The sequence below is a fragment of the Actinophytocola algeriensis genome, assembly GCF_014203735.1.
GTDB lineage: Bacteria > Actinomycetota > Actinomycetes > Mycobacteriales > Pseudonocardiaceae > Actinophytocola > Actinophytocola algeriensis.
Genome location: NZ_JACHJQ010000007.1, coordinates 110,630 through 167,423, shown reverse-complemented (window position 1 = coordinate 167,423; position 56,794 = coordinate 110,630). Strand labels below are relative to the sequence as shown.

Sequence of the window (56,794 nt, the reverse complement as noted above, 5' to 3'; positions counted from 1 at the left end):
GACGGCGGCGACCTGTGGACCGTGCTGGCGCGCCTGGAGGCCGACGGCTGCGCCCGCTACGTGGTCACCGACGTGGGCCGGGACGGCATGCTGCAGGGCCCGAACACGGAGCTGCTCGCCGAGGTCTGCGACCGGGCGAAGGCGCCGGTGGTGGCGTCTGGCGGTGTGTCCAGCATCGCGGACCTGCGGGCGCTGGCTTCGTTGCCCGTCGAGGGCGCGATCATCGGAAAAGCGCTCTACACGGGTGCTTTCACCCTGGAAGAGGCGCTGGCGGCCGTCAGTCGAGTGTGATCGCGAGGCACACGGTCCCGTCGCGGCCGCGGAACACCTTGCTGGCCCCGATGACCATGCGCCCCGAGATGCCGTACTTCTTCCGCAGCACCCGCCGCCCGCGCTCGGTCCCGTCGGCGTCGAGGATCCGCGCGGTGCCCTTGACCGTCTCGCCACGTGGCTTGCCCCGCAGGTCACAGGCGGTGAGCTCCACGGTCGGGTTGTTCCGCACCCGCTTCACCTTGCCCGCGGTGATCTGCGTCCAGACGATCAGCTCGTCGCCGTCGCGGCCGACCCACACCGGCGTGGGCACCGGCGTCCCGTCCTTCCGGAACGTGGTGACCAGCAGGTAGGAACCGCGACCGAGCCGCTCGACATCAGACATACCGGAAACTCTACTTCCGGGTAACTGTGACGGCTCTCAGCGCAGAGTCTCCAGGTCAAGCACCAGTTCGACGGGGTCGTTGATGACGAGCTTGCCCTTGTCCAAGCCGACCAGGGCGTACGTCCGAGTCATCGGATCCAGCTGGTAGCGGAACACGTTGATCACCTGGTCGTCGTGCTCGACCCGCCAGAAGTGCTCGATCCCGGACGCGGCGTACTCAGTTGGTTTGTCCATGCGGTCTGCGGTCGTTGACCCCGGCGACATCACTTCGACAACGAGGAGGCAATGATCCGGTCGAAGGACTTCGTCACCCGGCAGCGAAGCGTCGAAGACGACGACATCCGGCCGCCGCAGGAGCAACGGCACATCTCGTAGCCGGAGATCGACATCGAAGTCCACCGCCAAGCCATTGGGATCAGCTGCTTCGAACGCGTTTTCAAGTGCGTTGGCAAGGCGCCGCGTGATCCTCTGATGCGCGCGGCTGGGGCTGGGGCTCACTTTCACGGTCCCGTCGAGGATCTCGATCTGGCGGCTGACTTCCTCTGGCAAGGCCTCGTAGTCGGCCACCGTTAAGCCTTCGCCTGAGCGGACCATCCAGTCGGGGAGCGCTGTCATGGCTCAAGAGTACTGGGTCATGGGGTCCGGCGGCGAAGCGTCGCGGCACCCAGGATCAGCGCCAGAACGCCGCTACCTGCGACGATCACCAGATCACGGGCGAACGTCCCGCCAAGTTCATTCGAACGAGTGACCGATTCAAGTGCCTCGACGGCATAGGATAGGGGCATCACGTTCGACAGCCATTCGAGCACCGGTGTCATCGTTTCGCGCGGTGCGAACAACCCGCAGAGGAGGATCTGGGGCATCACGATCAGCGGCATGAACTGCACTGCCTGGAACTCGGTGCGGGCGAACGCGCTCACGAACAACCCGAGTGCGGTGCCGAGCAACGCGTCGAGCATCGCGATCAGCAGGAGCAGCAACACCGAACCATCGATCTCCAGGCCCAGCCAGGTCAAGGAGATCGCGGTCGCCACGGCCACCTGGAGCACCGCGACCAACCCGAACGCGATGGCGTAGCCGAGCAGCAGGTCGAACTTGCCGATCGGCATCGTCATCAGGCGTTCCAGTGTCGCGCTCGTGCGCTCCCGGAGCGTGGTGATCGACGTGACGATGAACATGATCGCGAAGGGGAAGACGGCGAGCAGGGCCGGTGCGGCGGCGCTGAACGCCATCTCCGTGTTGAAGACGAACCGGAGGAGGATCAACAGGAGCGAGGGAACCAGGACCAGCATCGCGACCGTGCGGCGGTCGTGGCGCAGTTGCGTGAGGATGCGGCGCGCGGTGGCCAGCGCGAAGGTGACGTTCATGCGAGCGTCTCCTGCCTGCGGACGAGGCTGAGGAAGGCCTGCTCGAGGTCGTCGGCCCCGGTGCTCGTGCGGAGTGCCGCCGGGGTGTCGTCGGCGAGGATCCGGCCTTCGCGCATGAGCAGGAGCCTTCCGCAGCGTGCGGCTTCGTCCATCACATGGCTGGACACGAGCAGCGTCACGCCATCGGCGGCGAGCCGGTGGAACAGCAGCCACAGGTCCTCGCGCAGCACCGGGTCGAGACCCACCGTGGGTTCGTCGAGCACGAGTAGCTCCGGCTTGCCCAGCAGTGCGACGGCGAGGTTCGCGCGGGTGAGCTGCCCGCCGGACAGCTCACCCACGATGTGATCGGCGTGCGTGCCGAGGTTGACCTCGTCGATCACGCGGGTCACGTCGCCCGCGGGAGCCCGCAGGATCGACGCGAAGTAGCGCAGCGCCTCGCTGACCGTCAGGTCGGCGTAGACGGACGGGTTCTGCGTCGCGTAGCCGATCTTGTCGCGTAGCGGCGTGCTGCCTGCCGGGTGGCCGAGCACGGTGACCGTGCCGGACTCGACGATCTGCACGCCGACGATCGAGCGCATCAGGGTCGTCTTGCCGCAGCCGCTCGGGCCGAGCAGCCCGGTCACGGAACCGCGGGGTACTTCGAAACCGAGGTCGTGCAGGACCGTGTGCGTTCCCCGGCGTACGCGCAGGTCCTCGACGACCACGGCGCTGGAATTAGTCACGTGTTTAATTCTGCGCGCGTTGAGCGACGCCGTCAAGACGGGAGGAGCCGGTATCGGTCAAGGGGTGAAGTAGTGCTGCAACACGGGCGCGACGAGCTCGACGACCTCGTCGTCGGTGGCCGACGCGAGCGGCTCGACCTTGATCACGTAGCGCGCCATGGCCAGGCCGATGCCCTGCGCGGCGGCCCCGGTGATCCGCAGCGGCGGCAGGTCGAGTGCGGCCGACACCGGCCCGACGACGGTGTGCTCGAGGAACTGGCGCATGAGTGAGGCGATGTGCTCATTGCTCGAGACGGACCTGACCAGCGCGAGGAACGTCTGCCCGGACTCGGGTGCGGACCAGAGCCCGAGGAACAGGCGGATGACCCGCTCGCCGATCTGTTCGCGGGGACCCCGCAGGATGGCGTCGGCGATGGTGGACGGGGTCATCGGCAGGTTCAGCGCCGCCACGAACACCTGCTCCTTGGAGCGGAAGAAGTGGTGGACGAGCGCGGGGTTGACCCCTGCCTCGGTGGCGATGCCCCGGATCGTGGCACCGTTGTAGCCGTGCTGGCCGAACTGGTTGCGGGCGGCGGCGAGGATGTCGTCACGCGTCTGCGTCTGTCCGGGGCGGCGGCCTGCCACGTTGGCTCCTTCGCTGTCGGTGCTGGTCAGTATCCTCGTGGCATGGCAGTTGCGGTTCGGGTGATCCCGTGTCTCGATGTCGACGCCGGGCGCGTCGTCAAGGGCGTCAACTTCACGAACCTGGTCGACGCGGGCGACCCGGTGGAGCTGGCGCGCGCCTATGACGCGGAGGGCGCCGACGAGCTGACCTTCCTGGACGTCACGGCGTCCTCATCGGACCGCGAGACGACGTTCGACGTCGTGCGGCGCACCGCGGAGCAGGTGTTCATCCCGCTCACCGTCGGCGGCGGCGTCCGCGAGGTGTCCGATGTGGACCGCCTGCTGCGCGCGGGCGCCGACAAGGTGTCCATCAACACCGCCGCGATCCTCCGGCCGGAGCTGCTTTCCGAAGCGTCCCAACGCTTCGGCGCGCAGTGCGTGGTCCTGTCGGTGGACGCGCGCCGAGCGGAGGGCACGCCGTCCGGCTTCGAAGTGACGACCCACGGCGGCCGCAAGGGCACCGGCGTGGACGCGGTGGAATGGGCGGCCAGGGGGCAGGCTCTCGGCGTGGGGGAGATCCTGCTGAACTCCATGGACGCCGACGGCACCAAGGCGGGCTTCGACCTGGAACTGATCAAGAAGGTCCGCTCCGAGGTGGATGTTCCACTGATCGCCTCCGGCGGCGCCGGCGACGTGTCCCACTTCGCCCCCGCGGTCCACGCAGGCGCGGACGCGGTACTGGCCGCCAGTGTCTTCCACTTCGGACAACTGCACATAGGCGAGGTGAAAACTGCCCTGCGCGAAGCGGAAGTGGTAGTCCGATGACCACATTGGACCCCAAGATCGCGTCCCGCCTGAAGCGCAACCAGGACGGCCTGGTCTGCGCGGTGGCACAACGCCGGAGCACCGGCGAGGTGCTGATGGTGGCGTGGATGGACGACGAGGCGCTGGCCCTGACGCTGGAAACGAGGCAGGCGACGTACTTCTCCCGCAGCAGGAACAAGCTGTGGGTGAAGGGCGAGACCTCAGGCCACACCCAGCAGGTGCACGAGGTCCGCCTGGACTGCGACGGCGACACAGTGCTGCTCGTGGTGGACCAGGAAGGCGCGGCCTGCCACACCGGCGCGGCAACCTGCTTCGACGAGGACCGCCTGCTCTAGGCGGGTCGCGGAGGCGGCTAGTGCTGTGTCCACCAGCGTTTGCCGGGTCCTGCGGCGGGGTCCGGCCAAGCTGACGGTAATCGCCGTGCCGGGGTGGGCTGGATGCTGTGAAAGGCGCGTTCAGGACATCGCCGGTGCCGTGAAAGGCGCGTTCAGGACGTTGGGTGCCCTGAACGCGCCTTTCACAGCGTGGCCAACGCCGTGAAAGCGCCTTTCACGGCACAACGGGATGTCGTGAGGGTGCGGGAGACGCCGGGGGCGCCGGGGGGCGCGAGCCCCACACCACACCCCAGGCAGACCGACCCATGCCAAGCCACCGAAGATGCCAACCCAGGAAGGCCATCCCAGAGACCTGCCCCTCCGGCGAGGAGCCGCCGGAGGCAAACCCCGTCCGGCGAGAACAAACCACGAACCCGGCCAACGTAAGCGGACACGCCATCTAGGTGATGGAACCGGTGATGTAGCGCTGAAGAGTGGGCGCGATGGCCGCGGCGAGCGTGTCGATGTCGGCGGAAGCGAGCGGCTCGAACCGGGCGACGTACCGCACCAAGCCCAACCCCACGATCTGCGTGGCGAGGAGAGTCGCACGAAGATCCTGGTGATCGGGCGAGAACTTCCCGATGACCTGCTTGAAGACGAACTTGAAGAAGAAGTCCCGCAGCATCGCCGCGGCCTCGTCGTGGCTGGCGACACTGCGAATCAGCGCGGTGAACACCCCGCCCCCGCTGGCATCCCACCGGCTGAGGAACGTACGCACGATCGTGTCCCCGAGCAGGTCGGGCGGCGAGGCCACGAGAATCTCGACAACGTCCTGAGGGTTGAAGGGCAGCTTGAGAACGGCCTCGCCGAATAGCCCTTCCTTGCCCCCGAACCAGTGGTTGACCATGGCCGCGTCCACCCCGGCCCGTCCGGCGATGGCTCGTACGGTGGCCCCGTCGTACCCCTGCTCGATGAACACTTCGCGAGCAGCGTTCAGCAAGGCCTCCCGCGTGTCGGTCCCCCCGGGACGCCGCCCCCGCCGCCGAACGCCGGTCGTCTTGTCAGTCACACCCCCATGATGCGGCACACGGCAAATTTGTTCAACGATCGGTGAATTAACGACCGTGGCCGCCGGCCCCCGGAATCCAGCGTAACGAGCACCACCGACGGTCACGGCATTGAGCGAGAGGGCCTGTGGACAACTTCGGTGAGCAACCGAACGGGCCGGGCGGTCCACCTCCGTGGAGCCGGGCAGAATGGCCTGCATGGTCAGTGTGATCGAAGCCGCCGCTCCCGCCGCCGGCCTCGGGGTGGTCAGCCCCACCCGGGAGGAGTTCCACCTGCTCGCCGCCGACCGCCGGGTCATTCCCGTCGTCAGGCGGGTGCTGGCCGACGCCGAGACGCCGGTCGGGGTGTACCGGAAGCTGGCGGCCGGAAGGGCGGGCACCTTCCTCTTCGAATCGGCGGAGAACGGGCGGTCCTGGTCGCGCTGGTCTTTCGTGGGGGTGCGGAGCGCGGCAGCGCTGACCGAGCGTGACGGGGAGGCCGTGTGGACCGGCACGCCTCCGGTCGGGTTGCCCGACGGGGGTGACCCCATGGCGGCGCTGCGGGAGACCATCCAGCGGTTGCACACCGACCCGCTGCCCGGGCTGCCGCCACTGACCGGCGGCATGGTCGGGTTCATCGGCTACGACGCGGTCCGCAGACTGGAACGGCTGCCCGAACACACCGTCGACGACCTGCGGCTGCCTGAGCTGGTCATGCTGCTCGCCACCGACCTGGCCGCTCTGGACCACCACGAGGGCACCATCACCCTCATCTCCAACGCTGTGAACTGGGACGACAGCCCCGAGCGGGTGGACGCCGCCTACGACGCGGCGGTCGAAAGTCTCGATGAGATGACGCGCGGGCTGCAGACGCCCGCCCCGCCCACCGCCGCGGTGTACGAACGGCCGAAGCCCCAGTACGTCCGGCGGCGGTCGCAGGAGGAGCACACCGCCGCCGTGAACGTCGCGAAAGAGGCAATCCGGGCCGGGGAGGCCTTCCAGGTCGTCCTCTCGCAGCGGTTCGAGATGACCACCGACGCCGATCCGCTCGACGTCTACCGGGTGCTGCGGGCCACCAACCCGAGCCCCTACATGTACCTCCTTCGGCTGGACGGGTTCGACATCGTCGGGTCCAGCCCCGAGTCGTTGGTGACGGTGCGCGACGGGCAGGCGACCACGCACCCGATCGCGGGTACCCGGTGGCGTGGCGTGGACCCGGACGAGGACGCGCTGCTCGAGAAGGACCTGCTCGCCGACGAGAAGGAGCGGGCCGAGCACGTGATGCTGGTCGACCTCGGGCGCAACGACCTGGGACGGGTCTGCAAACCCGGCTCGGTGCACGTCGTGGACTTCTTCCGGGTCGAGCGGTACAGCCACGTCATGCACATCGTCTCCACCGTGACCGGACAGCTCGCGGACGGGAAGACGGCCTACGACGCCGTCGCGGCCTGCTTCCCCGCCGGCACGCTCTCCGGGGCGCCCAAACCGCGGGCGATGGAGCTGATCGAGGAACTGGAGCCGACCCGGCGCGGCCTGTACGGCGGTGTCGTTGGCTACCTCGACTTCGCCGGGGACGCCGACACCGCCATCGCCATCCGCACCGCGCTGATGCGGGACGGCACGGCCTACGTGCAGGCGGGCGGCGGGATCGTGGCCGACTCGAACCCGGTCGCCGAGGACGACGAGTGCGTCAACAAGGCGGGCGCGGTGCTGGCGGCCATCGCCACCGCGGGGACCATGCGTCCGGCAGCCGATGGCTAAGCGTCCACTGTGGATGATCCTGGTGCTGCTGCTCGGTGCCGCGGCCGCGTTGTGGGGCGCCGACGAACTCAGCTGGGTCCCCGAGAACCCCGATCCGCGGGAGGACCCGCGCGGTGGCGCCCTCCTGAACCCAGGCGTGCAGTTGGCGCCGGACGGGCCCAGCTTCACCGCCGTCGCGTTGCTCGCGCTCGCCTCGCTCGCCGGGGTGTTCGCGGTCAGCGGATGGATGCGCCGCCTGCTGGGCGCGATCATCGTGGTCGCCGGCGGCTGGGTGTGCTGGCAGACGATCAGCACCGGAGGCCCGTTCGACCTGCTCACCGGCCGTGGCCTCGCACTCCTCGGCGGGCTCCTGTTCCTCGCGGCGGGCGCGCTGATCGTCGTCAACGCCGCGGCACTGCCCACGATGGGCGCTCGTTACGAGCGCGCTAACGCCGAGCGACGTTCCGGCGATCCCGACAAGGACATGTGGGATGGCCTGTCGGAAGGTGAGGATCCGACGGCCGACGGGCCACGAACGTGAACCCGTGGAAGGTGCCGCGACGGCACAGGGTTAGCATCCCTTGAGCGGGAAGGGGCATGGCTGGTGACGGATAGCACGAGCGGTACATCGACCTCGGCCGCACCACAGCCGGGATCGACGAGCGTCGGCGAGTGTGGCCAGTGAGCGTCCTCGAATCGATCATCGAAGGCGTGCGGGCGGACCTCGCGGTCCGCGAGGCCGCGTTGCCCTTCGACGTCGTCAAGGAGCGCGCGGCCAAGGCAGCGCCGCCCAGGGACGCCGTGTCGGCGCTGCGCGCCTCGGACATCGGGGTCATCGCCGAGATCAAGCGCCGGAGCCCCTCCAAGGGCGACCTGGCGAACATTCCCGACCCGGCGACACTCGCCAAGGACTACGCCAACGCGGGTGCCCGCGTCATCAGCGTGCTCACCGAGCAGCGCCGCTTCGGCGGTTCGCTGGCCGACTTCGACGCGGTCCGCGCTGTCGTCGACGTCCCCTTGCTGCGCAAGGACTTCGTCGTCACGCCCTACCAGGTGCACGAGGCGCGCATGCACGGCGCCGACATCGTGCTGCTGATCGTCGCGGCGCTGGAGCAGAACGCGCTGGTGTCGCTGCTCGACCGGGTCGAGTCGCTCGGCATGACCGCGCTGGTCGAGGTGCACAACTCCGAGGAGTGCGACCGCGCGCTCGAGGCGGGCGCGTCGGTGGTCGGCATCAACGCCCGTGACCTGCACACCCTCGAGGTCGACCGCGAGGTGTTCGGCAGGCTCGCACCGGGCCTGCCCTTCGAGACCGTGAAGATCGCCGAGTCCGGCATCCGCGGCCCCGGCGACCTGATGACCCACGCCGGCGCAGGCGCCGACGCGGTGCTCGTCGGCGAGAGCCTGGTCGCGGCACCCGACCCCAAGGCGGCGCTGGTCCAGCTGGTGACGGCCGGGTCGCACCCCGCGTGCCCGAGGCCGAGCAGGTGACCGAGCAGGTGACCTCGGCGGACGAGCAGGAGCACGACCGGCACGACCCGGACGGGCGCGGCCACTTCGGCCCGTACGGCGGCCGGTTCCTGCCCGAGGCGCTCATCGCGGCGATGGACGAGCTGACCACCGTCTACGAGAAGGCGCGGCTCGACCCCGACTTCGTCGACGAGTTCAACCGGCTGCTCCGCGACTACGCGGGCCGTCCGTCGCTGCTCACCGAGGCGCCGCGGTTCGCGGAGCACGCCGGTGGCGCGCGGATCTTCCTCAAGCGCGAGGACCTCAACCACACCGGCTCACACAAGATCAACAATGTGCTGGGCCAGGCGTTGCTGACCAAGCGGATGGGCAAGAAGCGGGTCATCGCCGAGACCGGCGCGGGCCAGCACGGCGTGGCCACCGCCACCGCGTGCGCGCTCATGGGCCTCGAGTGCGTGGTCTACATGGGCGAGGTCGACACGCAGCGCCAGGCGCTGAACGTCGCGCGCATGCGGCTGCTCGGCGCCGAGGTGATCCCGGTGACCACCGGCTCCCGCACGCTCAAGGACGCCATCAACGAGGCGCTGCGGGACTGGGTCGCGAACGTCGACACCACGCACTACCTGCTCGGCACGGCCGCGGGCGGGCACCCGTTCCCGATGATGGTGCGCAACTTCCACAAGGTCATCGGCCAGGAGGCCCGCGCGCAGATCCTGGAGAAGGCGGGCAGGCTGCCGGACGCGGTCGCCGCGTGCGTCGGCGGCGGGTCCAACGCCATCGGCATCTTCCACGGCTTCATCGACGACGCGGACGTGCGCCTCGTCGGGTTCGAGCCGGGCGGTCACGGCATCGACTCCGGTGAGCACGGCGCCACGCTGTCCGAGGGCACGCCCGGCATGCTGCACGGCGCCAAGTCCTACCTGCTGCAGGACGAGGACGGCCAGACCATCGAGGCCTACTCGATCTCGGCGGGCCTGGACTACCCGGGCGTCGGCCCCGAGCACGCGTGGCTCAAGGACACCGGCCGCGCCGAGTACCGCTCGGTCACCGACGACGAGGCCATGGCCGCGTTCCAGCTGCTGTCGCGCACCGAGGGCATCATCCCGGCGATCGAGTCCGCGCACGCGCTCGCAGGCGCGCTGAAGCTGGGCCAGGAACTGGGACCGGACGGGCTCATCGTGGTGTGCCTGTCCGGGCGAGGGGACAAGGACATGGACACCGCCGCGTCGTACTTCGGCTTCACGTCATGACCAGCACCGTCACCGCCACGATCGAGGCCGCGAAGGCCGAGGGCCGGGCCGCGCTGCTCGGCTACCTGCCCGCCGGCTACCCGACCGTCCCCGGCTCGATCGACCTGCTCAAGGGCATGGTCGACGCGGGCTGCGACCTGCTCGAGATCGGCGTGCCGTACTCCGACCCGGTGATGGACGGCCCCACGATCCAGAAGGCCGCGAACGCGGCGCTGTCCGCCGGGTTCCGGCTCCGCGACGTGTTCACGGTCGTCGAGCAGGTGTCCGCCGCGGGCGGCAAGGCCGTGGTCATGACGTACTGGAACCCGGTGTTCCACTACGGCGTCGACCGGTTCTCCCGTGACCTCGCGGCCGCCGGTGGCCTCGGCATGATCACCCCGGACCTGGTGCCGGACCAGGCCGAGGACTGGCTCGCCGCCTCGGAGGCCCACGGCCTGGACCGGATCTTCCTCGTCGCGCCGTCCACCACCGAGGAGCGGATGGCGCTCACCACCGCCGCGAGCAGCGGGTTCCTGTACGCGGCCGCGGTCATGGGCGTCACCGGCGCCCGCGACGCCGTGGGTGCCGACGCGGCCGGGGTGGTCGCGCGGGCGCGGGCACACACGTCGCTGCCGATCGGTGTCGGCCTCGGCGTGCGGTCGGGGGAGCAGGCCGCGGAGGTGGCCGGCTTCGCGGACGCGGTCATCGTCGGCTCGGCGTTCGTGTCCAGTGCCGCGGCCGGTGTCGCCGCCGTGCGGGAACTGGCGGCGGAGCTGGCCGAGGGCGTGCGCCGCCCGCTCGTCACGAGCTAGTGTCCCGCGCCGGAAAATCAGGCAACTAATCCGGCGGCCCACCGACTTGATCACCGCATTTCCGGCGCGGACGCTAGGGCCGCGCACGAGTTCTCACCGCGGTTGCTCGGAAACCCGCTGCTCAGCGAGAGCGTGGACCGTGGCTCCGCGCCGTCAAGACGACCACGTCCTCCCGTGTGGTGACGGTCGTCAGGCGGGCCGCGGCCCGAATGCCGGACCTGATGCGCCGACCACACACGTCGCCCGTTACGGTGACGCGCGTGACTGTGGCGTCCAGTGTCTTCCTGGCCAACATCCCGAGCCCGGACCGGGGCGTGTGGGAGATCGGGCCCGTCCCGATCCGCGCATACGCCCTGTGCATCATCGCCGGCATCATCCTGGCGATCTGGTGGGGTGAGCGGCGGTGGATCGCCCGCGGTGGCACCGCGGGGACGGTCATCGACATCGCGGTGTTCGCGGTGCCGTTCGGCCTCGTCGGCGGCCGCCTGTACCACGTGGCCACCGACTGGCACCGGTACTTCGGTGAGGGCAACAACCCGCTCAACGCACTGCGGATCTGGGACGGCGGTCTCGGCATCTGGGGCGCCATCGCGCTCGGCGCCGTCGGCGCGTGGATCGGCTGCCGCGTCAAGGGCGTGCCGCTGCCCGCGTACGCCGACGCCATCGCGCCGGGCATCGTCGTCGCACAGGCCGTCGGCCGTGTCGGCAACTACTTCAACCAGGAGCTGTACGGCGGGCCGACCGACCTGCCGTGGGGCCTCGAGCTGTACCGGCGGGTCAACGAGTTCGGCGAGGCGGACAACCTCAACGGTGTCGCGGTCAACCACATCGCCACCGACGGCTCGCCCGTCCACCCGACGTTCCTGTACGAGCTGCTCTGGAACCTGCTCGTCGCGGCACTCGTCGTGTGGGTCGACCGCAAGTACCGCCTCGGCCACGGGCGCGCGTTCGCCGTGTACGTCATGGGCTACACGCTGGGCCGCACGTGGATCGAGCTGATGCGGACCGACGACGCCACGCACGTGTTCGGGGTGCGGATCAACGTCTGGGTGTCGATCCTGGTGTTCCTCGGGGCGGCGGTGTACTTCGTCCTGGCGCGGTCGCGCGGGGAGCGGGAGGACCCGTCCTTGTTGCGCGGCAAGGACGCGCCGCCGCAGGACGAACCGGGTGACGAGGCCAAGCCGGACTCCGACTCCGAGTCCGACGCTGTTGACGATGACGCCGACGACGCCGATGACGCCGAACCGGAGCCCTCGAAGGCCGCCGACGAGTCCGAGCCCGCCGAGAAGGCCGCCGCGGACGCCGAGTCGGCACCGGCCGAGAAGACCGGCGACGACACCGGGACCGAGAAGAAGGCAGACGCCTCCTCGAAGTCCGACAGCTAGCCGGGGCGTGGTCTGGTCGCTCAGCGAGTGACCAGGCCACGACCGGTGATCAGCGGCAGGTCCAACGCCGTCAACAGGCCCGGTTCCGCGGCCACGACCGCTGGGACCGCGTTCACCAGGCGCATGGCCGTGGCCTTCAGCCCGCCCGTGTTGTGGTCGCCGTCCGAGGCCTCGATGTGCAGGTCCAGCGTGTAGTTCGGCTCGCCCTTGATCTCCACCCGGTAGCCGCCCTGGCCCGGCATCGTCGGCCAGTCCGGGCCAAGGTCCTGGTGCAGTCGTGTCACGTGTTCCAGTACGCAGACCGCGCGGTCGCCCACCATGCCGCGGACCTCGAAGCGCAGCGCGGCCGCGGTGCCTTCTTCGATCACACCGGCCGGGACCTCGATCCGGTGCGGTGCGGGCAGGCGGGTCGCGGACTCCTCCACGCGGTCCAGCGGCACACCGAGACCCGCCGCGAGCTGGCGGACCACGCTGCCCCATGCCAGGGACAGCACGCCCGGCTGGAGCAGTACCGGCACGTCGTCCATCGGGCGGCCGAAGCCCATGATGTCGAACAGGATCTTCGCGTTGTCGTAGGTCGCGTAGTCGAGGATCTCCAGGCAGCGCACCTGGTCTATCCGCTCGCACATCGACGTCAGCACCAGCGGCAGCCAGTCGTTCGCGAAGCCGGGGTCGATGCCGTTCACCCACAGCGACGCGCCGCCCTCGGCCGCGGCGGCGTGGATCGGTGCCACCAGGTCGTGCGGCACCACGCCGTGCGGGAACTGCAGGAACACGGGCCCGCTCGCGACGACGTTCACGCCGGCCCGCAGGAACCGTGCCAGGTCGGCCAGTGCTTCGGTGAGGCGGTCGTCGGCCATCGCCGTGTACACGATGCAGTCCGGGCGGGACGCGAGGAGTGCCGCCTCGTCCGTGGTCGCCTGGACGCCCAGCGTGCGGCCCAGTCCCGCCAGCTCACCAGCGTCGCGGCCCGCCTTGTCCGGTGTGGACACCCACACGCCGGCCAGTTCCAGGTCCGGGTGTGCCGCTATGCCGGCCAGCGCGTGCCTGCCGACGTTGCCCGTACTCCACTGCACGACTTTCACGGCCGCTCCTCGCAGGCTCCGAGCGGCCTCTCCGCCTTGATCGCTCCGCGAGCCCCGCTCATAGGTCAGGCAATCCCAGGTCGAGGTTCGGTTGCTGCAGGCCGCCGTCGACCTCCAGCACCTTGCCGGTCACATAGCCACCTGCGGCGGACACGAGGAACAGCACCGTCGCCGCCACCTCCTCCGCCGAGCCGATGCGGCGCAACGGTGTCGCGCGCGACATCTTCTCGCGCAGTTCGTCGTTCGTCAGCACGATGTCCAGTGCCGACGTCGCGACCGAGCCGACCGCGATCGCGTTGACCCGCACCCTCGGCGCCAGGTCGTACGCGGTCAGCTCCGTGTAGTGGGACAGCGCCGCCTTCGCGGTGCCGTACGCGAGGTAGCCACGTCCGGCGACCCGGCCCATGATCGACGAGATGTTCACGACCGCGCCCGTCGTCATGAGCGGCACCGCCGCCCTGGTCAGCGCGTGTGCCGTGGACACGTTGAAGTGGAAGGCCCGCTCGAGGAAGTCCGTGTCCGTGTCGAGGAACGGACGCGGGTAGGTGCCGCCGACGTTGTTGATGACGATGTCGAGGCGCCCGAACGTGTCGTGCGCGACCCGGGCCAGCCCGGCCGCCGCGTCCACATCGGACAGGTCGGCCGGCACGACTCGTGCGCGCCGCCCCGCTGCCTCCACCCGCTCGGCGACCTCGTCGAGGTCGCCCGCCGTCCGCGCCGAGACCACCACGTCGGCGCCCGCCTCGGCGAGTGCCACCGCCGTCGCGGCCCCGATCCCGCGTCCCGCCCCGGTCACGACGGCCACCTGGTCGGCAACCCGGAACCGGTCGAGGATCACGAGCAGAACTGTAACACGTTCTAGTCGAGTTGGATCACGGAACGCGCGGTGTGGCGCGGTCCTGTGCCCTGGTCGGGGCGACGACCAGCTGACCGTCCCCGGTCGTCAGGACTTCCACTCGCGCGTCGTAGTGGCGGGCGATCGTGTCCCGGGTCAGCACCTCGGCCGGACTGCCCGTCGCGACCACGTTTCCCTTGTCCAGCAACAACAGCTGGGTCGCGTACTGGGCCGAGAGGGTCAGGTCGTGCAGTGTGCTGACCACCGTCGCGCCCTCCTCGTGGCGCAGGCGGTCGATCAGGTCGAGCAGTGCCTGCGCGTGCCCGATGTCCAGGCCGGTCGTCGGTTCGTCGAGCAGCAGCAGGCCCGCCTCCTGTGCCAGCACTCGTGCCAGCACCGCACGCTGCCGCTCGCCGCCCGAGAGCGTGTGCAGTGCCCGCGTCGCCAGCGTTCCCAGGTCCAGGCGCTCCAGCACCTGCGACACCACCGCCAGGTCCGACCTGCGCTCCCGCGCCAGCGGCGACAGGTGCGGGGTGCGGCCCAGCAGCACGTAGTCCGTCACCGTCAGCCGGTCCGGCAGCTGCGGGGTCTGCGGGGCGTACGCGATGGCCCGCGCGCGCTCGCGGTTCGACAGCGACGACGTCGGCACGTCGTCGACCAGTATCTCGCCGTCGTGGTGCACGATCCCGACGATCGCCTTCAGCAGCGACGACTTCCCGGCCCCGTTCGGGCCGATGATGGCGAGCCAGCCGCCCTTCTCCAGCGTCACGTCGACGTCCGCGGCCACCACCCGGGAGCCGTGGCGGGCGTTCACCGCGCGCAGGGACAGTGCCTGCTGTGCGCTCTTCGGAGCCGTCATCGCAGCTTGCTCCGGTACATCCGCAGCACCAGCAGGAAGAACGGCGCGCCGGTGAACGCCGTGATCACCCCGATCGGCAGCTCGGCGGGCGCGAACGCGGTCCGCGCGATGTGGTCGGCGATGATCAGGAACATCGCGCCGCCCGCCAGCGACAGCGGCACCACCACCCGGTAGCTCGCCCCGGCCAGCAGCCGCACCACGTGCGGCACCACGATCCCGACGAACCCGATCAGACCGCTCACGGACACCGCGGCCGCGGTCGCGAGCGACGCGGACAGCAGGACCACCACCCGCACCCGCCCCGGGTTGATGCCGAGCGACGCGGCCTCGTCGTCGCCGACCGCCAGCACGTCCAGCAGCCGCCCGCACAGGCACAGCACGGCCGCCGCCACCGCGATGTACGGGACCGTCACCAGGACCTCGGTCCAGCCCGACGTGTTCAGGCCGCCCAGCATCCAGCTGTAGACCTGCTTGATGGTGTCGGTGTTCAGCTGCTGCGCGAACGTTTGCACCGCGGTCAGGAACGACGCGACCGCCACGCCGGCCAGCAGCAGCACCGCCGTGCCGCCACCCGCCGACCGGCCGAGCACCCACGTCAGCGACACCCCGCCGATCGCGCCCGCGAACGCGGCGAGCGGCAGCGGGCCGACGATCCACCCGGCCGTCTGCGGCGCGGCGACCACCACGATCGTCGCCGCCATGCCCGCACCCGCGGCCGCACCGAGCAGGTACGGGTCCGCGAGCGGGTTGCGGAACACGCCCTGGAACGCCGCCCCCGACACCGCGAGCGCCGCGCCGACCAGCCCGGCCAGCACGACGCGGGGCAGCCGCACCTCCCACACGATCGCCGCCTCGGTGGCCGACAGCGGGGACGTGCCGCCCGTCAGCTGTGCCCACACCTCAGCCACCACCCGGGTCCAGCCCAGGTTGGCCGCGCCGAGCAGGGTGGACACCGCCACCACGGCGACCAGCCCGGCCACCGCCGTGGCGAGCACGCCAGGGCGGAGCCGGGTGGGGGTCGCGGTCAGTTCTGCTCGCCGGCCTTGGTCACGGCGGCGGCCACGGACTTCGCCAGGTCGACGACGCGCGGGCCCCACCGGGAGGCCAGGTCGTCGTCCAGCTCGACGACGTTGCCGTTCCGCACGGCCGTCAGCGTGCCCCAGCCCGGCCGGGCCGCGACGGTCCCGGCGTTCTGGCCGCAGCACTGCACGTCCGCGAGGAAGATCAGGTCCGGGTCGGCCTGCAGGATGGCCTCGTTCGACAGCTGCGGGTAGCCGCCCGCGTCCACGTCGGCCGGGTCGGCGATGTTGGTCAGCCCGAACAGGCCGTAGACCTGCCCGATGAAGGTCTTCGAGGTCGCGCTGTACAGGGTGGTGTCCAGCTCGTGGTAGTACGTGAGCGCGGTGGCCGGCTTCGGCGTGTCGGCGATGACCTTGTCCAGCCCGTCCTTGGTGCGTTCCACCAGGTCGGCGGCCTCGTCGGCGTGCCCGGTGGCCTTGCCGATCGCGGTCATGCCCGCGTACACGTCGTCCAGCGTCTTGGCGGCGGGCACCGCGAGCACGGGCACGTTGATCGCCTTCAGCGACTCGACGAGGTTGTCGGCGTCGTCGGAGATCACCACGAGGTCCGGGTTGTGGTTGGAGATGGCCTCGACGTTCGGGGTGAGCCCGGACAGGTCGGTCTCGGGTGCGTCGGCCGGGTGGTCGGACTGGTCGTCGACGGCCACGACCTGCTCACCCGCGCCGACCGCGTACAGCGTCTCGGTGTTGCTGGCCGACAGCGACACGATGCGCGCGGGCCGCTTCTCGATGGTGACCGGCTCACCGCCGGGCTGGTCGACCGTGACGGGGAACGCCGCACTCGTGGCGTCGAACGAGTCACCGGGTTGCTGGTCGGACGGCTGGTCGCGGTTCGCGCACCCGGCGACGAGCAGCGCACCGGCGACGGTCAGCGCAGCGAAGCGCCTGGCGGTGGAGGACAACGGAGCACCTCGGGTCTTCTGCCCAGCGCACGGGCGCGACCCGGGAAACCCCGGCACGCCGCGTCCCTGCACCGGGGGCGGTTGGCGTCGACGCGGCGGGGAGGCGACCTGGCTTTGACAGTTGCGGGACAGCGCCGGAATCACACCGGACTTCGCTAACTCGTCGCGTCACCGGTCAGTGTGCCTGACCAGCACCGGGACGCTATCACCCCGGGGCGGCGGCAGCCGCGGTGCCGTTCGTCACCTGGCGCCAGGCTATCAATTCGCCAATCCGTGAATTTAACGGGGGTAAATAACGGGTCAGGCGGACAGTTGGTTACCGTCTGCCCGCATGATCAACTACAGGGCCCGATTGCCTGTTCTGGCCGCTGCTGTGGCGCTTGTCCTGGTGGCCTCCGGGTGCGGTGACGTGGTCTCGTCGTCCGGGGGACTCGTCGTCGGGTGATGGCGGCGAGACGACCAGCGCCATGCCCGAGATCGCCGACCCCGCGGTCGAAGCGGCGGCCCTGCGGGCTGTTGACGCGTGTGCGTTGCTGGACGCCAAGAACCTCACCGATGTCGGCACTGTCGTGCCCGACAGCGTTTCCGAAACGGGCTGGGGCGAGTGCTCCGTCGACGTCGACGCCGGCGGCAAGACCCTGGAGCTGGTGCTGACCATCGGCGATCAGCTGATCCTGCTCGACGACGTGAGCGGGGAACTCGAAGGACTGCCGTTGATCGTCGACGACGAGGACCCGGCGTCGTGCTGGATTTCCGTCGTGACGTCCTACGAGCTGGAACTGGGGATCACGGTGCACGCCGAGCTCCCTGGCGGTGACGGCTGCGAGCTCGGCCGCACCGCGCTGGGGCAGCTCGTGCGGACGCTGCACGCCGAACCGCCGCAGCACGAGCAACTGCCCGGTTCGGTGCTGACCGCGGACCCGTGCGCGCTGGCGGCCGAGGACGCCGTGCGGGGCGCGCTGGGCGACGAGATCTTCGTGGAGGTCGCGAGCCTGCACGACTGCAACTTCTGGACGGGCGACGGCACGACCTACCCGCTGGTGAGTGTGCGCGTGTACGAGGCGACGCAGCCCGACGCCTCGGAAGGTGAGCCCGTCGACCTCGGCGGCGGTGTGACGGCGATCCAGCTCGTCACCGATGAGACAAGCACCGTCAGCTGCAACGTGACCTGGCGCGTGCTCGCGACGCCGACCGACTACGAGACCGACGACCACGGCGAGCTCATCTCCGTGAGCCTCGACGGTGAGCCGGAGGACGGCCTGGACGTCGCCACCGCGTGCGAGAAGGCGGTCCCGGTCGCCAAGGCCGTGGCCGCGGCGGTCGGCAAGGCATAGGTAGCCGCCGGAGGTTCGAGTGCGGTGCGGGCCGGGGGCTCGCACCGCACTCGTCGTGTCAGGCCGACTCGCGTTCCACCAGCACGGTCGGCAGCACCACCGGGTCCGCGACCGGGTCGCCGCCTATCTGGGTCAGCAGCAGTTCGGTCATCGTGCGGGCCTGGTCGACGATGGGCTGGTGGATGGTGGTCAGCGGGGGTTCGGTGTGGCGCGCCATGTCGATGTCGTCGTAGCCGACCACCGCCACGTCGTCCGGGACGCGGCGGCCCGCGTCGCGGAGGGAGCGCAGTGCGCCGATGGCCATCAGGTCGTTCGCCACGAAGACCGCGTCCAGGTCCGGGTGGCGGGCCAGCAACGCGGTCATCGCCTGCTGGCCCGACTCGCGGGTGAAGTCGCCGTAGGCCACCCGGTCCGCCTTCCGGCCCGTGTTCGACAGGGCGAGGCGGTAGCCCGACAGGCGGTCGATGCCCGCCGTCATGTCCTGCGGGCCCGCGATCGTCGCGATGCGGCGGCGGTCAGACGCCAGCAGGCGTTCGGCGGCCAGCTGGGCGCCGCCGACGTTGTCGACGTCCACATAGGACAGTCCGGGCATCGGGCGGGACGGGCGGCCGCCCACCACGGTCGGGATCCCCGCCTCCAGCAGCAGGCGGGGGAGCGGGTCGTCGTCGTGCATCGACGCCAGCAGCACGCCGTCCACGTGTCCACTGCGGACGTAGTCGGCGAGCTGGGCGTGTTCCGCCGTGTTCTGGGCGTTCACCAGCACGAGCTGGACACCGGTGCCGATGAGGGTCTGGCTCGTCGCGATGATGATGTTGCCGAGGTACGGGTCGTTCAACACGGTGGCGTCCGGCTCGCGCATCACCAGCGCGATCGAGTCGGTCCTGCGCATCGCGAGGCTGCGGGCCGCCCGGTTGGGGACGTAGCCCAGCGCGGCGATGGCGGTCTCGACGGCCACCTTCACCTCGGGGCTCACCCTCGGCGACCCGTTGATCACCCTGGACACGGTCGCCCGCGACACCCCCGCCTCCGCGGCGACGGTGTCGAGTGTGGGCTTGGAGATCATTCCGTGTCCGGGTCGCTGTCTATGCCGTTCGTCTGAATCACCTGCCGGTACCAGTGTGCGCTGTCCTTCCAGACGCGTGCCTGTGTCGGGTAGTCCACGTGGACGATGCCGAACCGCTTCGCGTACCCGTATGCCCACTCGAAGTTGTCCAGCAGCGACCACACGAAGTATCCCCGAAGGTCCACCCCGTGCGTGATCGCCTCGTGCACGACCTTCAGGTGGTCGCGCAGATAGGCGATCCGCTCGTCGTCACGGACCCCGTCGACACCCAGCTCGTCGTCGAACGCGGCGCCGTTCTCCGTGATCATCAACGGTATCGGGCGGTACTGGTCGTGCACGCGGTGCACCACGTTCCGCAGGCCCTGGGCGTCGATCGCCCAGCCCATCGCGGTCTGCGGGCCCGGTGGCTGGACGAACCGGACATCCCGGCAGGCCGGCCACGGCGACGGGCCGTCGGCAGGCGGGTCCGCCGGGTCGACGACATCGACCAGCGTCGGCGTGTAGTAGTTGATGCCCAGGGAGTCGATGGGTGCCGCGATCACCGCCAGGTCCGCGGGCAGCACGAAGCTCCAGTCGGTGAGCCGTGCCGTGTCGCGCAGGACGTCCACCGGGTAGTGGCCGCGGAACAGCGGGTCGAGGAACAGCCGGTTCGCCAGGCCGTCGATCCGCCGCACCGCGTTCGTCGCGGCCGTCGACGTGACCGCGGGCAGCACCGAGGACAGGTTCAGCGTGATCGACACCTGCGCGGACTCCGGCAGCACCGCGCGCAGCGCCTGCGTGCCCAGCCCGTGCGCCAGCAGCAGGTGGTGTGCGGCCCGCAGCGCCAGCGCCGGGTCGGTGCGACCCGGCGCGTGCTCACCGGAGGAGTACCCGAGGAATGCCGAACACCACGGCTCGTTCAGCGTGGTCCAGTTCGGGACCCGGTCGCCGAGCCGTGTCCCGACGAGCTCGGCGTACTCGGCGAACCGGGCCGCGGTGTCCCGCGTCCCCCACCCGCCGGAGTCCTCCAGCTCCTGCGGGAGGTCCCAGTGGTACAGGGTGAGCACCGGCTCGATGCCGTGCGCCAACAGCTCGTCCACCAGGCGCTCGTAGTGGTCCAGCCCCGGCGCGTTCGCCGGGCCCTTGCCCGTCGGCTGGATCCGCGGCCACGACACGGAGAACCGGTACGCGGGCAGCCCCATCTCGGCCATCAGCGCGACGTCCTCGCGGAACCGGTGGTAGTGGTCGGCCGCCACGTCCCCGTTGTCGCCGTTCGCGACCCGGCCCGGCGAGTGGCTGAACGTGTCCCAGATGGACGGTCCACGCCCGTCGGCGTCGTGCCCGCCCTCGATCTGGTACGCCGCCGTCGCCGCGCCCCACACGAACCCCTCGGGAAACTTCAGAGGCTGATCGTTCACTTCGTGAGCTCCGTTCACCCCTTCACCGCCCCCTGCATGATCCCTCCGATGATCTGTCTGCCAAGCACCAGGAACACGATGAGCATCGGGAACGTCGCGATCACCGTGCCTGCGAGCACGAGCGAGTAGTCCACCTCGATGCCGCTCCTCGTGTTGGCGATCGCCACCTGCACGGTCGGGTTCTGCGTGTTCAGCAGGATCAGCGGCCAGAACAGGTCGTTCCAGTAGGTGATGAACGTGAGCAGCCCCAGCACCGCGGCACCGGGCCGTGCGATGGGCAGCACCACGCTCCAGTAGATGCGCAGCGTCGACGCGCCGTCCACGCGCCCGGCCTCGAGCAGTTCGGTCGGCATCGCCGAGTACAGGTACTGGCGCATGAAGAACACGCCGAACGCGCTCACCAGCGCGGGCACGATCACGCCGCGCAGGTCGTTGGACCAGCCGAACCACTGCGTGACCATGATGTACAGCGGGATGATCGCGAGCTGTGTCGGCACCAGCATCGTGCCCACCACCGCGGCGAACAGGCCGCCGCGGCCGCGGAAGGTCAGCTTGGCGAACGCGAAACCGGCGAGCGTGGAGGTGAACACCACCGCGATCGTGATGGTCCCGGCGACGATCACCGAGTTCGTCAGCGCGAGCCCGAAGTTGCCCTGTTCGAACGCCTTCTCCAGGTTGTCCCACAGCGAACCGCCCGGCACGAGCGGCGGGGGATAGCGGCCGATCGCGGACTGGTCGCGCGAGGACACCACGACCGACCAGTACAGCGGGAAGATCGAGACGATGATGATCGCGAACAGGATCGCGTAGGTGCCCCAGCGTGCCTGGTCGGGGGAACGTCTGCGTGTCGTGCCAAGTGCCATCAGTCGTCCGCCGATCGGATCCGGCGCACCAGCAGGAAGTTGACCAGTGCGATCACGACGGTGATCAGGAACAGGGTCCACGCGATCGCGGCCGCGTAGCCGTACCGCCCGTTCGTCCAGAACTGCTGGTACAGGTACAGGACCACGGTCTGGAACTCCCGTTCCGGGCCGCCGTTGCTGTTGCGGGTCGTGTCGAAGAGGAAGGGCTCGGCGAACAGCTGCAGCGCGCCGATCGTCGACACGATGACGGTGAAGATGATCGTGGGCCGCAGGCTGGGGATCGTGATGTGCCAGAACTGCTGCCACTTGCTCGCCCCGTCGATCGACGCGGACTCGTACAGCTCGTACGGGATCGTCTGCATCGCCGCCAGGTAGATCAGCGCGTTGTAGCCGGTCCAGTGCCAGATCACCATGGTCGACACCGCGAGCCACGACGACCACTTGTCGGCGCGCCAGTCGAGCGGGTTGTCCATGAACGGCTGCAGGACCCAGTTCAGCAGCCCGAAGTCGCGCGCGAAGATCTGGTTGAAGATCAGCGCGACCGCCGCCACCGACGTGATGTACGGGACCAGCACACCCATGCGCAGGAACAGCCGCCCGCGCAGGCGGTAGTTCAGCAGGTGCGCGATCCCCAGCGCCAGCAGCAGCTGCGGCACGGTCGACACGAGGCCGATGCCGAAGGTGTTGATCAGCGAGTTGTGGAAGTTGTCGTCCGACAGCAGCTTGCCGTAGTTGTCCAGCCCGACGGAGACGTCCTCACTGCCCGGCTTGCGCGGACTCCACGCCGTGGTCGAGATGATCGCGGTGTAGACCAGCGGGAACAGGCCGAAGACCGCGAACAGCCCGAAGAACGGCAGGACGTACAGGTACGGCGAGCCCTTGACGTCGAAGCGGTACAACCGCGACCGCCACGCCTGCCGCCGGGAGGACGGCCCCGAGGGGCGCCCCGGAGAGTCCGGTGGCGCCCCGCGGTTGTCGAGCTGCTCTGACGTTCGCACCGTCATCCATCACCCGCGGCGGCTTTGATGTCGTTCATCGCCGACTCCCAGGCCTCCTCGGGATCGGTGCCCTGCTCCACGCTGTTCAGCGCGCCGGCGAACGTGTTGCCGATGACGCCGCTCTGCGGGCCGACCACCTGCACCGGCGCGTTCTCCAGCGACTCCGGGTAGATCTTCCCGGCGGGTGCGCCCGAGAAGAACTCCGAGCTGAAGTCCGCGACGTCGGGCTGCGACCAGGTGGACTCCTGGCTCGGGAAGTTGCCGATCGACTTGAACAGCTTGACGTTCTGCTCCGGTGCGGTCAGCCACTTCGCCAGCTCGACGGCCTTGTCGACGTTCTTGCCCTGCGCGGGCACCGTGACGTACGAGCCGCCCCAGTTGCCGGAACCACCGGGGATCTTCGCGATGTCCCACTTGCCCTTGGTGTCGGGCGCGTTGCCCTGGATGTAGCCCATCATCCACGCGGGGCAGGTGATCGTGGCGAACTGGCCCTGCTGGAAACCGGTGTTCCACTCGGGCGAGAACTCGGGCAGCGCGGCCGACTGGCCTGCCTTGATCGCGTCGACCGTGAGGTCCCACGCGTCCTTGACCACCTTGTTGTCCTCGACGATCAGGTCGCCGTCGGCGTTGTAGAAGGTCTCCTCCTCGTTGCCGAGGATGCCGGTGAAGACGTGACCACCCGCGTCGAACCACTTGGTCTTCGGCATCTTGGTGAGGAACTGCTTGCCGACGGAGACGTAGTCGTCCCACGTCGACCACAGCGCGGACACCTGGTCGCGGTCGGTCGGCAGGCCTGCCTGCGCGAACAGGTCGGTCCGGTAGCACATGGCGAGGCCGCCGATGTCGGTCGGCAGGCCGATCAGCGCCCCACCGTCCGCAGTGGACGCACGCTGCACGGTGGACTCGGTCCACTGCGCGCTGTCGACGCCCTTGTCCTTGAAGTTCACGAACTGCTCCGACTGCCCGATGAAGCCGGACACCTGCCCGACCTCGATCACCTCGAGGTCCGCGGTGCCGGACCCCGCGGTCAGCCGGGCCTGCAGGTTCTGGTGGTGCGTGCCGAAGTCGCTGCGGTTCTCGACGATCTTGACGCCGTGCGCCTTCTCGTACTCGTCGTAGAGCTCGCGGTTGTCCGGTAACGAGAAGCTGTCGCCGAAGACGTTGATCGTGAGCGTGTTCCCGCCACCGTCCTCGCCGGACTCACCGCCTGAGCCACAGGCCGTGAGGACGAGGGCGGTCGCGGCTACGCACGCGACGATCCCTGAGTTACGCATGTCTGGCCTCCTGCGGCCACGTCGGTGTGGAACGGGCATGAGAGCGCTCTCATGGGTTCACGAAGGATCTCGGGCGGCTTCGGTCGTGTCAAGACCCGTAACCGGGATGTTGTGGACAAAAGTGCCGGGCCCTCGCACCTGGGACGTGGTGCGAGGGCCCGGCGGTGAGCGATCCGAGCCTCCACGTGGCCTGTTTCGGGTCGCGCGGATCGCTGTCCCGGTGCCCCGAAAGACGCTTTCAGGGCGTTGAGCGTCCTGAAAGCGTCTTTCAGGACAGTGGCCGTCGGTCAGCGCGCGAAGGTGAACCAGTCCACGTTGACGAAGTCGGCGGGCTGGCCGCTCGTGAACGTCAGGAACACGTCGTGCACGCCGGTGACCCCGGAGACGTTGGCGGGTATGTTGCGCCAGCTCTCCCAGCCGCCCGTGTTGCCGACCGCGAAGCTGCCGATCGGTGCGTTGGAGCGGGAGTCCAGCCGCACTTCGACCAGACCGCTCACCCCGCCGCCCGCGCCGGAGGCCACCCTGGCCGTGAACTGCCGCGCCGCCGACGACCCGAAGTCGATGTCGTCGTAACGGGCCCAGTCACCGTTCGCGATCCAGCCCATGTACTGGCCGCCACCGGTGTTCGCCGCGCCGGCGACCTGCACGCCGGTCTGGCCCTGGTAGCCCTCGGCCTCGCGCTGGGTGTAGGCGCTGCCGCCGCCCGGGGGCGGGTCGGTCGGGCCGCCACCCGTGCCCTTGCTCCACACCGCGACGTAGTCGACCACCATCGGGTGCCCCGGCACGGTGGCCGAGGTCGGGGTCGCGAAGCCCGCGACACCGTCCGGGAAGGCGCCACCCATCGCGACGTTCAGCAGGATGAAGTACCCGGCGTGCGAGGTCATGTTGTTCCACGTGTCGGTGCCGACCTGGCCCTGGCTCACCGAGTGGAACTGCTGCCCGTCGACGTACCAGCGCAGCTGCTTGGCCGAGTCGTCCCACTCGAACCGGTAGGTGTGGAAGCCCGACTGGCAGGAGCTGCCGGGACAGGCGCGGCTCGCACCGAGGCCCTGGGTCTCGTTGCACGGCCCGCCCGGGTTCACTCCACAGTGGAGCACGCCCCACACGGCGTTGATGCCGTTGACGTTCTCCATGATGTCGTACTCGCCGATACCGGGCCAGTTCCAGTAGTTGCCGCGGTAGGGCGAGCCGAGTGCCCAGAACGCGGGCCAGTAGCCCAGGGCCGCGTTGCCGGTGACGTTCGGCATCTGGATGCGGCCCTCGATGCGCAGCACGCCGCCCGCCGGGGGCTTGAAGTTGCTGCGCTGCGTCTCGATGCGGGCAGAGGTCCAGTTGCCCGCGCCGTCGCGCCGCGGGGTGATGCGCAGGTTGCCGCTGCCGTCGAGGGCGATGTTGTTGGTGCTGTTGGTGTGGTAGGCGATCTCGCCGGTGCCCCAGTTGCCGGGGCCGCCCGGGTAACCGTGGCCGATGTCGAAGATCCAGTTCGACGACGACGGCAGGGTGCCCGCCGAGCCGTTGAAGTCGTCGGCCCAGACCTGTGTCCAGCCGGACTCCGGCGGCGGGACCGACGCTTCCGCCGTGTGGGTGAGGGGTGCGATGACGAGCAGTGCGGCGGCAGCGGCACCGAAGGCGAACCTTCGACGCGACGGCGCGCGTGTACTGGGCATGGGCGGTGACCTCCTTGTCACGCTCGGGCAGGGGTTCCGAGTGCCCGCGAACGGGCCGCAGATGTTGCCGCTAGTCATGGAAGCGCTCTCACAACAGATTGTCAACAGGTCGCAACGTTTCGCCCACCTTCCATTCCCCGCGGTGTCGGTTACCCTCACCTAGGCGAAGCAGCCGGTGCCTGACGGGCCCCACCAGGGCGAAGGGTGCCTTATCGCGCGGATCATCCGGATCGTTACATCCAACGCCGAAAATCCGCCGTCGACGCATGGCTCCTGGGTTTCGGGACTGTTAAGCTCACGTCAACACGCGGGCCACCGCCGTCCCGCGCCCAGCTAACAGTTGAGCGCGAGGACGACGAGGGAGGTCGACGCGTGATCTATTCCGCCGTACCCACCGCACGAGGTCTTTACGACCCCACCACCGAACGTGACGCGTGTGGCGTGGCGATGGTCGCCGACATTCAAGGGCGCAGGTCACATGGCATCGTGACCGACGCACTCGTGGCGCTGGCCAACCTGGAACACCGCGGTGCCGCGGGTGCCGAACCCACCAGTGGCGACGGCGCGGGCATCCTGCTCCAGCTCCCCGACGACCTGTTCCGGCAGGTCGTCCACTTCGACCTGCCCGCCCCCGCGCGCGACGGCGCCGCCACGTACGCGGCGGGCATCGCCTTCCTGCCCCAGGACACCGACCAGCGCGCCAGCGCCGTCGCGCTGGTCGAACGCATCGCCAAGGAAGAAGGCCTCGAGGTCCTCGGCTGGCGCGACGTTCCGGTCGCGCCGGACGCCGCGGGCGTCGGCCCCACCGCGCGGTCGGTCATGCCGCACTTCGCGATGCCGTTCGTCGCGGCGCCCACCGACGGCAACGGCGTCCGCATCGGCGGTCTCGAGCTGGACCGGATGGCGTTCTGCCTGCGCAAGCGTGCCGAGCACGAGAGCGTCGCGGCGGGTTGCGGCGTCTACTTCCCGTCGCTGTCCGCGCGCACGGTCGTCTACAAGGGAATGCTGACGACCGCGCAGCTGCCGGTGTTCTTCACCGACCTCACCGACCAGCGCCTCACGAGCGCGATCGCGTTGGTGCACAGCCGCTTCTCCACCAACACGTTCCCGTCGTGGCCGCTCGCGCACCCGTTCCGGTTCGTGGCGCACAACGGTGAGATCAACACGATCCGCGGCAACCGCAACCGCATGCGTGCCCGCGAGGCGCTGCTGCAGTCCGACCTCGTGCCCGGCGACCTGACGAGGCTGTACCCGGTCTGCGACCCGGACGGCTCGGACTCCGCGTCCTTCGACGAGGTCCTCGAGCTGCTGCACCTCGGCGGCCGCAGCCTGCCCCACGCGGTGCTGATGATGATCCCGGAGGCGTGGGAGAACAACGCCACCATGGATCCGAAGCGCCGCGCGTTCTACAAGTTCCACTCCAGCCTGATGGAGCCGTGGGACGGCCCGGCGTCGGTCACCTTCTCCGACGGCACGCTCGTCGGCGCGGTGCTCGACCGCAACGGCCTGCGTCCCGCGCGGTGGTGGCGCACCACCGACGACCGCATCGTGTTCGCGAGCGAGACCGGTGTGCTGGACGTCCCGCCGGACCAGATCGTCGCGAAGGGACGGTTGCAGCCCGGCCGCATGTTCCTCGTGGACACCGCGGCGGGCAAGATCGTCGACGACGACGAGATCAAGGCGGAGCTCGCCGTCGAGCGCCCGTACGAGGAGTGGCTGCACGCCGGACTGCTCAAGCTCGCGAACCTGCCGGACCGCGAGCACGTCGTGCAGACCAACGAGTCCGTGCTGCGCCGCCAGCTCTCCTTCGGCTACACCGAGGAGGAGCTGAAGATCCTGCTCCAGCCGATGGCGATCAACGGCGCCGAGCCGATCGGCTCGATGGGCAGCGACACGCCGCCCGCCGCGCTGTCGAAGCGGTCGCGGCTGCTCTACGACTACTTCAAGCAGAACTTCGCCCAGGTGACGAACCCGCCGCTGGACGCGATCCGCGAGGAGATCGTCACGTCGGTGCAGCGCATCATGGGCCCGGAGCAGAACCTGCTCGAGCCCGGTCCCGCGTCGTGCCGCCACATCCAGCTGCCGTACCCGGTGATCGACAACGACGAGCTGGCCAAGCTGATCCACGTCAACGACGACGGCGACATGCCGGGCTACGCCTGCACGGTGATCCCCGGGCTGTACGAAGTGGACGGTGGCGGGAAGGCGCTCGCGGAGGCCGTCGAGCGGGTCCGGCGCGAGGCGTCCGAGGCCATCTCGGCCGGGGCGCGGACGCTGGTCCTGTCCGACCGGGACGCCGACCACCGGATGGCGCCGATCCCGTCGCTGCTGCTGGTGTCCGCGGTCCACCACCACCTGGTGCGCACCAAGGAGCGCCTGCGCGTCGCCCTCGTCGTCGAGACCGGCGACGCCCGTGAGGTGCACCACGTGGCGCTGCTGCTGGGTTACGGTGCCGCCGCGGTCAACCCGTACCTCGCCTTCGAGACGATCGAGAACCTGATCCGGCGCGGCACCATCACCGGCCTCGAGCCGAGGACCGCGGTCCGCAACTACGTCGCCGCGCTCGTCAAGGGCGTCCTCAAGATCATGTCCAAGATGGGCATCTCGACCGTCGGCGCCTACACCGCGGCGCAGGTGTTCGAGGCGTTCGGGCTCGCGAACGACGTGCTCGACGAGTACTTCACCGGCACCAGCAGCAAGCTGGGCGGCGTCGGTCTCGACGTGATCGCCGACGAGGTCGCGGCACGCCACCACCAGGCGCACCCGGAGAACCCGACCGACCGCGTCCACCGGCGCCTCGAGGTCGGCGGCGAGTACGCCTACCGCCGCGAGGGCGAGCTGCACCTGTTCACGCCCGAGACCGTGTTCCTGTTGCAGCACGCGACGAAGACGCGCCGCGAGGACGTGTACCGCCAGTACGTCGAGGAGGTCGAGCGCCTCAACCGCGAGGGCGGTGCGCTGCGCGGCCTGTTCAAGTTCAAGGGCGATCGCGCGCCGATCCCGATCGAGGAGGTCGAGCCGGTCGAGGGCATCCTGCGGCGCTTCAACACCGGCGCGATGTCCTACGGCTCGATCAGCGCCGAGGCGCACGAAACCCTTGCCATCGCGATGAACCGCATCGGCGGCCGCTCCAACACCGGTGAGGGCGGCGAGGACACCGACCGGCTCTACGACGACGAGCGCCGCTCGGCGATCAAGCAGATCGCGTCCGGCCGCTTCGGTGTCACGAGCGAGTACCTCGTCAACGCGACCGACCTGCAGATCAAGATGGCACAGGGCGCGAAGCCGGGCGAGGGCGGTCAGCTGCCGCCGAACAAGGTGTGGCCGTGGATCGCGCGCACCCGGCACTCGACCGCGGGGGTGGGCCTCATCTCCCCGCCGCCGCACCACGACATCTACTCGATCGAGGACCTCGCACAGCTCATCCACGACCTGAAGAACGCCAACGAGCACGCCCGCGTGCACGTCAAGCTGGTCAGTGAGCTGGGCGTCGGCACGGTCGCGGCCGGGGTGTCGAAGGCGCACGCGGACGTCGTGCTGATCTCCGGGCACGACGGCGGCACCGGTGCCTCCCCGCTGAACTCGCTGAAGCACGCGGGCACGCCGTGGGAGGTCGGGCTCGCCGAGACGCAGCAGACGCTGATGCTCAACGGTCTGCGCGACCGGATCACCGTGCAGGTGGACGGCGCGATGAAGACCGGCCGCGACGTCGTGGTCGCGGCGCTGCTCGGCGCCGAGGAGTACGGGTTCGCGACCGCGCCGCTGATCGTGGCCGGCTGCATCATGATGCGCGTCTGCCACCTGGACACCTGTCCGGTCGGCGTCGCGACGCAGAACCCGGTGCTGCGCGAGCGGTACACCGGCCAGGCCGAGCACGTCGTCAACTACTTCCACTTCATCGCGAACGAGGTGCGGGAGCTGTTGGCGCAGCTCGGTTTCCGCACGCTCGACGAGGCGATCGGGCACGCCGAGATGCTGGACGTCGACGACGCCGTCGACCACTGGAAGGCGAAGGGCCTGGACCTGTCGCCGATCTTCGAGGTGCCCGAGACGACGTACTCGAGCGCGCGGCGCCGGGTCCGCGGTCAGGACCACGGTCTCGACCAGGCACTGGACCGCACGCTCATCCAGCTCGCCGAGGCCGCGCTGGAGGACGCGCACCCGCTGAAGCTGGAACTGCCGGTGCGCAACGTGAACCGCACGGTCGGCACGCTGCTGGGCGCCGAGGTCACCCGCCGCTACGGCGGTGAGGGCCTGCCCGACGGGACCATCCACATCGAACTGACCGGCTCCGCGGGCCAGTCGCTCGGCGCGTTCCTCCCGGCGGGCATCACGCTCGACCTGGTGGGCGACGCCAACGACTACGTCGGCAAGGGCCTGTCCGGCGGGCGGATCATCGTGCGGCCGCACGGCGCCTCCGCGTTCGCCGCCGAGCAGCAGGTGATCGGCGGCAACGTGATCGCCTACGGCGCGACGAGCGGGGAGATCTTCCTGCGCGGCCGGGTCGGGGAACGGTTCTGCGTCCGCAACTCCGGCGCCATCGCGGTCGCCGAGGGCGTCGGCGACCACGCGTTCGAGTACATGACCGGTGGCCGGGCAGTGGTGCTCGGGCCGACCGGGCGCAACCTCGCGGCAGGCATGTCCGGCGGCATGGCGTACGTGCTCGACCTGGACAAGAAGCTGGTCAACAAGGCGATGGTCGACCTGCAGCGACCGTCCGCGGACGACCTGAGGTGGCTGCGCGACATCGTCGCCGCGCACCACAAGTACACCGGATCGGCGGTAGCAGCGTCGCTGCTGGGCGACTGGACACGCCGCGCGGCGTCCTTCACGAAGGTCATGCCGCGCGACTACCAGCGCGTGCTCGAGGCGATGCGGCTCGCCGCCGCCGAGGGGCGCGACATCGACGAGGCGGTCATGGAGGCTTCGCGTGGCTGACCCCAGCGGGTTTCTCAAGCACGAACGGAAGGACGCGCCGAAGCGGCCCAAGCCGGACCGGCTCGCCGACTGGCACGAGGTGTACCTCGACCAGGAGCCCGCGGAGCGGGACAAGCACGTCCGCGGCCAGGCGTCACGGTGCATGGACTGCGGCATCCCGTTCTGCCACTCGGTTTCGGTCGGGTGCCCGCTCGGGAACCTGATCCCCGAGTGGAACGACCTCGTGCGGGTCGGCGACTGGTCGGGTGCCAGCAACCGCCTGCACGCCACCAACAACTTCCCCGAGTTCACCGGGAAGCTGTGCCCGGCGCCGTGCGAGTCGGCGTGCGTGCTGTCGATCAGCCCGCTGTCCGGCGGGGCGGTCGCGATCAAGCGCGTCGAGGAGGCCATCGCCGACGTCTCGTGGGAGAAGGACCTGATCCGCCCGCGCCAGGCGATCGTGTCGTCGGGCAAGAAGGTCGCGGTCGTCGGCTCCGGCCCGGCCGGGCTCGCGGCGGCGCAGCAGCTGACCCGTGCCGGGCACGAGGTCACCGTGTACGAGCGGGACGACCGGCTCGGCGGGCTGCTGCGGTACGGCATCCCCGAGTTCAAGATGGAGAAGAAGGTCCTCGACCGGCGCCTCGCGCAGCTGCGCGAGGAGGGCACCCGGTTCGTGACGGGCTGCGAGGTCGGCGGCGCGAAGCCCGGTGACCTGTCGGTGGAGACGCTCAAGGCGCGGTTCGACGCGGTGGTCCTCGCGGTCGGCGCGCTGCGTGGCCGCGACGCGCCGGACGTCCCCGGGCGTGCCCTGAACGGCGTGCACCTCGCGATGGAACACCTGGTGCCCGCCAACAAGGAGTGCGAGGGCGACGGCCCGACCACCATCTCCGCGCACGGCAAGCACGTCATCGTGATCGGCGGCGGCGACACCGGCGCCGACTGCTACGGCACCGCGACCCGCCAGGGCGCGCTGTCGGTGACGCAGCTCGACCAGTACCCACAGCCGCCGACGGTCCGCGACGACGACCGGTCGCCGTGGCCGGTGTGGCCGTGGATCCTGCGCACCTACCCCGCGCACGAGGAGGCGGGGGAGCGGCGCTTCGCGGTGGCCGTCGAGTCCTTCGTGGACGACGGCGCCGGGAACGTGCGCGCGGTCCGGCTCCGTGAGGTGAAGGTCCGCCGCGACCCGGTGACCGGGGTCCGCGAGGTCACCCCGGTCAACGACCACGTCGAGGAACTGCCGGCGGACCTGGTGCTGCTGGCGATCGGTTTCGAGGGGGTCGAGCACATGCCGTTGCTCGACGGCCTGGACCTGTCACTCACCGCACGCGGCACGCTGTCGTGCGGCTCGGACTGGCAGACACAGGCGGAAGGCGTATTCGCCTGCGGCGACGCGCACCGCGGCGCTTCCCTTGTGGTGTGGGCGATCGCGGAGGGCCGTTCGGTGGCCAACGCCGTCGACGCGTTCCTCACCGGCCACTCCGACCTGCCTGCCCCGGTGATGCCGACGGCCCTGCCACTGGCAGTCGTCTGACGAACGACTTGGCATCGCACGACGCAGTGCGGGCCACCTGACGCCTGACCCCGCACAACGAAGTGCGGGGTCAGGCTGCTTTTCGAGGGCATGGCCACCTCAAAGAGTCCTGCCAAGAACCACGTTGCAACCCGAGGCCGTCCCAGAGACCTGCGATTCACGCCAGGTTGAGCTGCCAGGAGACGCCGAACCGGTCGTTGACCCACCCGAACTTCGTACTGAACCCGTGGTTCCCCAACGCCATCAGCACTCCGCCGCCATCCGACAGCGCCGCGTACAGGCGGTCGATCTCGGCCTCGTCCGCGCAGTCGACGTACAGCGAGACCGCGGGCGTGAACCCGAACCCGTGCTGCACCGCGCTGTCGATGCACATGAACTCCTGCCCGGCGAGCGTGAAGACCGCGTGCGTCACCGACCCCTCGGCGCCGGGCCCCTCGGGTCCGTACTTCGTCAGCGACCGCACTTCGGCGTCGGCGAACAGCGACCGGTAGAACGTCATCGCCTCCTCGGCCCGGCCCTCGAACATGAGGAACGTGGTGATCTTCTGGGACACCGCCAACTCCTTAGGTAGCCGCTTATATAAGCGGCGACTGTAGCAGGGTGCCCGTCTGGGATCGCGCCATGTTCGGCGGCACTGATCGACCCGCGCCTAGAAGAGCCTGCCCTCCAGCAGGGTGTTCGCCACCACCCACAGCGCGCCGATGACCGCCAGCCCGACGAGCGGCACCCACACGCGGGGCCGGTAGGGCGGCGCGAACCGCAGCCACGTGAACAGCAGCCCGGCCGGCAGGACGAGCAGCACCGGCACCGTCAGCATCCTCGCCACGATCTGCGAGTCGCGGCAGTACGCGGGCTCCTCGGCGCCGGTGCCGTAGTCGCCATCGCCGCCACCGCTGCCGCAGCCGTCGGTGATCAACGGTGACAACAGGCCGACGGCGAAGGTGAGCACTCCGACGACGACGAGGAGCACGGTGCCGATGGCCGCGAGGACGAGCGGGGCCGTCGCCTCCTCGTGGCTGTCCCAGCTGCCCGTTTTGTCCTCGTCGGTCACAGTGTGATGATTCCAGGTCAGATTTCGGACAGTTGCCCCAGGAGTGCGGCCGCCTTCGTCAGGTCGTCGGAGAACGGCCGATCAGCTGTGTTCGCATCAAGTGTGGCGTCCGCGAGGTCGAACGCGTCACGCACCGGCAGGTCCATCAGGTCGGCGGGCCGCATGCGCAGCGCACGCACCGCGGCCACCAGCTCACACGCCAGGACCTGCTGGTACGCGTCGGCCGCGGCACGTGCCTGGCGGGCGGCCTGCGTGGAGAAGCTGGCGTGGTCCTCGACGCCGCGGGACACGACCGCGGTGCCGAGCGTCACCGGCAGGGCCGCCTGCCGCAGCATGGCGAGCGCGTCGTGCGTGACGTACTCCAGGATCATCACGCCCGAGCTGCCGGGCGGTCCGTCGGCGAGGAACGCGGGCAGGTCGGTGAACGACGGCTCGACGAGGTCACCGAGCCGGGCCGCGGACAGCTCCGCCACGTGGTGCACGGTCGCCCGCGTCTGGTCCAGCGCGGTCGCGAGGTACGCGGTGTGGAAGTGCGCGTTGTGGAACACGTCCCCGGCGGCGAGCGACACCATCGGGTTCTCGGCACTGGCGTTGATGTCGATGGTCAGCACGTTCCGCAGGTACGCGATCGAGTCCAGCGCGGGCCCCTGGACCTGCGGGAACGCCCGCAACCCGTACGGGTCCTGGATGCGCCTGCCCGGCGGCGGCGCGCCGGTCATGCCCAGCAGGCGCCGCATCTCGCCCGCGCACCGCACCTGGCCGGGGTGCGGGCGGGCGGCGTGCACGGCCGTCGCGTACGCCTCCGGGGAGCCGCCGAGCACGACGTAGGACAGCGCGGCGACCACGTGGCTCGCCCGCAGCAGCCGCTCCAGCTCCAGGCAGGCGAGGGTCGCCTCGGCCAGCGTCGCGGCGTTGCTGCTCATGAACGCGAGGGCGTCGGCGGTGTCGAGCGGTACCGGCGGCAGGTGCCCGTCCGCCCACGGCCGCTCGCCCGCCAGCGTCAGGCCGGTCTCGGCGAGCACCGTGAGGTCGCCGGTGCCGATCGCGCCCGTGCTGTGGACCCGGGGGATCGCGCCGCTGGTCAGCGCCTCGGCGAGCGCGGTGAGCACCCGCGGGTGCACGCCGGAGCCACCCGCGGCGAGCTGGTTGAGCCGGATCAGCATCATGGCGCGGACGTGGTCGGCGGGCAGCAGGTCGCCGGCGCCGCCCGCGTGGCTGCGCAGCAGGCGTCTGCCGTGCTCGGGGCCGGAGTCCTCGTCGATCGTGAGGTCGCGGTTCGCGCCGACGCCGGTGGTGCGGCCGTAGATCTCGCGGCGCGCCGACAGCTCGGTGACGAGCCGCCACGCGTCCTCCGCCCTGCGCACGGCCGCCTCGTCGACCGTCACCGCGATCCGTTCCCGAGCCACCAGCCGCACGTCCTCGCAGCGCAGTGTTCGACCGTCCACTGTGAACATGTCGCCAGAGTAGAACCACCGGGAATGTCATCCCTCGAATGGCGGGTCTCCGGACCCGATACCCCCGGGTAGCGTCGCAAGACGACCTATCCCCTGCACGGCTCACCCCATCGGGGTCAGCCGAAAGGTAGGTGTGTATGAAGACGAAGTTGTGGCGGTCGGCAACGGCGCTGGCAGCCGCCTGTCTCGCAGTACCGGCGTTCGCCACCACGACGGCGGCGGCCGCACCGGCCACCGTGCACGTGGCGGCGGACACCGCGGCGGAGGCGAACGCGGTCGCGGCGACGTGGACGCCAGAGGCGATGCGGAACGCGATCCCGCTCGACCGGCTGCTGCCGAAGGCGGACGCGGCGAAGCTGACCCAGGACGTCCGCACGGGCGTGTCGCAGGTCGTCGCGCCGACGGCGGGGCTCCTGGGCGACGTGAGCCCGATGGCGTTCCCGCACGGCGGCGGCCCGTGGACGGGCGGCGGCAAGGTGGTGACCACGGCGGGCCGCGTGTTCTTCACGTACCAGGGCAGGCAGGCCTCGTGCTCCGGCAACGCGGTGACCAGCGCCAACAAGAGCACGGTCATCACGGCGGGCCACTGCGTGAAGCTGGACGGCGCGTTCCACACCAACTGGGCGTTCGTGCCCGCGTACAACAACGGCAACGCGCCGTACGGCACGTGGACGGCGCGGGCGACCATGGCGACGCCGCAGTGGGTGGCGTCGGAGGACATCAACTACGACGTGGGCGCCGCGGTCGTGAACCAGCTGAACGGCCAGAGCCTCACCGACGTCGTCGGTGGTCAGGGCGTCGCGTTCAACCAGGCGCGCGGCCAGAACATGTACGCGTTCGGCTGGCCGGCGGCCGCGCCGTACGACGGCACGCGGATGATCTACTGCAGCGGCCGGGTGTTCAACGCCTTCATCAGCAACGGCATCGGCATGACGTGTGACATGACCGGTGGCTCCAGCGGTGGCCCCTGGTTCCTGCAGTTCAGCGAGGCGAGCGGCACCGGCCTCGTGAACTCCGTGAACAGCTACAAGATCAACTTTATCCCGACGTGGATGTTCGGCCCGTACTTCGGCGCCGACGCACAGAACCTCTACAACCAGGCGCAGGCGGCCTGAATCCGGGGTACGAGGGGGCGGCCGTCGCGGTCGCCCCCTCGTTGCATACTGCGGCCATGGCGTTCACGGGGTTCGGCGAGCACGCGATCGACTTCTACGACGGTCTCGAGGCCGACAACTCGAAGTCCTACTGGGAGGACAACAAGCACGTCTACGCGGCGGACGTCCGCGCGCCGATGGAGGCTCTCCTCGCCGAGCTGTCACCGGAGTTCGCGACCGAGACCAGCCGCGTGACCGTCTTCCGGCCGTTCCGCGACGTCCGGTTCGCCCGCGACAAGACGCCGTACAAGACGCACTGCGGCGGGGTCATCGAGCCGGGGCGCGGGGCGGGCGCGTACTACGTCGAGGTCGGGCCCGCCGGGCTGCGGGTCGGGGGCGGGTGCTTCCACCTGCAGGCCGACCAGCTGGCGCGGTTCCGCACGGCCGTGGCGGAGGACGTGCACGGGAAGGCGCTGTCGGACATCGTCGGGCGGCTGTCCCGAGGCGGGTGGTCCATCCTCGGCGAGGAGCTGAAGACGAAGCCGCGCGGCTACGACGCCGACCATCCGCGCATCGGGTTGCTGCGGCACAAGTCGCTGTACGCGGCCAAGGTGTGGGAACCCGACGACGCCCTGCACGAGCGGGAGACGATCAACCGGGTGCGGAAGGCGTTCCGCGCGTTGCGACCCATCAACGAGTGGGCTGCTGATCACGTGGGGGTCTCGGAGATGCCGCGCCGGTGAGCCGGCCATAAACCCAGAACCCGCCGCCCCGACCCTGTGGACAACCTCCCCTTCGCCGCCCGGCGGTGTCGGTACCTGCGGTTACGCTGGAAATCGGGGGCCGGAGGCGTCGGTTTGACGCCCCCGCGGGCGGGGAACGCTCATGGCGGCCAGTGGCCGCCGGGCGTCCGGTGAGCCAACACAGAGATAACTTTCTGGATCGATCCGCCGATTACTGCTCGGTATTTCGGGATCGTTCCAGCCCAGGGGGCTAAGCTACGTGTCCGTGAGTCGACGAGCGAAGATTGTATGCACTCTGGGGCCTGCGACCGCCACCCCGGAGAAGGTGCGCGACCTGGTCGCGGCCGGCATGGACGTCGCCAGGATGAACTTCAGCCACGGCAGCCAGAGCGACCATAAGCAGGTCTACGACCTGGTGCGGGCCGCCTCCGACGAGAGCGGCCGGGCCGTGGGCATCATGGCCGACCTGCAGGGTCCGAAGATCCGCCTCGGCACGTTCGCCGGTGGCAAGGCCGACTGGCGCGTCGGTGACGTCGTGCGGATCACCGTCGAGGACATCGAGGGCACCCACGACCGGGTCTCGACCACCTACAAGGGTCTCGCCAGGGACGCGAAGGCCGGGGACCGGCTGCTGGTGGACGACGGCAACGTCGGGCTGACCGTCCGGGAGGTGGACGGGCCGGACGTGGTCTGCGAGGTCACCGAGGGCGGCAAGGTCAGCAACAACAAGGGCATCTCACTGCCGGGCATGGACGTCTCCGTGCCCGCCATGTCCGAGAAGGACATCGAGGACCTGGAGTTCGCCCTCCAGCTGGGCGTCGACTTCGTCGCGCTGTCCTTCGTGCGCTCTCCTGCCGACATCGACCTCGTGCACCAGGTCATGGACCGGGTCGGCAAGGGCAGGCTGCCGGTCATCGCCAAGCTGGAGAAGCCCGAGGCCGTCTCGAACCTCGAGGCCATCGTGCTGGCGTTCGACGGTGTGATGGTCGCCCGCGGTGACCTCGGCGTCGAGCTGCCGCTCGAGCAGGTGCCGCTGGTGCAGAAGCGCACGATCCAGATCGCGCGCGAGAACGCCAAGCCGGTGATCGTGGCGACGCAGATGCTCGAGTCCATGATCAACAACTCGCGGCCGACGCGGGCGGAGGTGTCCGACGTCGCCAACGCGGTGCTCGACGGCGCCGACGCGGTCATGCTCTCCGGTGAGTCCAGCGTGGGCCGGTACCCGATCGAGACCGTGCAGACGATGTCGCGCATCGTCGAGGCGGTCGAGAGCGAGTCCGTGGTCGTGCCGCCGCTGACGCACGTCCCGCGCACCAAGCGTGGCGTGATCTCCTACGCGGCCCGCGACATCGGCGAGCGCCTCAACGCCAAGGCCCTGGTCGCGTTCACCCAGTCCGGTGACACCGTCCGCCGCCTCGCGCGCCTGCACACCCACCTGCCGCTGCTGGCCTTCACGCCGGAACCGTCGGTGCGCAGCCAGCTGTCGCTGACGTGGGGTGTCGAAACGTTCATCACGCCGGAGGTCAGCTCGACCGACCTCATGGTCCGCCAGGTCGACAACGCGATGCTGTCCATCGGCCGGTACCAGCCGGGCGACCTCGTGGTCGTGGTGGCGGGCTCCCCGCCCGGCACGGTCGGCTCGACTAACCTCATCCGGGTCCACCGGCTCGGGGAGGAAGACCACGCCTGAGCCCCACAGCGAAGAGGGCTCTCATGACCGAAGCGGCACGTCAGGCCGCTGCCGACCTCGTGAAGAACCGGGTTCCGCGCGGCCAGCCGGTGTTGGACGGGCTGGTCGCGCTCCTGGACCTGGAGCGGATCGAGGAGAACATCTTCCGCGGCGTCAGCCCGTCGGACTCACCCGTACGGGTGTTCGGCGGGCAGGTCGCCGGGCAGGCACTCGTCGCCGCCGGACGGACCGTGCCGGCGGAACGGAAAGTGCACTCGCTGCACGCGTACTTCATCCGGCCGGGCGATCCGAGCATCCCGATCGTGTACGAGGTGGACCGGATCCGTGACGGTCGTTCGTTCACCACGCGGCGGGTGGTCGCGGTCCAGCGCGGCAAGGCGATCTTCGCGCTCTCCGCGTCGTTCCACCAGGTCGAGCCCGGTGCCGAGCACGCGGAGACCATGCCGGACGTGCCGCCGCCGGACGAGCTGCCGTCCCGCATGGAGAGCATGAAGGCCTACGCGGAGAAGCTCGGTCCGATCGCGACCATGCCGCGCCCGATCGACATCCGCTACGTCACCGACCCGCCGTGGGAGCTGCGCGGCCAGCGCAACAACGAGGCCCGCAACCAGGTGTGGATGCGGGCCGACGGCACCCTGCCGGACGACGAGCTGCTGCACGTCTGCGTGCTCACCTACGCCTCCGACATGACGCTGCTCGACTCCATCCTGGTGCGCCACGGCGTGTACTGGGGCTTCGACCAGGTGCTCGGCGCCAGCCTCGACCACGCGCTGTGGTTCCACCGGCCGTTCCGCGCCGACGAGTGGGTCCTGTACGACTGCGCATCGCCAACCGCGTCCGGCGCCCGCGGCCTCGCGACGGGCCGGTTCTTCGCCCAGGACGGCACGTTGATCGCCACGGTCGTCCAGGAGGGACTGCTCCGGATCACTAGTCCGCCTCCCCGAATTTGAAAGTGTTGGTCCCGACCCAGCGACACCCGCGGACCGGATGCGGTTGGTGGCTGGGTGACGTCACGTTCCCCTGAGGTAGCTGCTGATCGGGCCGAGACTTTGCACAAAGATCCAGAGGACACGCACTGATGCCCCGCACGCGCGAGATCCCGGTCACGGCCACCGTCACGATCGGCCACCGGGCCTTCTTCGGTGTGCCCTGTGGGGACGGGTTCGTTGTCGTGTCGCAGGAGGGGGAGGCCACGGCCGTCGACCGTGGGCTGGGCGTGGTCCGGCAGGCAGCCCTGGGCGGCTCGGTCGGCAGCCTCTCCGTCTCCCCGGCGGGACGTGGGCGTGGACCGTCGACGACGAGCCGCGGATCGGCGACCCGGACGGCTGGACGTCGGCGCCGTTGCCCGGTGAGGTCGCCTGCCGCTGGCTGCCCTCCGGGCGCGCGCTGTGGGTCGCGGCGGGCACCGGCGACGAGGTGCGGGTCGAGATCCGCGATCCCGATCACCGGGTGGCGCGGGAGGTGACGGTGCCCGACCCGTTCGGCCAGTCGATGGTGGTGCTGTGCGTCCACCCGCGCGACGACACCGTGGTGCTGTGAGTCGCGGCAGGTCAGGACGGTCAGCAGTCCTGGCTGGTGACCGACGACGGCACCGGGCTGGACGCCGCGCTGTGCGCCGAGGACGGTCTGCCCGCCCTGTTCGGGCCGGACGGGAGCTGGCTGCTGGCCGGGCACCCGCTGCGCACGGTCACCGACCTGTACCCGAGTCTCGCCGGCGACGAGAACCTGTGCGCCGACTTCGGATACTCCGTGCTCGGCGCGGGCGGGATGGTGTTGTCCGTGCACGGGAAGAACACGCTCGTGCTGTCGGCGCTCAAGGACTGGTCACCGGCCTGAGTGCCGCCATGTTGGCGATTGTCATAGCGCACAGGGGATAGGAAGATTTCCCACCAATAGCCCCTGTGACCCTGGGAGGCGCTCATGCGTTCCCGCTTGGTTGGTTTGTTCGCCCTGGTGGCCAGTGCCCTGCTGGTGTTCGGGCTCGTGCCGCCGGTCGTCGCGCAGGACCGCGGTGCGCTCGCCGCCGACCTCGACGCGATCCTCGCCACGCCCGGCCTGGCGGGCGCCGACGTCGGGCTGGTCGTGAAGACGCTCGACGGCGAGACCGTGTACGCCCGGGACTCCGCGCGCAGGCAGCAGCCCGCGTCCAACGCGAAGCTCGTGACCTCGGTCGCGGCCTTCGACGTCCTCGGCCCCGACTACCGCTTCGACACGACCGTCCACGCCGCGGGCAGGCGGGCCGGGCCCGTGCTCGACGGCGACCTGTACCTGAAGGGCACCGGCGACCCGACCGTGCTGGCCGCCGACTACGACGCGCTCGCCGCACAGGTCGCGGCCAAGGGCGTGAAACTGGTGCGCGGCACGCTCTTCGCCGACGACACCTGGTTCGACGACGTCCGTCTCGGCACCAGCTGGGCGTGGGACGACGAGGCGTACTACTACTCCGCGCAGGTGTCCGCGCTGACCGCGTCCCCGGACACGGACTACGACGCGGGCTCGATCATCGTCCGCGTCGCGCCCGGCGCGCACGGCAAGGCCGTGGTGACGACCGAACCGCCGACCAACTACGTCAAGATCGCGAACACCGCCGTCACCGGTGCGCCGGGCTCACCGAACACGATCAGTGTCGACCGCGTGCACGGTGCGAACACGTTCACGGTCACCGGCTCCATACCGTCGGGTGGTGCGGCCACGTCCGAGTGGATGGCGGTGTGGGAGCCGACCGGGTACGCCGCCGCGTTGTTCCGCGCGGCGCTCGGCAGGCACGGCGTGCAGGTGCTCGGCAGGACCGCGCGCGGCGCGACCCCGGCGAACGCGCCGGTCGTGGCGTTGCGGCAGTCGATGCCGCTGTCCGAGCTGGCCGTGCCGTTCCTCAAGCTGTCGAACAACCTGCACGCGGAGATCCTGGTCAAGGCCATGGGCAGGAAGGCGTCCGGGCAGGGCACGTGGAGCGCGGGCCTCGCCGCGGTCGCCGGCAGGCTGCCCGCCTACGGCGTCGACCCGGCCCGACTGTCCCTGCGGGACGGTTCCGGCCTGTCCAGGATGGACCAGATCGCACCGGACCAGCTGGCGGCGCTGCTCGGCGCCGCGCGGTCGCGGCCCTGGTTCGACCTCTGGCACGAGGCGCTGCCGATCGCGGGCAAGGCGGACCGGCTGGTGGGCGGCACGCTGCGCAGCCGCATGCGCGGCACGGCGGCCGAGGGTGACGTGTACGCGAAGACCGGGTCGCTGACCGGCGTGAGCGGCCTGTCCGGGTACGTCACGAACGAGGCTGGCGAGCAGTGGGTGTTCTCGATGGTCACCAACAACTCGGTCGGCGTGAACGTGAAGGGCATCGAGGACGCGGTCGCGGTGCGGCTCGCGGAGGAGGGCGGCGCGGTCACGGCGCGGCCGGTCGTCCCCGCACCGCGGCTCTCGGCGGAAACGACCGAACTGGAATGCAGTTGGGTGAAGGCGTGCTGAGTTTGCCGGTCGGCTGGCATCACTCACACGGGTTACCTTCATTGGGTTGACCACGATTTTCGTTGTGGGCCCGGAACGCCGGTTTTTGGTCAACTCTGAGTGTCGTCGTCGATCGAAATCCCGGCACCTGATGTCCCATTCCGGGGACTTTGGAAATCAGAGGCACACTCAGAGTTGACCGGGGAGTTGATCGAGCGGATCCGGACAGTCCTGAGGGCCCCCGCGGGACGTTGCGGGGGCCCTCAAGATCGTGGTGGTGGGTCCAGGGCCGGTCGGGGGAAGACCCTGGACCCGACCACGTGTCGGGCGGCTCGGGGAGATGAGGGGAGGCGAGCCGCTCGACCTCAACGAGCCGCGGGGAATCAGGGAGCGCCCGGGCTCGTCGTCGGGGGTGTCAACTGCCGTAGGCGACCTGCCTGCGCATCGGTGCGGTGGTCTCCTCCGGGGTCTCGTCCTCGGTCACCACCAGGCACAGGTGGGCGGTGAGGTAGGCGCGGCACGGCGCGGGAGCGCGGCCGAAACGCCTGGTCCTGCAGCTCGGGCAGCGTCCGTGCGCGTCCGGGGTGTGCTCGTCGAGCACGGCCTTCAGCGCGTCCACCACCCTCGGCAACTCGAGCCGCGCCACGAGCGCGGCCGCCTGTTCGTCGCCGAACTGGGCGCGGTACGTGATGTTGGTCAGATAGTCGGCCAGCGACGTTTCCAGCTGTCCAAAGATCGGACTGCTCACGGTGTGACTCCCCGGGTCCTGGAGGAGGGTGGGCGGCCTCGGTGCACACCCCGAGTTGCGCAAACCTGACCCACGCGTCAAATTGCTTCTCGAAGGAACACTCCGGTCCACCAAGCCTTGGCCGGCGCCAGAAGCTCGATTAGCAGCTTGCGATGGGGGACACGCATATTGCAAGTTGCAGTACACGATCGGGTGAAGCGCTTTCGGGTGGGATGCATTTGCATACGCTGTGCATGCACCCTGATCACGGTTTCCGAGCATCTCGTGACATCTCGTGTCCAGGTGAGAACATCGATCTCAGCAACCCATCCACAGTGAGGTGATCCATGTCGCGAGGTCCCAGCCCGACGGTTCGCCGTCGACGGCTCGCGGCCCGGCTGCGTGAGCTGCGCGAAAACGCCAACCTGACCATCGACGAGGTCGGCGACAAGCTGGAGTGTTCGGCATCGAAGATCAGTCGCATCGAGACCGGGCACGTCGGCGTGACCCCGCGTGACGTGCGGGACATGCTCGAGGTGTACGGCGTCGACGACGACGAGCGCGAGGCGCTCGTCCAGCTGGCGAGGGAAGCCCGCAAGAAGGGCTGGTGGCACGCCTACAACGAGGTGTTCACCGGCTCGTTCGTCGGCCTGGAGTCCGACGCGTCGTTCCTGCACACCCACCAGGCGCTGCTGGTGCCCGGGCTGCTGCAGACCGAGGCGTACACCCGCGCCGTGATCCGCGCGATCCGGCCGGACTCCGCGGAGGCCGATGTGGAGCTTCGCGTACGTGCCCGTATCAACCGGCAGAAGCTCATCACCGAGGAGTCGAACCCGCCGGAGTACTGGGCGGTGCTCGACGAGGCGGTGCTCCACCGCGTGGTCGGCGGGCCGGAGGCGATGCGCGACCAGCTGAAGAAGCTGGTCGAGCTGGCCTCGCTGCCGCACGTGACCCTGCAGATAGTGCCGTTCTCCTCTGGCGCGCACGCGGGCATGGAGGCGCCCTTCCTGATACTCGGCTTTCCGGAGCAGGCCGATCCCGATGTCGTGTATGTCGAGAACTCCACTTCTGGTGTCTACTTGGAACAACCGGAGGACGTTCATCGGTATACGTTGATGTTCGACCATTTGCGTGCGGCCGCGTTGAAACCGGACGACACCGTCGAGATGGTCGATCGGACAGCCGACCGGCTGTCCTAGTGGCAATTCGAGAGGAGCAGAGCGTGACCGTTTCTGACCTGAGCGGGGCGCGGTGGCGCAAGAGCAGCCGCAGCGGCGCGGGCAACGACTGTGTCGAACTCGTCGTGGCCAGAATCGGCGCAGCGGTGCGTGACTCCAAGAACCCGGAGGCAGGCCACGTCTCGTTCGAGGCGACCGGCTGGAACGCGTTCATGGGAGTCGTCAAGGAGGGAAGCCTCGACGGCGAGTGAGGCTCCCCAGGCTGCGCCGGACGACAGATCCTGGCCCTGCATGAATCGCAGCCCGAAGGTGCTCTCCTGACCCCGGAGCACCGCCCACGGCCCCTCAGGAGGGCCGTCCCCCGTACCCCTTACCCGGGAGTTCGCGCCGGAACTGCGTGTTCTCCCGATGTCGCCCCCGTCACCCTCAGTGCCACGATCGGTGCCGTGTCCCGGACCGTGGAACAGCCGCAGGAAAAGACGCGCGCCTCCTTGCGCGGGGCGTGACAGTATGCAGGGCGTGGCGCGTCTCGGATCAGGAATACCTCTGGTGGCACGTGACCGGGAGCTCGACCGGTTGCGCGGTGCCTTCGCACAGGCCGCTGGTGGCACCGCCACCGCGGTGCTCATCTCCGGGGACGCCGGTGTCGGCAAGACCAGGCTGACCGACGAGCTCGCCGCCCTCGCGCGGGACAAGGGCGCCGCCGTGCTGACCGGCCGCTGCCTCGACGCCGGCGAGACCGGTCTGCCCTACCTCCCGTTCGCCGAGGCGATGTCGCAGGTGCCCGACCGGGAGCAGGCGGTGCTCGCGCACCCCGCCCTCGCGCGCCTGTTCCCCGACGTGACGCTGCCCGTCGGCCGGGACAGCGGTGAGCGTCGCGAGGCCTACATGTCCGCGCTCACCGCCGTCGTCCCCGGCGTCGGCGGGCGGACCGGCAACCGGCCGGAGCAGGACATCGGCCAGCTCCAGCTGTTCGACGCGGTCCACGCGCTGCTCACCGACCTCGCCGCCACCGCACCCGTGGTGCTGATCCTCGAGGACCTCCACTGGGCCGACGGCTCCACCCGGCGGCTCCTGTCCTTCCTGGTCGCGCGGCTGCGCAACCAGCGCATCCTCATCGTCGGCACCTACCGCGGCGACGACCTGCACCGCCGCCACCCGCTGCGCCCGCTGCTCGCCGAGCTGGTCCGCCAGCCCGCGATGGAGCGGATGGAGCTGGCCCCGTTCAACAAGGCCGACTCGCGCCTGTTCGTCACCTCGCTCGCCGAGGGTGGCCTGCCCGACAACCTGGTCCGGGAGGTCGCGGGCCGTTCGGAGGGCAACGCGTTCTTCGCGGAGGAGCTGCTCGCCGCGTACACGGAGGACGGTGACGAGCTGCCGTCCACACTGGTCGACGTGCTGCTCGCGCGGGTGGAGCGGCTGAGCGAGGCCGCGCAGCGGGTGGTCAGGGTCGCCTCGGTGGCCGGTCGCCGCGCACCGCACGCCCGGCTGCTCGCGGTGTCCGGGCTCACCGAGCCGGAGCTGGAGGAGGCGCTGCGCGAGGCCGTCCAGCACCACGTGCTGGTCGCCAAGCGCGAGCAGTGGATGGACGTGTACGCGTTCCGCCACGCGCTGCTGAGCGAGGCCGTGTACGGCGACCTGCTGCCCGGCGAGCGGGTGCGGCTGCACGCCGCGTACGCCCGCGAGCTGGCCGGTGTGCAGGGGCAGCGCGGCGCGGCGGCGGCCCTCGCGCACCACAGCATGGAGAGCCACGCGCTGCCGCAGGCGCTGGCCGCGTCGATCGCCGCGGCCACGGAGGCCGCCGACAGCGGTGCGCCCGCCGAGGCACTGGGACACCTCGAGCGCGCGCTGAAGCTGTGGGACGGTGTCGCGCCAGCCGACCGGCCGGAGCACATGGACGAGGTGAAGCTGCTGCGCACCGCGTCGTTCATGGCGGGCAGCTCCGGGGATCCCGAGCGGGCGGTGTCGTTCGCGCGGTCCGCGGTGAAGCTCGCCGACTCCTCCGGTGACCGGCGCTCCTCGGCGATGATGCGGCGGCGCCTCGCGTCGGCGCTCTTCGCCGTCGAGGGTCGCGATGAAGAGGCGCGGCAGGTCATCGAACGGGCGTGGGAGATCGCCGAGGACCTGCCCGCGAGCTGCGAGAAGGCGTGGGTGCTCGCCGTGTACGCGCTGATCCTGCGCAGCATGCGGGAGCCGGTCGAGTCGCGGAAGTTCGCCGAGCTGGCCGTGCGGGAGGCGCGGGCGTGCGACGAGGTGGGCGTGGTCGCCGACGCGCTGATCACCCTCGGCGCCCTCGACGAGTCCGAGGGCCGGGTCGAGGAGGGCCGCGAGCGTTTGCGGGAGGCCATCCGCATCGCCCGCGACGACGACGCGCTGAGCGTGGAGCTGCGGGCCCGCTACTACCTCGCGATCAACACGTACGAGGCAGGCGAGCTGGACGACGCCGTGCGGATCATCGAGGAGGGCGTCGAGCGGGCCCGCGACACCGGCCTCACGTGGAGCACCTACGGCTTCGAGCTGCGTGCCATCAAGGTGATCACCCGCTACGCGCGCGGCGACTGGGACCAGAGCGAGGCGGCCGCGGAACCACCGGGCATGCGGGTGTCGAGCACGGTGTCCGCGCGGCTCGCGGCGGTCGGCAGCTATGTGACGGTGTCGCGCGGCAGGCTCGCCGAGGCCGCGAAGCTGGCGGCGGAGCTGCGGTCGGAGTGGCACCGGGACTTCCAGATCTTCTCGTCCATGAGCGCGGTCGGCGCGGAGCTGGCGTTGTGGCAGGGCCGCCCCGAGGAGGGCGCGAAGCTGGTGCGCGAGGCCCTGGAGTGGGCAGAGCGGGTCGGCGGCCAGTGGGTCCTCGTGAACATCCGGCTCGGCGCGCTCGGTGCGACCCTGTACGCCGACTGCGCGGAGCGGGCCGGGCGGCGCAAGGACGAGCGGGACCGGAAGGCCTACGTCGACGAGGGCCTGGCGCTGGTCGAGCTGGCGCGCAAGACCGCCAAGTACGGCAGGCCGCGCACCGGCTCGCTCGGTCCGGAGGGCCGGGCGTGGCTCGCGCGGGCCGAGGCCGAGGAGAGCAGGCTGCGGGGCGCGGGCGACCCGGCGCTGTGGGAGAAGGCGGTGGCGGCGTTCTCGTACGGCGCGGTGTACGAGCAGGCCGTGTGCCGGTGGCGGCTCGCGGAGGCGCTGCTGGGCGCCGACCGCCGGGACGACGCGGCCGAGGTGCTGAAGGCGGCGGACGAGGTCGCGGCCCGGCTGGACGCCCGCCCGCTGCGGGACGCGCTGCGCAAGCTCGCCCGCCGCGGCCGGATCGCACTGTCCGACGGGCAGACCCCCAGCGAGACGCTGGACCCGTTCACCCCGCGCGAACGGACCGTGCTGCGGCTCGTCGCGCTGGGCCGCACCAACCGCCAGGTGGGCGAGGAACTGTTCATCAGCGAGAAGACGGTGAGCGTCCACCTGTCGCGCATCATGGCGAAGCTCGGCGCGGCCCGCCGCGCGGAGGCCGTCGCGATCGCCTACGACCGGGGACTGCTGGAGGAGCAGCACGCGTAGGCGGCTCAGCGCGGGCTGAGGCGGCCCGGGGTGATCGGGGCGGCGATCAGCAGCACCATGCCGATCGCCGCGAGTTCCTTCTCGTGGCGCAGGAACCAGGTGCGTGCGTTGCCGGTGTCGTCGTCGGTGGCGTGGGCGCTGGCGGCGGTGACGGTGAGCGCGTAGGTCGCCTCGCCGTGCACGGTCACCGACTGCTGGGTGAAGCCGATGACGCAGTCGCCGGTGAACGTGACGGTGTCCGGGGTGCGGAAGTCGTGGTGGCGCTGGGTGAACCGGTGGCCCGCGGTGGCGGAGACGCTGGGCGCGGGGGAGCCGAGGCCGCGGATCATCAGTCCCTTCGCGACGGTACGCAGCGCGGCCAGCGCGCGGGTGCGGTCGGCCGGGGCGGTGGTCAGCACGTCCAGGTCGCCGGTCAGGCGCAGTTCGACGGTCACGGCGACGTGGTCGATCTCGACAGCCGCGCCCGCGACCGGGGTGGGCGGCAGCGCGTAGCGGAACGGTACGTGGTCACCGGACTCGGCGGCGGTCATCACGTCACCTCGACCAGACCGGTGGTGGCGGGCAGCGCCACGGTCCCGGCCGAGGACCACGCGTCCGGCCTGCCCGTGATGGCGAGGACGTAGCCCGTCGCGTCGGCCGCGCCGGGGAGCGCGCACGTGCCGGTGTACTCGACGCCGTCCGCCACCGCCTCGGGGAAGCCGGGGATGAACGTGGCGCCCGTGCACGCGAGTGCCGGCGGGTCGTCCGCGAGGTCGACGGTCAGGTCCGCGAGCGCGTCCACACCACCGGCGCCGACCTCACCGGTCAGGGTGAGTGCGAGCCGGACCACGGTGCCGCCCGCGGTCACCTCGGTGGTGGCGACGGGCTCGTCGGGCCAGCGGTAGCGCGTGCCGGTGAGGGCCTCCCAGGTCGCGGTGTCGACGTCACCGGTCTCCGGAAGTCCGAGCTGTGCCTGGAAGTGCCGGACCACCCCCGCGAGCGCCGCGTCGAACTCGCCGGACTCGGTGGTCACCTGCTGCCGGTAGTGGTGGTTGAGCGACTGCTGGAGGTAGAGCACCCATTCACCACCCTCGCCCGCGCGCAGCTCCGGCTCGCCGGCCACCGCTCAGCCGCCGATCATGACCGTGCCCACCGCGACTATCGAGCCGGTGGGGGCCGGGGACGGGTCGTTGCACGTCATGACCGTGTCGCCGGTGCGGGCCGCCGGTTTGTTGTTGATCAGGACCGTGCCGCTGCCCTTGGTGACCGTGCCCTGGTTCGTCGGCGGGACCTGGAACGGGCCGCCCTGCGGGAGGTGCGGGGGTGCGTTCGTCGCGGTGCTGCCCACCGTCGCCGCCGGCTGGCCGCCGATCATGACGTTCGTGCTGCAGCCACCCGTGATCGTGCCTGCGAACGGGTGGGGGAGCGGGGTCGGCACCGGGCCGCCGGGCGACGGGATCATGATGATGTGGATGTCGGTCCCGACGACCTTGTCACCCATCTTCGCGCCGGGGCTCACGACCGCTCCTCGCAGACTCCGACCGGCCGCTCGCTCGGCACGGCTCGCTGGTTCGCTCCGCAGGCTCCGCAGGCTCCGCTCATGGCGTACGCACCCAGCGCCGGGGCTGCGCGGGCGCCAGCGAACCGCGCGGCGGCACGTTCTGCCCGCTGTCGAGCCGGATCTTCTCCGCGGGCGGCGCGAGGTCGGTGTCGGCCGCGGGCAGGAACGGCGCGCTCACGGTGATCGCGAACGACGCGCGGGCCGGCATGCCGAGGTTGCTCCAGAGCGCGCCGGGGTCGGTGTCCGCGATCTTGATCAGCACGGGCGCGCCCGCGGCCGCCAGCGTCTCGGGCATGCAGTCCGCGGGCAGCGAGTCGGTGAACAGCATGGTGCGCAACGCGGCCCCGAGCAGCAGATGCTCCTCGTTGACCTTCTCCGCCCGCGCGGTGACGAGGTAGGACAGCGAGCAGCGCCGGTTCGGCTCCCGCCGGGCCCGGACCGCGCCGCGGTCGTCGCGCTCGTCGGCCCACCCTGACTCGCGCCCGCTCGGGTCGTCGTGCAACCCGTACAGGAACAGGTCGATCGCGTTCGTCGGGCGTTCGGTCTCCCACGTCGGTTTCGGCGGGTCGAGCCGGACCATCGTGCCCTCCGGCAGCGACCGGCCGAGCAGCACGCACAACGCCTCGTCCACCTCGGTGATCACGGCACCAGTGTCACGGCGGGCAGACGCGGGCACAGCAGTCCGTCGCCCGTCCTTTCAGCGCGTGACCGCCGCCCGAAAGGGCAGCCGGTGCCGCCCGCCGTCCCTCCCCGCGACGACTGCCGCGCCCGGTGCCGGTGCCAGCAGGTTCGGAGATCGGACGCGACACAGGGGGACAAGCACCAGCGGCCGCCCGAAGGGGCGGCTGCGCCCGCCCTCCCCACCGCCCCGCGACGACTGAGCCGTCCGGTGCGAAATCAACACACTCAGACGGGGCCGGTCACGCCGGTCACACGCGTACGACCCAACGAGGGAGACATCCGAGATGGCCAGCAGTTACCTCGCGCCCGGTGTGTACATGGAGGAGGTTTCCTCAGGTTCGCGGCCCATCGAGGCCGTGGGAACCGCGGTTGCCGCCTTCGTGGGCTTCGCCGAGCGCGGCCCCCTGCACGAGCCCGTGATGGTCACCAACTGGACGCAGTTCAAGCAGAACTTCGGTGACTTCGTCGAGGGCTACTACCTCGCGCACTCCGTGTACGGCTACTTCCAGAACGGTGGCGGCACGGCCTACGTCGTGCGCGTCGGCGGTGAGTCGCAGAACGGTTCGGTCAACGGCCAGGTGGCGCTGCCCGCCGCCGAGCTGCCCGCCGCGGGCGCGGACCGCCCCGGCCTCACCATCTCGGCCCGCAGCGCCGAGACCGCCGACCTGGCCGTCGAGGTCGCGTCCGCGTCCGAGGACGGCGACGACACGTTCAAGCTCGTCGTGAAGCAGCACGGGCAGCCGGTGGAGACGTTCGACAACGTGACCACCAAGCGCGGTCCCAACAACGTCGCGACCGTGGTGCGCCAGCAGTCGAAGCTGATCACCGTCGAGGAGACCAAGGGCAAGGCGCTCGCGCTGCCCAAGGCGGGCGAGGTCGCGCTCGGCTCCCCGGCGCCCGCGCCGGTCAAGGTCGAGGCGAACGCCTACGTCGGCAACTCCGCCGACCGCACCGGTTTCGGTGGCCTGGAGGCCATCGACGAGGTGACCATGCTGTGCGTGCCGGACCTGATGGCCGCCTACCAGCGCGGCACGCTGTCCGCGGAGGACGTCAAGGCAGTGCAGCTCGCGATGATCGCGCACTGCGAGCTGATGGCCGACCGCGTCGCCATCCTCGACACCCCGCCCGGCCTCAACGCGCAGGACGTCAAGGACTGGCGGCAGGACGTCACCGGCTACGACTCGAAGTACGCCGCCATGTACTGGCCGTGGATCAAGGTCGCGGACCCGGTGGCAGGCAAGCAGGTGTTCATCCCGCCGTCGGGTCACATGGCAGGCATCTGGGCGCGCAACGACACCAGCCGCGGCGTGCACAAGGCGCCCGCGAACGAGGTCGTGCGCGGTGCGGTCACCCTGGAGCTCAACATCACCAAGGGCGAGCACGACGTGCTCAACCCGATCGCGGTCAACTGCATCCGCAGCTTCCGCGGCCAGGGCATCCGGGTGTGGGGCGCGCGCACGCTGTCGAGCGACCCGGAGTGGCGCTACCTGAACGTGCGGCGGTTGTTCAACTACGTCGAGAAGTCGATCCTGCAGGGCACGAACTGGGTCGTGTTCGAGCCGAACGACCCGAAGCTGTGGGACTCGGTCAAGCGCACGGTCACCATGTTCCTCCGCCGCGTGTGGCGGGACGGCGCGTTGTTCGGGCAGCAGCCCGCGCAGGCGTTCTTCGTCAAGTGCGACGAGGAGAACAACCCGGCGGAGAACCGGGACGCCGGGATCCTGACCGTCGAGATCGGCATCGCGCCGGTGAAGCCGGCCGAGTTCGTGGTCTTCCGGATCTCGCAGTTCGCCGAGGGTGCCGGCCTCGAGGAATGACGTCTTTCCCCCTTCTCCCGTAAGGAGTTACTCGCATGGCTGCTGGCGACCCGATCACAGCTGCACGGTTCTCGATCACCATCGACGGCTACGAGATCGCCGCGTTCTCCGAGCTGCAGGGCATCACCACCGAGGTGAAGCCGGTGGAGCACCTGGAGTCCAGTGACAAAGAGGTGATCCTCAAGAAGCTGCCGGGCAAGACCGAGCCGGCGACCGTCGTGCTCAAGCGCGGCAAGTCCGACCACATGGCGCTGTGGGCGTGGCACGAGTCCGTGCTCAACGGCGACATCATCAACGCCCGCAAGTCGTGCTCGCTGGTGATGTACGGGCCGGACGGCAAGCCGGTCGCGCGGTACCACCTCGAGCACGCGTGGCCGTCGAAGCTGGAGATCGGCGCGCTGAAGGCGGGTTCGTCCGAGGTGCTCATGGAGACGGTCACGATCGTGTCCGAGCGCATCCAGCGCGTGTCGGCGTGACAGCGCCCGCTGCCGCCGAGACCGGCCTGCGGACCGAGTACCCGTTCACGCTGCCGCGCGGCTACGTCGACGAGACGGGCCGCGTGCACCGGGACGGCGTCATGCGGCTCGCGACCGCGCGGGACGAGATCACCACGCAGAACGACCAGCGCGCCAAGCAGAACCCGGCGTACCTGACGGTTCTGTTGCTGGAGCGGACGGTCACCTCGCTCGGGGACGTGCCGGTGGTGGACACGTTCCTCGTCGAGAGCCTGTTCGCCTCGGACCTCGCGTTCCTGCAGGACCTGTACCGGCGCATCAACGCCGACGGACACACGGAGGTCGCGGTGAGCTGTCCGCACTGCGGCAACGACTTCGCGGTGGACGTCGCCGGTGATGCGCCGGGGGGATCGTGACGTACGCGGTTGACCGCGTGTGGGAGGAACTCGCGTACGTCGCCTACTACCTGCACTGGGACCTGGACAAGATCCTCGACCTCGAACACCCGGTCCGGAACCGCGTGATCGGTGAGATCGGCAAGATCCACACGCGGTTCACGGACGAGTCCTGAGTGGACTCCGGAAGAAGGGGAAAAGCCGATGCGCTGGCCATTCCGGCGGAAGCGGGAGACCACGGAGACTGCCGTGGCTCCTCCTGCCGCTCCTGCCGCGAGCAGGGTGGCGCCGCCTGTCCGGCAGTGGGCCGCGCTGCCCGCCATCCCCGTCACGATCAGCCGAGGGGCCCCGCTGGTCGCGGGGCCCGCGCCCGTGCTGCCGCCGTTGCGGCCATCGGTCCGGAAGGCGCCTGCCGAAGCGCCGCCCACCGGGTCGGTCACCGGGCTCGCCCGGCCCGTGGTGCGGGCGAGTCAGCCGGTGGCCGAGGCGGTGCCCGCCGCACCGTTGCCGCCGGCACCGGTGGTGCGCAGGGCCGTGCGTCCGGCACCCACCGAGGCGCAGGTGCTGACCGACGCGGTCGACAAGTACGTCGGCGAGCCGAGGGTGGCCGCCGAGCCCTACCGGGCGCCCGACTGGCTGCGGTTCGCCACCAACCCCGGGCTGCCGATGTTCCCCGGCCTCCCCGGCCACGAACCGGAAGCGCCCCTCGCGGAACCACCGTCCTTCCTCCCGCCGGAGCTGCGGAACGCACCGGAACCGCCGGCGGCCACCCCGGCGCCGGAACCGCCGCCGCGCATGGTGGAGGGAGTCGATCGGGCCGAGGCGCCCGTGCAGCGCGCGATGCGCAAGCGCAAGCCCAACCTCGGCCAGACACGCAGGCTCGGCCTCGGCGCTCCTATCCCAGCGCCATCACGAGAAGACCTGATCCATCCCGAGGCACCGCCACGGGTCGTGGACGGGTCGGTCGAGCCCGCGACACCACAGGAGCCGCCGCCCCCACCGGCGGCCCCTGTGCGTGTGGCCGCCGAACCGGAACCCGAGCCAGAGCCGGAACCGGAGCCGGATCCCGAGCCGCTGCGCCCGCCACCCCCGCCGCCCCCGCCGCCACCTCCGACGGCACCGACGACGTCCACGGCGGTCCGGCCGAACCCGCCGGGCGCGGGCCCGGCGCCCGAGAAGCGCGTCACCGCCACGTCGTTCCGCGCCACCGCGCGGCTGCTGCCGCCACGCAAGCCGAAGCCGCTGCCGCGTGCCACGGTCGTCGACCGGGTGCCTGGCGACCTCGCGCACGCCGTCCGCGCACACCAGCACGCCGACGTCGCGAACGTTCCCGTCTACCGCGGCCAGAAGGTGGGCGAGGCGGCGAAAGCACGTGGTGCCAAGGCGTTCGCGTCCGGCGGTGCGGTGTTCCTGCCCGACGACGCCGGCCCGGTCGACTCGCCGCGGGCCCGGGGGCTGCTCGCGCACGAGCTGGTGCACGCCGTGCAGCAGCGCACGCTCGGCCCGGTCCTCCCGTCGCCGGACTCCCCGCTCGGGCAGCAGCTGGAGGCCGAGGCGCAGGCCGCGGAACGCTTCTACGGCGGCGAGTCCGGCGCGCCGGAGCCCGCACCGCTCATCCACGCCCCGCAACCCGCGGTCCACTCGCCGGAGCCCGACCTGTCCGCCCCGGCCCAGCTGTTCACGGCACCCGCGCAGGCGCAGGCACCCGTGGTCGCCCAGCCGGTCCAGAGCCCGTTCGACTCGGCCACGAAGGCCGAGGTCGGCCGGATCGCCGAGGAGTCCGCCCGGCACGTGGTCACCGAGTGGACCAACCCGAAGCTGGAACGCAAGCAGGGCAGCACGTCGGGCGGCACCACGACGCAGCAGCAGGCGAGGCCGCCGTTCGACCGCGCCGCCCGCAAGGAGGAGCTGGTCCGCCAGACCCTGGACGCGGTCAACCAGGAGCGGTTCGACCAGGGCAAGGACCCCCTGACCGACCTCGACGCCGCGCACTACGAACGGATCGAGCGCCAGCTCGACGACATGCAGAACGGCACCGCGACACCGGTTTCCACCCCGACACGGCCGAACTACAAGGCGAACTCGAAAGAGGCGTGGATCCACGGGCTGACCGGCACGGACCCGAACTACGGGCTCGGGCTGACCGGTTTCAGCCAACCGGTCGGGTCCGACAAGAGCTGGTTCGGCAGCGAGGACAAGCGGCCGCTGAAACAACGCCTGCTGGGTGGGTTCGGCCTCTCCGGCACCGCGGCAGGCGCCGACCCGGACAACTGGTTCGCCGACGAGCCGGACCAGAAGAAGGCGGACGACACGGGCAACGCGGCGACACCGCAGCAACAGCAGCAGGCCGCCGCGCTGACCCAGACCGCCGGTGCCACCGCCACGGACGACCAGCCGATCGCCGTCAGCAGGCTCGATCTCGACGAGCTGTCCGAGCGCCTCTACGACCGCCTCCGCAGCAGGCTGCGGCTCGAACTGCTCGTCGACCGTGAGCGCGCGGGACTGCTCACCGACTTCCGTTAGGAGAACAACACCATGGGACTGACCGACACCTCATCGATCGGCCTCGCGAACCGCTTCGTCGTGAGCATGTCCGGCAAGTCCGAGTACGACCTCGGCAGCTGGACCAAGGCGGAGGGGCTCGACGTCGCCTGGGACATCGCCGAGTACCGCATGGGCGACGGCGGCAACGACCGGCTCTACTTCCCCGGCAACACCAAGTACACCAACGTGAAGCTCATCCGAGGGGTGTCCGAGGAGACCGAGAAGGTCAAGCAGTGGCTGAACAAGAACTCCTGGGAGATGGAGGTCTTCGCCGGCTCCATCCAGCTGTACACCACCGCCGCGAAGAAGGTCACCGAGTGGACGCTGCGTGACGTGATGCCCGCCAAGTGGTCGATCACGTCGTTCGACGCCGGCGCGAGCCAGGTCGCCATGGAAACCCTCGAACTCGTGCACCGCGGGTTCCTCGAGGACGAGCGCAAGCTCAGCTGAGGACTCACGATGCCGATCAGCCTCAACACCATGCTCGCCCTGACGACGCGGTTCCACGTGTCCGTCGACGGGGTGGACCTCGGCGGGTGGGCGCGCTGTCAGGGCCTCGAGGTGAAGTTCAACCCCGAGCCGCAGCACGACGGCGGGAACTACCAGTACGAGACGGTCATGCCGGGCGCCATCAAGTACACGCCCGTCACGTTGCAGCGCGCCATCAACGCCGCCGACACCGCGAAGGTCCAGTCCTGGCTGCGGGAACGCGCGTCCGGCTGGATCGATGCGCACGCCAGCGGCGGGGGTGGCACCGCGCAGATCTCGCTGTTCGACGCGCACGCGCAGAAGGTCGCGACCTGGACGCTGCGCAACGTCTACCCGGACAGCTGGAAGGGCCCGGACCTCGACGCCGGGACGCTCGGCATCGCGACCGAACAACTCGTGCTCGTGCACGAGGGATTCCTGTAGCAGGAGGGACCACACGATGACCGCCATGATCGGTGCGGGCGCCAACCTCGCCGCCGGCGCCGCGATCGGCGCCGCCGCGCTCGCCGGGGCCAGGGTGCCCGCGTCGCTGCGCTGCACCACGCTGCCCAACATCGGGTTCGTCTACTTCGACTTCAACCCGAAGGAGATCTCGATGGGGCGCACCGCTGCGCGGCGGTCCATGCCCTCGCCCCAGACCGGTGGCACGCAGCAGGCCACCCCGAAGTCCGAGCCGTCGAAGATCACGATCAACGAGATCACGCTCGAGGGCATGGACACGAAGCTGCGCTGCGACACGCTGCTCACGTGGGCCAGCCCCGACGCCGGGTTCCTCGGTCAGCTGATGTCGGTGGTCGCGGGCAAGAACCTCAAGACGCAGCCGCCGGAGCTGACGTTCCAGTGGGGCCCGCCGATGATCGGGTTCATGTACACGGTCGTGATGCAGCAGGTCGGGATCAAGTACGTCCGGTTCACCTCCGCCGGGATTCCCGTGCGCGCCAAGGTGAACCTGTCGCTGATCGAGGTCCCGACGCTGCTCGGGTCGCTCCCGCAGAACCCCACCTCCGGCGGGCTCGTCGGCCGCCGCGCGCACACCGTCGGGCACGGCGAGTCGCTGCAGTCCATCGCCACCACCAACTACGGCAACCCCGGGGCGTGGCGGCGGATCGCCGAGGTCAACGGCATCCAGGACCCGACCCGCGTGCGGCCCGGCGACACCGTCTACCTGCCGAACCCGCAGGAGCTGGACGAGGGGATCGCCCGATGACGCTCGGTGGTCTCCTCGGCGGCAGCAAGACCGCGATCGTCTGGCCGACCGTCAAGATCGGCAAGCCGGTCGGGCTGCCGCTGTCGCCGCTGGTGCTGCCGAAGCTGATGCGCGCCGTCGTCGACACCCACCTGCACCTGCCCGACATGTTCGAGCTGACCTTCCACGACCTGGAGGGCACGGTCGTGAACGACGCCGGCCTCAAGATCGGGTCGGTCGTGGAGATCCTGGCCGGGCCGGCGGACAGCGACAACACCACCTCGCTCATCAAGGGCGAGGTGACCTCGATCGAGGCGATCTGCCAGGAAGGCCTGATCTACTCGGTGGTCCGCGGGTACGAGAAGGCGCACCGGCTGCAGCGCGCGAAGCGCACCCGCACCTTCGTGAACATGAAGGACTCCGAGATCGCCAAGGAGGTCGCGACGAACGCGGGCCTCACCATCGGCAAGGTCGAGGAGACCTCGGTCGCGCACGACCACGTCGCGCAGGTCGCCCAGTCCGACTGGGACTTCCTGCTGCAGCGGGCGCGCGAGATCGGCTACGAGACCGGAGTCGTCGGCGGGGAGTTCTTCTTCCGCAAGGCATCCGGACGCAAGGACGGTGGCGGCGGCATCGGCGGCGCGCTCGCGTCCGCCGTGGACGCCGTCGCGAGCATGGTCGGTCTCGGCAACGGGAAGCTGACGTTCAAGGACAACCTGCACACGTTCCTGCCGAGGCTGTCGGCCGCGAACATCACGCCGGACGTCGAGGTGCGGGTGTGGGAC

Annotated in this window: 56 protein-coding genes (2 of these 56 cut by a window edge); 31 read left to right on the top strand and 25 right to left on the bottom strand. The window is 70.3% G+C overall.

The window, feature by feature from the left end; genetic code table 11:
* Window positions 1-291, top strand: partial view of a bifunctional 1-(5-phosphoribosyl)-5-((5-phosphoribosylamino)methylideneamino)imidazole-4-carboxamide isomerase/phosphoribosylanthranilate isomerase PriA gene (priA, locus tag FHR82_RS32025; RefSeq protein WP_184814334.1) — the 3' portion only. 441 nt of this gene lie to the left of the window's left edge; the window shows 291 of its 732 coding nt (coding positions 442-732); the start codon falls outside the window, past its left edge; its stop codon occupies window positions 289-291.
* On the opposite strand, the gene FHR82_RS32020 is transcribed toward priA, so the two are convergent.
* Genes FHR82_RS32020 through FHR82_RS32000 form a run of 5 tightly spaced genes read right to left on the bottom strand, consistent with a single transcriptional unit; the run spans window position 278 to window position 3,368 of the window.
* The gene (locus FHR82_RS32020; RefSeq protein ID WP_184814333.1) at window positions 278-655 is read right to left on the bottom strand and encodes a PPOX class F420-dependent oxidoreductase; all 378 of its coding nucleotides are present in this window, start codon (window positions 653-655) and stop codon (window positions 278-280) included. The two genes, priA and FHR82_RS32020, sit on opposite strands and share 14 nt — an antisense overlap.
* A gap of 36 nt (window positions 656-691) precedes the next feature.
* Window positions 692-1,270: a Uma2 family endonuclease gene (locus FHR82_RS32015; RefSeq protein WP_184814332.1), complete on the bottom strand. Its 579-nt coding sequence runs from the start codon at window positions 1,268-1,270 to the stop codon at window positions 692-694.
* Between the two features lie 17 nt (window positions 1,271-1,287).
* Window positions 1,288-2,022, bottom strand: a complete 735-nt coding sequence (locus FHR82_RS32010) for an ABC transporter permease (RefSeq protein WP_184814331.1) — start codon at window positions 2,020-2,022, stop codon at window positions 1,288-1,290.
* Entirely contained in the window at window positions 2,019-2,744 is a 726-nt protein-coding gene (locus tag FHR82_RS32005) for an ABC transporter ATP-binding protein (RefSeq protein WP_184814330.1), read from the bottom strand. The genes FHR82_RS32010 and FHR82_RS32005 overlap by 4 nt, the downstream gene beginning before the upstream one ends.
* A 57-nt stretch (window positions 2,745-2,801) precedes the next feature.
* On the bottom strand, window positions 2,802-3,368 hold the full coding sequence (locus FHR82_RS32000) for a TetR/AcrR family transcriptional regulator (RefSeq protein WP_184814329.1): 567 nt from the start codon (window positions 3,366-3,368) through the stop codon (window positions 2,802-2,804).
* A gap of 42 nt (window positions 3,369-3,410) precedes the next feature.
* Here FHR82_RS32000 and hisF point away from each other — a divergent pair, with 42 nt between their 5' ends.
* Entirely contained in the window at window positions 3,411-4,172 is a 762-nt protein-coding gene (gene hisF / locus FHR82_RS31995) for an imidazole glycerol phosphate synthase subunit HisF (RefSeq protein WP_184814328.1), read from the top strand.
* Window positions 4,169-4,507: a phosphoribosyl-AMP cyclohydrolase gene (hisI, locus tag FHR82_RS31990; RefSeq protein WP_184814327.1), complete on the top strand. Its 339-nt coding sequence runs from the start codon at window positions 4,169-4,171 to the stop codon at window positions 4,505-4,507. Before hisF ends, hisI begins: the two co-directional genes overlap by 4 nt.
* 439 nt (window positions 4,508-4,946) lie before the next feature.
* Here hisI and FHR82_RS31985 read toward each other — a convergent pair whose 3' ends face one another.
* Entirely contained in the window at window positions 4,947-5,555 is a 609-nt protein-coding gene (locus FHR82_RS31985; protein WP_311771366.1) for a TetR/AcrR family transcriptional regulator, read from the bottom strand.
* Window positions 5,556-5,751: 196 nt separating this feature from the next.
* Here FHR82_RS31985 and FHR82_RS31980 point away from each other — a divergent pair, with 196 nt between their 5' ends.
* The 6 genes from FHR82_RS31980 (at window position 5,752) to lgt (ending at window position 12,168) form a co-directional block, all read left to right on the top strand.
* Window positions 5,752-7,293: an anthranilate synthase component I gene (locus FHR82_RS31980; protein WP_184814325.1), complete on the top strand. Its 1,542-nt coding sequence runs from the start codon at window positions 5,752-5,754 to the stop codon at window positions 7,291-7,293.
* The gene (locus FHR82_RS31975) at window positions 7,286-7,813 is read left to right on the top strand and encodes a Trp biosynthesis-associated membrane protein (protein ID WP_184814324.1); all 528 of its coding nucleotides are present in this window, start codon (window positions 7,286-7,288) and stop codon (window positions 7,811-7,813) included. Before FHR82_RS31980 ends, FHR82_RS31975 begins: the two co-directional genes overlap by 8 nt.
* Before the next feature lie 140 nt (window positions 7,814-7,953).
* On the top strand, window positions 7,954-8,763 hold the full coding sequence (trpC, locus tag FHR82_RS31970) for an indole-3-glycerol phosphate synthase TrpC (protein ID WP_184814323.1): 810 nt from the start codon (window positions 7,954-7,956) through the stop codon (window positions 8,761-8,763).
* Window positions 8,742-9,992 (top strand): tryptophan synthase subunit beta, encoded by a 1,251-nt coding sequence (gene trpB, locus FHR82_RS31965; protein ID WP_376706456.1) that lies wholly within the window; start codon window positions 8,742-8,744, stop codon window positions 9,990-9,992. Before trpC ends, trpB begins: the two co-directional genes overlap by 22 nt.
* Complete coding sequence (gene trpA / locus FHR82_RS31960) at window positions 9,989-10,783, top strand: tryptophan synthase subunit alpha (protein ID WP_184814322.1); 795 nt, start codon at window positions 9,989-9,991, stop codon at window positions 10,781-10,783. The genes trpB and trpA overlap by 4 nt, the downstream gene beginning before the upstream one ends.
* A gap of 221 nt (window positions 10,784-11,004) precedes the next feature.
* On the top strand, window positions 11,005-12,168 hold the full coding sequence (lgt, locus tag FHR82_RS31955; protein WP_184814321.1) for a prolipoprotein diacylglyceryl transferase: 1,164 nt from the start codon (window positions 11,005-11,007) through the stop codon (window positions 12,166-12,168).
* A 20-nt stretch (window positions 12,169-12,188) separates the two neighbouring features.
* On the opposite strand, the gene FHR82_RS31950 is transcribed toward lgt, so the two are convergent.
* The 5 genes from FHR82_RS31950 to FHR82_RS31930 are packed head-to-tail and all read right to left on the bottom strand — an operon-like array spanning window position 12,189 to window position 16,928.
* Window positions 12,189-13,253: an NAD(P)H-dependent amine dehydrogenase family protein gene (locus FHR82_RS31950; RefSeq protein WP_184814320.1), complete on the bottom strand. Its 1,065-nt coding sequence runs from the start codon at window positions 13,251-13,253 to the stop codon at window positions 12,189-12,191.
* A 58-nt stretch (window positions 13,254-13,311) separates the two neighbouring features.
* Window positions 13,312-14,091 (bottom strand): SDR family oxidoreductase, encoded by a 780-nt coding sequence (locus FHR82_RS31945; RefSeq protein ID WP_184814319.1) that lies wholly within the window; start codon window positions 14,089-14,091, stop codon window positions 13,312-13,314.
* 34 nt (window positions 14,092-14,125) lie between these two features.
* The gene (locus FHR82_RS31940; RefSeq protein WP_184814318.1) at window positions 14,126-14,947 is read right to left on the bottom strand and encodes an ABC transporter ATP-binding protein; all 822 of its coding nucleotides are present in this window, start codon (window positions 14,945-14,947) and stop codon (window positions 14,126-14,128) included.
* Window positions 14,944-15,975, bottom strand: a complete 1,032-nt coding sequence (locus tag FHR82_RS31935; RefSeq protein WP_184814663.1) for a FecCD family ABC transporter permease — start codon at window positions 15,973-15,975, stop codon at window positions 14,944-14,946. Before FHR82_RS31935 ends, FHR82_RS31940 begins: the two co-directional genes overlap by 4 nt.
* Window positions 15,972-16,928: an ABC transporter substrate-binding protein gene (locus FHR82_RS31930; protein ID WP_225944117.1), complete on the bottom strand. Its 957-nt coding sequence runs from the start codon at window positions 16,926-16,928 to the stop codon at window positions 15,972-15,974. Before FHR82_RS31930 ends, FHR82_RS31935 begins: the two co-directional genes overlap by 4 nt.
* Before the next feature lie 467 nt (window positions 16,929-17,395).
* On the opposite strand from FHR82_RS31930, the gene FHR82_RS31925 reads away from it, so the two are divergent.
* Complete coding sequence (locus FHR82_RS31925) at window positions 17,396-18,262, top strand: DUF3558 domain-containing protein (protein WP_184814317.1); 867 nt, start codon at window positions 17,396-17,398, stop codon at window positions 18,260-18,262.
* A gap of 58 nt (window positions 18,263-18,320) precedes the next feature.
* Here FHR82_RS31925 and FHR82_RS31920 read toward each other — a convergent pair whose 3' ends face one another.
* From FHR82_RS31920 to FHR82_RS31895, 6 genes are all read right to left on the bottom strand, one after another.
* A complete protein-coding gene (locus tag FHR82_RS31920; protein WP_184814316.1) occupies window positions 18,321-19,325 on the bottom strand; it encodes a LacI family DNA-binding transcriptional regulator in 1,005 nt (334 codons plus the stop codon).
* Complete coding sequence (locus tag FHR82_RS31915) at window positions 19,322-20,722, bottom strand: GH1 family beta-glucosidase (protein ID WP_311771365.1); 1,401 nt, start codon at window positions 20,720-20,722, stop codon at window positions 19,322-19,324. The genes FHR82_RS31920 and FHR82_RS31915 overlap by 4 nt, the downstream gene beginning before the upstream one ends.
* Before the next feature lie 14 nt (window positions 20,723-20,736).
* Window positions 20,737-21,585 carry a carbohydrate ABC transporter permease gene (locus FHR82_RS31910; protein ID WP_184814314.1) on the bottom strand — a complete coding sequence of 283 codons (849 nt, stop codon included), beginning with the start codon at window positions 21,583-21,585 and terminating at the stop codon, window positions 20,737-20,739.
* Complete coding sequence (locus tag FHR82_RS31905) at window positions 21,585-22,589, bottom strand: carbohydrate ABC transporter permease (protein ID WP_184814313.1); 1,005 nt, start codon at window positions 22,587-22,589, stop codon at window positions 21,585-21,587. The genes FHR82_RS31910 and FHR82_RS31905 overlap by 1 nt, the downstream gene beginning before the upstream one ends.
* Window positions 22,586-23,857 carry an ABC transporter substrate-binding protein gene (locus FHR82_RS31900; protein ID WP_184814312.1) on the bottom strand — a complete coding sequence of 424 codons (1,272 nt, stop codon included), beginning with the start codon at window positions 23,855-23,857 and terminating at the stop codon, window positions 22,586-22,588. Before FHR82_RS31900 ends, FHR82_RS31905 begins: the two co-directional genes overlap by 4 nt.
* Window positions 23,858-24,144: 287 nt before the next feature.
* A complete protein-coding gene (locus FHR82_RS31895; RefSeq protein WP_184814311.1) occupies window positions 24,145-25,524 on the bottom strand; it encodes a carbohydrate-binding protein in 1,380 nt (459 codons plus the stop codon).
* A 372-nt stretch (window positions 25,525-25,896) separates the two neighbouring features.
* On the opposite strand from FHR82_RS31895, the gene gltB reads away from it, so the two are divergent.
* Both gltB and FHR82_RS31885 read left to right on the top strand, forming a co-directional pair.
* Complete coding sequence (gene gltB / locus FHR82_RS31890; RefSeq protein WP_184814310.1) at window positions 25,897-30,462, top strand: glutamate synthase large subunit; 4,566 nt, start codon at window positions 25,897-25,899, stop codon at window positions 30,460-30,462.
* On the top strand, window positions 30,455-31,975 hold the full coding sequence (locus FHR82_RS31885) for a glutamate synthase subunit beta (RefSeq protein ID WP_184814309.1): 1,521 nt from the start codon (window positions 30,455-30,457) through the stop codon (window positions 31,973-31,975). Before gltB ends, FHR82_RS31885 begins: the two co-directional genes overlap by 8 nt.
* 157 nt (window positions 31,976-32,132) lie before the next feature.
* On the opposite strand, the gene FHR82_RS31880 is transcribed toward FHR82_RS31885, so the two are convergent.
* The 3 genes from FHR82_RS31880 to FHR82_RS31870 form a co-directional block, all read right to left on the bottom strand.
* Window positions 32,133-32,528, bottom strand: coding sequence for a VOC family protein (locus FHR82_RS31880; protein ID WP_311771363.1), 396 nt, complete (start codon window positions 32,526-32,528; stop codon window positions 32,133-32,135).
* Between the two features lie 96 nt (window positions 32,529-32,624).
* Window positions 32,625-33,026, bottom strand: a complete 402-nt coding sequence (locus FHR82_RS31875; RefSeq protein WP_184814307.1) for a hypothetical protein — start codon at window positions 33,024-33,026, stop codon at window positions 32,625-32,627.
* A gap of 17 nt (window positions 33,027-33,043) precedes the next feature.
* The gene (locus tag FHR82_RS31870) at window positions 33,044-34,480 is read right to left on the bottom strand and encodes an aromatic amino acid ammonia-lyase (RefSeq protein ID WP_184814306.1); all 1,437 of its coding nucleotides are present in this window, start codon (window positions 34,478-34,480) and stop codon (window positions 33,044-33,046) included.
* 137 nt (window positions 34,481-34,617) lie between these two features.
* Here FHR82_RS31870 and FHR82_RS31865 point away from each other — a divergent pair, with 137 nt between their 5' ends.
* From FHR82_RS31865 to dacB, 7 genes are all read left to right on the top strand, one after another.
* Window positions 34,618-35,595, top strand: coding sequence for a trypsin-like serine peptidase (locus FHR82_RS31865; protein WP_184814305.1), 978 nt, complete (start codon window positions 34,618-34,620; stop codon window positions 35,593-35,595).
* Between the two features lie 56 nt (window positions 35,596-35,651).
* Window positions 35,652-36,317: a DUF2461 domain-containing protein gene (locus FHR82_RS31860; protein ID WP_184814304.1), complete on the top strand. Its 666-nt coding sequence runs from the start codon at window positions 35,652-35,654 to the stop codon at window positions 36,315-36,317.
* 265 nt (window positions 36,318-36,582) lie between these two features.
* A complete protein-coding gene (gene pyk / locus FHR82_RS31855; RefSeq protein WP_184814303.1) occupies window positions 36,583-38,007 on the top strand; it encodes a pyruvate kinase in 1,425 nt (474 codons plus the stop codon).
* A gap of 23 nt (window positions 38,008-38,030) precedes the next feature.
* Window positions 38,031-38,957 carry an acyl-CoA thioesterase II gene (tesB, locus tag FHR82_RS31850; RefSeq protein WP_184814302.1) on the top strand — a complete coding sequence of 309 codons (927 nt, stop codon included), beginning with the start codon at window positions 38,031-38,033 and terminating at the stop codon, window positions 38,955-38,957.
* 391 nt (window positions 38,958-39,348) lie between these two features.
* The gene (locus tag FHR82_RS31845) at window positions 39,349-39,546 is read left to right on the top strand and encodes a hypothetical protein (RefSeq protein ID WP_184814301.1); all 198 of its coding nucleotides are present in this window, start codon (window positions 39,349-39,351) and stop codon (window positions 39,544-39,546) included.
* A gap of 36 nt (window positions 39,547-39,582) precedes the next feature.
* On the top strand, window positions 39,583-39,843 hold the full coding sequence (locus FHR82_RS31840) for a hypothetical protein (RefSeq protein ID WP_184814300.1): 261 nt from the start codon (window positions 39,583-39,585) through the stop codon (window positions 39,841-39,843).
* A gap of 84 nt (window positions 39,844-39,927) precedes the next feature.
* Window positions 39,928-41,469, top strand: coding sequence for a D-alanyl-D-alanine carboxypeptidase/D-alanyl-D-alanine endopeptidase (gene dacB, locus FHR82_RS31835; RefSeq protein WP_184814299.1), 1,542 nt, complete (start codon window positions 39,928-39,930; stop codon window positions 41,467-41,469).
* A 394-nt stretch (window positions 41,470-41,863) separates the two neighbouring features.
* On the opposite strand, the gene FHR82_RS31830 is transcribed toward dacB, so the two are convergent.
* Window positions 41,864-42,196: a hypothetical protein gene (locus FHR82_RS31830; protein WP_184814298.1), complete on the bottom strand. Its 333-nt coding sequence runs from the start codon at window positions 42,194-42,196 to the stop codon at window positions 41,864-41,866.
* A gap of 326 nt (window positions 42,197-42,522) precedes the next feature.
* Between FHR82_RS31830 and FHR82_RS31825 the strand changes: the two genes are divergently transcribed.
* From FHR82_RS31825 to FHR82_RS31815, 3 genes are all read left to right on the top strand, one after another.
* The gene (locus FHR82_RS31825; RefSeq protein ID WP_184814297.1) at window positions 42,523-43,374 is read left to right on the top strand and encodes a helix-turn-helix domain-containing protein; all 852 of its coding nucleotides are present in this window, start codon (window positions 42,523-42,525) and stop codon (window positions 43,372-43,374) included.
* Window positions 43,375-43,397: 23 nt separating this feature from the next.
* Window positions 43,398-43,604 carry a DUF397 domain-containing protein gene (locus tag FHR82_RS31820; RefSeq protein ID WP_184814296.1) on the top strand — a complete coding sequence of 69 codons (207 nt, stop codon included), beginning with the start codon at window positions 43,398-43,400 and terminating at the stop codon, window positions 43,602-43,604.
* A gap of 259 nt (window positions 43,605-43,863) precedes the next feature.
* Window positions 43,864-46,902 carry a helix-turn-helix transcriptional regulator gene (locus FHR82_RS31815; RefSeq protein ID WP_184814295.1) on the top strand — a complete coding sequence of 1,013 codons (3,039 nt, stop codon included), beginning with the start codon at window positions 43,864-43,866 and terminating at the stop codon, window positions 46,900-46,902.
* 5 nt (window positions 46,903-46,907) lie between these two features.
* Here FHR82_RS31815 and FHR82_RS31810 read toward each other — a convergent pair whose 3' ends face one another.
* The 4 genes from FHR82_RS31810 to FHR82_RS31795 form a co-directional block, all read right to left on the bottom strand.
* Window positions 46,908-47,432 (bottom strand): hypothetical protein, encoded by a 525-nt coding sequence (locus tag FHR82_RS31810; RefSeq protein ID WP_184814294.1) that lies wholly within the window; start codon window positions 47,430-47,432, stop codon window positions 46,908-46,910.
* The gene (locus FHR82_RS31805) at window positions 47,432-48,004 is read right to left on the bottom strand and encodes a peptidoglycan-binding domain-containing protein (RefSeq protein ID WP_184814293.1); all 573 of its coding nucleotides are present in this window, start codon (window positions 48,002-48,004) and stop codon (window positions 47,432-47,434) included. The genes FHR82_RS31810 and FHR82_RS31805 overlap by 1 nt, the downstream gene beginning before the upstream one ends.
* A gap of 3 nt (window positions 48,005-48,007) precedes the next feature.
* Complete coding sequence (locus FHR82_RS31800) at window positions 48,008-48,400, bottom strand: PAAR domain-containing protein (protein ID WP_311771362.1); 393 nt, start codon at window positions 48,398-48,400, stop codon at window positions 48,008-48,010.
* 79 nt (window positions 48,401-48,479) lie between these two features.
* On the bottom strand, window positions 48,480-49,085 hold the full coding sequence (locus FHR82_RS31795; RefSeq protein WP_184814292.1) for a Pvc16 family protein: 606 nt from the start codon (window positions 49,083-49,085) through the stop codon (window positions 48,480-48,482).
* 322 nt (window positions 49,086-49,407) lie between these two features.
* Here FHR82_RS31795 and FHR82_RS31790 point away from each other — a divergent pair, with 322 nt between their 5' ends.
* From FHR82_RS31790 to FHR82_RS31750, 9 genes are all read left to right on the top strand, one after another.
* Window positions 49,408-50,940 (top strand): phage tail sheath family protein, encoded by a 1,533-nt coding sequence (locus tag FHR82_RS31790; RefSeq protein WP_184814291.1) that lies wholly within the window; start codon window positions 49,408-49,410, stop codon window positions 50,938-50,940.
* Window positions 50,941-50,975: 35 nt separating this feature from the next.
* Complete coding sequence (locus FHR82_RS31785) at window positions 50,976-51,416, top strand: phage tail protein (protein ID WP_184814290.1); 441 nt, start codon at window positions 50,976-50,978, stop codon at window positions 51,414-51,416.
* Window positions 51,413-51,811 (top strand): phage tail assembly protein, encoded by a 399-nt coding sequence (locus tag FHR82_RS31780; protein WP_184814289.1) that lies wholly within the window; start codon window positions 51,413-51,415, stop codon window positions 51,809-51,811. Before FHR82_RS31785 ends, FHR82_RS31780 begins: the two co-directional genes overlap by 4 nt.
* Entirely contained in the window at window positions 51,808-51,966 is a 159-nt protein-coding gene (locus FHR82_RS31775) for a DUF6760 family protein (RefSeq protein WP_184814288.1), read from the top strand. The genes FHR82_RS31780 and FHR82_RS31775 overlap by 4 nt, the downstream gene beginning before the upstream one ends.
* Before the next feature lie 73 nt (window positions 51,967-52,039).
* Window positions 52,040-54,313 (top strand): eCIS core domain-containing protein, encoded by a 2,274-nt coding sequence (locus FHR82_RS31770; protein ID WP_184814287.1) that lies wholly within the window; start codon window positions 52,040-52,042, stop codon window positions 54,311-54,313.
* A 12-nt stretch (window positions 54,314-54,325) separates the two neighbouring features.
* Window positions 54,326-54,784, top strand: a complete 459-nt coding sequence (locus FHR82_RS31765) for a phage tail protein (RefSeq protein ID WP_184814286.1) — start codon at window positions 54,326-54,328, stop codon at window positions 54,782-54,784.
* Window positions 54,785-54,793: 9 nt separating this feature from the next.
* Window positions 54,794-55,246: a phage tail protein gene (locus tag FHR82_RS31760; protein WP_184814285.1), complete on the top strand. Its 453-nt coding sequence runs from the start codon at window positions 54,794-54,796 to the stop codon at window positions 55,244-55,246.
* Window positions 55,247-55,262: 16 nt separating this feature from the next.
* On the top strand, window positions 55,263-56,030 hold the full coding sequence (locus FHR82_RS31755; RefSeq protein ID WP_184814284.1) for a LysM peptidoglycan-binding domain-containing protein: 768 nt from the start codon (window positions 55,263-55,265) through the stop codon (window positions 56,028-56,030).
* On the top strand, window positions 56,027-56,794 hold the 5' end (the start) of the coding sequence (locus FHR82_RS31750; RefSeq protein ID WP_184814283.1) for a phage baseplate assembly protein V. The gene runs 1,191 nt beyond the window's last position; 768 of the gene's 1,959 nt are visible here — the first part of the coding sequence; it begins with the start codon at window positions 56,027-56,029; its stop codon lies beyond the right edge, outside the window. Before FHR82_RS31755 ends, FHR82_RS31750 begins: the two co-directional genes overlap by 4 nt.

What these genes read in the sequence shown, in the direction of transcription:
- FHR82_RS32020 (WP_184814333.1), bottom strand. Translation starts at nt 655, where the DNA reads ATGTCTGATGTCGAGCGGCTCGGTCGCGGTTCCTACCTGCTGGTCACC.
- FHR82_RS32015 (WP_184814332.1), bottom strand. Translation starts at nt 1,270, where the DNA reads ATGACAGCGCTCCCCGACTGGATGGTCCGCTCAGGCGAAGGCTTAACG.
- FHR82_RS32010 (WP_184814331.1), bottom strand. Translation starts at nt 2,022, where the DNA reads ATGAACGTCACCTTCGCGCTGGCCACCGCGCGCCGCATCCTCACGCAA.
- hisF (WP_184814328.1), top strand. Translation starts at nt 3,411, where the DNA reads ATGGCAGTTGCGGTTCGGGTGATCCCGTGTCTCGATGTCGACGCCGGG.
- hisI (WP_184814327.1), top strand. Translation starts at nt 4,169, where the DNA reads ATGACCACATTGGACCCCAAGATCGCGTCCCGCCTGAAGCGCAACCAG.
- FHR82_RS31980 (WP_184814325.1), top strand. Translation starts at nt 5,752, where the DNA reads ATGGTCAGTGTGATCGAAGCCGCCGCTCCCGCCGCCGGCCTCGGGGTG.
- FHR82_RS31975 (WP_184814324.1), top strand. Translation starts at nt 7,286, where the DNA reads ATGGCTAAGCGTCCACTGTGGATGATCCTGGTGCTGCTGCTCGGTGCC.
- trpA (WP_184814322.1), top strand. Translation starts at nt 9,989, where the DNA reads ATGACCAGCACCGTCACCGCCACGATCGAGGCCGCGAAGGCCGAGGGC.
- lgt (WP_184814321.1), top strand. Translation starts at nt 11,005, where the DNA reads ATGCGCCGACCACACACGTCGCCCGTTACGGTGACGCGCGTGACTGTG.
- FHR82_RS31940 (WP_184814318.1), bottom strand. Translation starts at nt 14,947, where the DNA reads ATGACGGCTCCGAAGAGCGCACAGCAGGCACTGTCCCTGCGCGCGGTG.
- FHR82_RS31925 (WP_184814317.1), top strand. Translation starts at nt 17,396, where the DNA reads ATGCCCGAGATCGCCGACCCCGCGGTCGAAGCGGCGGCCCTGCGGGCT.
- FHR82_RS31920 (WP_184814316.1), bottom strand. Translation starts at nt 19,325, where the DNA reads ATGATCTCCAAGCCCACACTCGACACCGTCGCCGCGGAGGCGGGGGTG.
- FHR82_RS31910 (WP_184814314.1), bottom strand. Translation starts at nt 21,585, where the DNA reads ATGGCACTTGGCACGACACGCAGACGTTCCCCCGACCAGGCACGCTGG.
- FHR82_RS31905 (WP_184814313.1), bottom strand. Translation starts at nt 22,589, where the DNA reads ATGACGGTGCGAACGTCAGAGCAGCTCGACAACCGCGGGGCGCCACCG.
- FHR82_RS31900 (WP_184814312.1), bottom strand. Translation starts at nt 23,857, where the DNA reads ATGCGTAACTCAGGGATCGTCGCGTGCGTAGCCGCGACCGCCCTCGTC.
- FHR82_RS31895 (WP_184814311.1), bottom strand. Translation starts at nt 25,524, where the DNA reads ATGCCCAGTACACGCGCGCCGTCGCGTCGAAGGTTCGCCTTCGGTGCC.
- FHR82_RS31870 (WP_184814306.1), bottom strand. Translation starts at nt 34,480, where the DNA reads ATGTTCACAGTGGACGGTCGAACACTGCGCTGCGAGGACGTGCGGCTG.
- FHR82_RS31865 (WP_184814305.1), top strand. Translation starts at nt 34,618, where the DNA reads ATGAAGACGAAGTTGTGGCGGTCGGCAACGGCGCTGGCAGCCGCCTGT.
- FHR82_RS31860 (WP_184814304.1), top strand. Translation starts at nt 35,652, where the DNA reads ATGGCGTTCACGGGGTTCGGCGAGCACGCGATCGACTTCTACGACGGT.
- tesB (WP_184814302.1), top strand. Translation starts at nt 38,031, where the DNA reads ATGACCGAAGCGGCACGTCAGGCCGCTGCCGACCTCGTGAAGAACCGG.
- dacB (WP_184814299.1), top strand. Translation starts at nt 39,928, where the DNA reads ATGCGTTCCCGCTTGGTTGGTTTGTTCGCCCTGGTGGCCAGTGCCCTG.
- FHR82_RS31825 (WP_184814297.1), top strand. Translation starts at nt 42,523, where the DNA reads ATGTCGCGAGGTCCCAGCCCGACGGTTCGCCGTCGACGGCTCGCGGCC.
- FHR82_RS31815 (WP_184814295.1), top strand. Translation starts at nt 43,864, where the DNA reads ATGCAGGGCGTGGCGCGTCTCGGATCAGGAATACCTCTGGTGGCACGT.
- FHR82_RS31810 (WP_184814294.1), bottom strand. Translation starts at nt 47,432, where the DNA reads ATGACCGCCGCCGAGTCCGGTGACCACGTACCGTTCCGCTACGCGCTG.
- FHR82_RS31790 (WP_184814291.1), top strand. Translation starts at nt 49,408, where the DNA reads ATGGCCAGCAGTTACCTCGCGCCCGGTGTGTACATGGAGGAGGTTTCC.
- FHR82_RS31785 (WP_184814290.1), top strand. Translation starts at nt 50,976, where the DNA reads ATGGCTGCTGGCGACCCGATCACAGCTGCACGGTTCTCGATCACCATC.
- FHR82_RS31765 (WP_184814286.1), top strand. Translation starts at nt 54,326, where the DNA reads ATGGGACTGACCGACACCTCATCGATCGGCCTCGCGAACCGCTTCGTC.
- FHR82_RS31760 (WP_184814285.1), top strand. Translation starts at nt 54,794, where the DNA reads ATGCCGATCAGCCTCAACACCATGCTCGCCCTGACGACGCGGTTCCAC.
- FHR82_RS31755 (WP_184814284.1), top strand. Translation starts at nt 55,263, where the DNA reads ATGACCGCCATGATCGGTGCGGGCGCCAACCTCGCCGCCGGCGCCGCG.